Here is a 54,010-nt window from a genome sequence, read left to right on the forward strand (position 1 = left end):
TATATTTCACGTAATTCTTTTCGCCAACTTTTTCTTTTAACATGCTATAAGCAATATTATCACTGAAAACCATCGACTTTCTCAGCAAATCCTTAATTGTATACTTTGAACCTACTTTGTGACCTAATAAAACGCCACTCCCCCCAACATAGTGGTGTTTTTTGTATGTAAGTTTTTGATTTAAATCGATTTTCTCTTGATCTGCCAATTCCATAATATACATTGCTAGCGGTAGTTTTATAGTACTTGCAGCTACATAGGCCTTTGTTGCATTATTTTGATACGTTTCCCCTGTAGTAAGATCATAGTATTCTATTGCAATGCTTCCACTAAATTTTTTTATGTATTGATTAATTTCTTTTGATAAATTCTCTTTAAAATTATATGGAGCATCTACCATTGCCGCTTGTGTATTTGTTTGAAAAATTGAAACAAAAAAGAAAGCAATTATTACTAAATTAAAATATTTTCTGAAGTTACCCACAACTATCCTCCTAGGTTAAAAGTTTTACATAAACAATAGTAACATTTATAGTAATCACTTCCAACCTTTTACAATAATTTAAAAAGCGATTGCACACTTATACAATCGCTTACTAAATTAATAATCAATGGAATTTGCGATTTGAACTAGAATTTCGGGCGTTACCTTATGTGCAGCTTCATTATCGATACTAAATACATATTGCCAACCTTCTTTTTCAAACACTAACATATTAAAACCAAATCTCGGGTCTTCAATATATGTTGCTTTTTTTCCATCCGTTAGCTGATAAACTTTTGAAACATATCTATCAAATGGAATGTTATATTTTACTGGTCGAACATCAATTTTGAAATGATTTTCAGGATATTGATCACTTATCATTTTCATTTCAAAGCTGTCATTTATTTCTCCATCTAAATCACTAAACCTTCCAAAATGATGAGTAAAGCTAATGGGTGGCACTCTTAAAGGCAGCTTTAGTTCCTGTTGAAAATGTTTTTCAAATTCCCATAAGGCAGCTTCTACAGTTTTGTACCCTACTTCTGGAAAAATAACTTCAAATGGCTGAGGAGCATTATCTGCATTTGCGTGCGTTTCCCCATTGGCAATTACAAAGATAAATAATAAAGGAATTATCTTTTTCACATGCTTTTGCCCCTTTTAGGAATAGTAGATCAACATTTTTACTAAACAAGCGTTACTAATGGGCAGCTCTCGTCGCTTGCCCACTCATTCATTGAGCCGTCATATACCGCAACGTTTTCTTGCCCAAGTTTGTTTAATAGGAGCGCATTCCAAGTTGCAGCAATCCCACCACCACAATAGGTAATGACTTTTTTATCTGGGTCTAATGCTCCTAACTTATCAAAAGTTTCACGTAAAGTTTCATCATCATATAGTAATCGCGTTTTAGGATTTGAATGTGCTCCAAAAAAAGCATGTTTACTTCCCGGAATATGGCCGGGACGAGGGTAAGTTGTTGTTTCTCCACGGAAATCTGCTTCTGACAGACTATTAATTAATATGATGTCATCATTTCCTAATGCCGCTTTTACATCTTCTTTTGAAACAATTAAATGTTCTCGACGCTGACCCGGGAATAGCGCAGGAGGGTAATGATTCACACCAGACTCTGTTGGGCGTCCATCTAGTTTCCATTTTCGGAATCCACCATCTAATACAGCAACATTGTCAAAGCCTTCATATTTTAACTGCCAACGCAAACGTGCTGACCAATCTGATGCTAAAATATCTACATTGACTAGTGGACCACGATCGTAAATAACGACGTACGTATCATTTGTAATCCCAAGAGGTTCAACTGCTTTTAAAAATTGCTCTCGAGTTGCTATGGTAAATGGAGCGCTTCCATTCGGGTCGGTGAAATGCTTTAACAGGTCTGCATAAGCTGCTCCCGGAATATGTTCCTCTTTATAAGCCTCAAAGCCAGACCAAAGCTCCGGAAAACCTTCTCCTTCTGGAATTTTTAAAAACGTCGTTGCATCAATGAGTCGTAAATTCTCATCACCAAGACGAGCTTCTAACCAATCGCCATCAACAATTAGAGGAATATTTGCCATTGAATGAACTCCTTTTTAGTATAATTTAAAGTCTACTCTTGAACTTGTCCAAAAAAAATACGTTTCAAACTTACACCATTAAAATAGCTTAATCCTTACTAACAAAACAACTTTTCAAAGAATCATTCACGGATTGCAAAATTGTATATGCAGATTATACTTCATTTCCTCATAATAAAAAGGAGCTTATTAGACTCTACAAAATCTAATGCGCGCCTTTATCACTCACAAATAATTATTGAAAATTTCAATAGTTACTTAGCGATGTTTACTAATGTGTAACTCATCTGATTTATCTCCTCAACTGCTGCATTCACTTGTTGAGATAATGCTGCCTGGGTGCTCGCTAATTCATTAATTATTTCCATATGTTTCAATATGCTATCAATTAATTGTTTCATACCATCTAAGCTTTTTTCTATATTTCCTGTTGCATCGGCACTATGCGTTGCTAGCTTTCTTACTTCTTCAGCTACTACGCCAAAGCCTTTTCCATGCTCACCAGCACGCGCAGCTTCAATTGCTGCATTTAGTCCTAAAAGGTTTGTTTGGTCAGCAATCGATCGTATGAAGGTAGATATTACTTGTGTTTCGTCTGCACTTTCCTTTGCTTTATTTGCCGCTGTTGTCGATTGTTCTTGTGTTGCTGCTAACTGGTACGCTTGTGTTGTGAGCGAACTAATTCCTTTCACCATGTCCCCAATTGCTGCAGAGAGTTGCTCAATCTGCTCTTTAATGTTTTGATCTTTTTCCTTCTTCTCTTTTTCAATGGTAATATCTCGAATAGTTCCTGCTATACGTTCTAACTGCCCTGTTGGTGACAGAATGACTCTTGCACGGTTATTAATCCATATGTAATGACCTAAACGATGCTGCATTCTATATGAAACTTCATAGTCATCAAATGCGCTCGGGTTTGTTATGTATTCTCCTAAGGAAATATTGGCATATTCAAAATCATCAGGATGCATAAGTTTAGCGAAAACATCACTTGTACTTGGAAGGTCATAGCCATTTGTGTAACCAAGAGTCTTCTTGAATTGATCAGAAAACCAGAAAAAACTATTAGGATGTGTTGTATCACCTTGAAACACTGTCATATCCCAAGCACCTTCATGCATTGCCTCTGTTATTAATCCATACTTCATTGCTAAAAATTGAGCTTCTTTTTCACGTAAAATTGTTTCATCCATATCCGTAAGAACACCCATTAATTTTTTCAATTTGCCATCTGAATTGTATTTTGCCGATATAGTAGAACTCATCCAATGGTAGTTTCCATCTTTAAATAAATAACGCTGTTGTGAAGTGAATTTTTCAGGCCTCTTTGGGTCAGTTAAAAATTGTTGTAGACTTCCATTTAAGCTTTCATCATCTTCAGTATGTAAAATTGAATGAAAAGATGATAAATTATTCGGTAATTCCTGTTCTGATAAGTATCCTGTTAGTTCTCTGAATGATGGTTTCCAATCAAAAGTAGTTTCTGGATGTTGTAAATCTCCATCTTTTACTTTCATTTCCCAAACACCAACATTAGCCAAACCGCAAATAATATCAATCTTCCGCTCTCTTTTTAACAGTTCCTCTTGATAGTAATGATTAAGACGTTCAAATTGTACGAAAAAATCTTTAAATCGTTCATTATTAGGTATCGATTTTTCACTAATAATAGCATCCACATAAGAAGTGACATCTCCTAGCAGTGAAGATACTTCATTTTTACGATTTATTAAGCTCCCTAGCATAAAACTTCCTCCAAGTTTAACATCATTTTACAAAACTTTTACTAAATAATTACAATATAGCATATTAGTTTTAAGTAGTAAATAAATACTATAACTATAAATTTCATAAAGGTTATATTACCTAATAGAATTTTTAATAATGGTAAAAAATATCCAGAAAAAAAGAGCGTTAACCATGAAGATTAACGCAAAAAAGCTTAATTTTCTTTCGTAAAGAAAACTTTATTTAGTTGAATAATAATCAATGGAACAACCGCTAACCCATAAACCATTAATAATTGGAAATGATTCAATGTTGCAACTTCAAACAATCCTAAAATTAGTACTGTATTTAGTAGTATAAATCCGACTAAAAAAGCAATCCATACTGCTAAATTTGAAAAAATGCCAATTTTAAACAGAGATTGTTCTGAACGGCAATTAAATCCATGGAATAAGCGGGACAAACATAGTGTTGCAAAAGCCATCGTACTACCTACAATAGGATCACCTGAGGAAAGTCCGACTTGAAATGCGATAATGGTAACTGCTGCAATAATTAATCCCTCAAATCCTACTTGGGTAGCAAACTTTTTATTGAGTAATGGCTCATGGATATTACGCGGTTTTTCTTTCATAAGTTTCTTATTATGTGGCTCTAAACCAATCGCAATCGCTGGCAAACTATCTGTTAATAAGTTAATAAACAGTAAATGTACTGGGGCAAATGGAACTGGCAATGCCAAAAGTGTTGCATAAAGAACGACGAAAATGGCTCCTGCATTTCCTGATAATAAAAACTTTATGGCATTTTTAATATTGGCATAAATACTACGACCATTTGAGATTGCTTTCACAATCGTTAAGAAGTTATCATCAGTTAAAATCATGGATGAAGCATCTTTAGCTACTTCTGTTCCTGTTACTCCCATCGCTACACCAATGTCTGCTTGTTTTAAAGCAGGAGCATCATTTACCCCGTCCCCCGTCATCGCGACTACATGGCCTTTTTCTTGCCAAGCTTTAACGATACGTATTTTATGTTCTGGTGACACTCGGGCATAAACGGAAATTTGCTCTACTTTATCACGCAATTCTTGATCGGATAGCTTTTCAATTTCAATACCTTCTATTGCTTCAGATGGATCTTTTAAAATACCAATTTTTTTGGCAATTGCTGAAGCAGTTATTTTATGATCACCCGTTATCATGACAGGTTTAATGCCAGCTTGAATGCAATCTGCAACAGCACGGAACGATTCTTCCCGAGGTGGGTCCATAATGGCAACTAAGCCAACAAAGGTAAAATCTTTTTCGTCTACTACTCGTATTTGAGGTGAAGATACCTCTTTATAAGCAATGGCCAGCACTCTTAATCCTTCATTTGAAAATTTACTGTTCGTATCTCTAATATTGTCAAGGTGTTGCTTTCTAATAACTGATGCCCCATTGATAGATTCAATGAGCTTAATTCGTGGTAGTAGAACATCCACTGCACCTTTTGTAATCATAATGTGACGATTTCCAATTTTGTTGACCGTACTCATTAATTTTCGAGTTGAATCAAATGGTAATTCACCAACACGTTGATGAAAACCGCGCACAATATGTTCATTGAGTTGATAACTATGTCCTAAATTGACAAGGGCCAATTCTGTCGGGTCCCCGATTTGTTTGTCGTCTAAAGTAACGGAATCATTACACAATACAGCCATATCAATAAATTTTTTATGAAGTTGATTTGTCATTTGTAATTGATCATGTTCGAATATTTCCTGACCAATGTACACTTTTTGAACGGTCATTTTATTTTGAGTAAGTGTCCCTGTTTTGTCTGAACAAATGATTGAAACACTACCTAAACTTTCTACTGCAGGTAATTTACGAATAATCGCGTTTTCTTTCGCCATATTTTGAGTTCCTAATGCAAGAACAATTGTTACAATTGAACTTAGTGCTTCGGGGATGGCTGCAACCGCTAAAGAAACTGCGAACATAAATGAATCAACTAACTCGCGACCACGTAAAATATCAAGCCCAAAAATAATAAGGCAAATTACGATAATTCCTAATGCAAGTCGTTTTCCAAATTGGTCAAGACTCAACTGAAGTGGGGTTTTCTTCTCTTTTGCGTTATCTAGTAAGGTTGCAATCTTACCAATCTCTGTATTCATGCCAATTGATGTAACGATGGCTTGACCTCTTCCATTAGTAACAAAGCTTCCGGAGAACACCATATTTTTCTTATCCCCAAGTGAAATATCTTCTTTGTTTATCCTTTGTGAGGTTTTATCAATTGCCAATGATTCACCAGTTAATGAACTCTCATTAACTTGTAAACTAAAGCTTTCTAATACGCGACCATCCGCGCTAATATAGTCCCCCGCTTCTAAACAAAGAATATCTCCTACAATTACCTCTCTTGAAGGAATTTCAATCACTTGTCCATCCCGTAAAACTTTTGCAATGGGTGATGCCATCTCTTTTAAACTATTTAACGATTTTTCAGCTTTTAAATGTTGTATTGTCCCTAATATTGCATTCAACACGATTACCACGATGATGACGATGGAACTGTCGATATCCCCTAAAAACATAGAAATAATTGCTGCGACAATTAAAATGATGACTAAAAAATCTTGAAATTGCTCAAAGAAGACTTGTACTGCATTTTTCTGTTTACCTTCTTTCAATTCGTTAAACCCTAATCTTTTTTGCCTAAATCGAGCTTCATATTCTGATAAACCGTGATGAGTTACGTCCAATTCTTTCATTACCTCTTGTACAGACGCTCGGTAATATTCTGTCATAATTACTCCCCTCCATCGTTCTATCCAAATGTACTTATGTGTAATAGAGTTGATATTAAATGAAATCCTACTAAATCGGATTACTAATATAAAGAAATCTATGGTTTAAATCTCGAAAATATACTTTCTCATTAACAAAGATTTATGACAAACTAAAAAAGATGCTACCTGCAAAATAACAGACAACATCTTTAAACATGCTACTAAAATTGTTTGATTAATTATCGCTTAAGTTATGTTTTATTCATAACTTTTTTTCATATGCAAAATAATAGTTTCTCCTGCTTCCTCAAGCCAAACTTCATCCATAATATTTAATATTAATTGCATTCCACGGCCACGCGAACCAAAATTTAACTCGTCACTTTTTTCAAAATGAAACATTTTACCATGTTGTTTAATACAGATTTCTAATTCTTGCTCGAACCTTTTCCACTGAATTTCAATCGAATTATTTTCTCCATATTCAAGAGCATTTACTAACGATTCTTCTGTTACAAGACATAGAAATAATTGATCATTATCTAAATATCCTAATTTTCGGGCCAAATCACTTGTATAATCCATCGCTTTTAAAACATCATGTTCTGATACTATTTCCATTGAATTTACATTAATAGTTTCTAAATTCATTTTTACTCCTATAAGGTACCTTTAGTTTGTTTTTGAAAAGTTATTATTAAGAAGTTACAGTTTAGCGACAACCATTGTGACATCATCATAAAATGCAAGTGTATTAAGTTCCAGTAATTGTTGGTCCACTACATGAATCATCATTTCACTTATAGAGGATGATCGATATTTCAATAAATTATTTTTTAAACCTTCTATATTTTTACGTATTTGGTTGTCTTCATTTTCAATAAGTCCATCTGTATAAAAAACCATCCATGTATTTCTGTAGTCGTATGTATAATTTCCTGTTTCCACTTCAATGTTTTTTAACATCCCGAGTGGAACTGTTCCATCAGCAAGTTCTCTAACCATGCCGTTATTAGATATAAGAAATGCAGGCGGATGTCCAGCTGAAGCAAATTGAATGGAATGTTTGTTTGTATCTACAACTGCATAGACACACGTTAAATAGTAATTTTTCATTTGTAACGATTCTTTATCTCGAAATAATGAATAGACATGATCGTTTAGTTCTTTTAAAACAAGCCCCGGTTCCACATAAGTATTAATAATGCCGCGCAGTAATGAACGCACACTCATACAAACAAGTGCTGATGCTACACCATGTCCCATGACATCAAGCATGATAACACCATACCGATGTGAATCTATTTGATACCAAGCATATGTATCTCCTCCTAAAAATTCTGAAGGGAGATAAATACCATCAATATGAAAGGAATCTGTTTGAATTGGATGAGAAAGTGCACTTTTTTGCACTTCTTTCGCTAATAATAAATCATCCTTTAACCGTTGTTCCGCTTTTTTCCGTTCTGTAATATCCGTAATAACAGCTGCATAATAAAGCGGTTGGTCATAATCATCTTTTATTTTTGTAATGGTAGTTTGTTGGAGAAACAGTTCCCCATCTTCTTTTTTATTCCAAACTTCACCCATCCACTTCCCATTTTGTTCGATGGATTCCCACATACTTCGGTAAAATGTAGCATCGTGTTTTCCTGATTGGAAAATACTTGGGTTTTGTCCAATCACTTCTTCACCATAGCCTGTAATCATCGAAAATGCAGGATTAATAAATTGGATTACTCCCTTTGTATTTGTAATAAAAACTCCTTCTAGCATATTTTGAAAAAGACGATCTGCTACAAGAAGCCTTCCTTCTATATTTTTTTCTGCTTCATCAGAAGAAAAAAATTGATGTTCAATAATAATATCATCTAGTTTTTTAGTCATGTTGACTCGCCTTAAAATATTCAATTGCCTCTGCTTCTAAATCGAATAACTTCATAAAGCTAGAAAACTTCACAATTGAAAAAATTTCATTAATAGATTCTTCAATATTTGATAGAACTAATTCTTTTTTATTTCGTTTTGCCTGTACAACGCTTTCTGCAATAATTCCTAAACCAGCACTGTTAATGTAACTTGTTTCTGCTAAATTTAAAATTAGATGTTGAGAATCTTGTGTTAAAATATTGTTCATCTCTTGTCGGAATAATTCTATATTTTTTAATGTAATATTTTCCTTCCATTCGAGTACTTGAATGGAGCCGTTTACTGTTTTTAACATTTCAATACCCCCTTTATTCCCTATTATTATAATAAATCATTTAGCAAAACACTTTTGTTTCGCTAAATGATTTACAAATTTTTATCGAATTTTAAACTGTGCTGTTAATTGGTTTAATGATTCTGCCATTTCGGCTAATGTTTCTGCAGTTGCTGCTGTTTCTTGTAGACCTGCGCTAATTTCTTCTGTTACTGCTGCAATACTACTTACAGCTTGTTGTACTTCTTCAGCTTGTGCAGTTTGTTGTTCATTTGCAGCAGCAATTTCTGTTACTTTAGAAGCGGAATGTCCAACTAATTGTAAAATATCATTGAATGTGCTATCGACTTTTTCTGCTTTTTCACTGCCTACTTCAACAGAGCGAACCGAATCTTTTGTGTTTTCTTGAATAATATTTACAAGCTCGGAAATTTCCTTTGTTGCCTTCGAGCTGCGTTCTGCTAATTTGCGAACTTCATCGGCAACAACTGCAAATCCTTTTCCAGCTTCTCCAGCACGTGCTGCTTCGATTGCCGCATTTAATGCAAGTAAATTTGTTTGTTCTGCTATATCATCAATAACTTCAACAATTTCACCAATTTGCTCAGATTTATTCGATAATTCATAAATACTTTCACGAATTGCTCTCATACCTTGGATCGCGTCATTGATAACTACGCCACCTTGTTTAGCTTCATTCATCGTATTTTCTGCTAATAGGGCAGCTTGTTCAGCATTTTGTGCCACATCTTCTACAACGTTTGTCATTTCTGCCATCATTGCAGCAGAAGCCGTTGCATCCTGGGCTTGTTGCTGGCTACCAGATGCAATTTCTTCTGTACTTGCCGAAATTTGTTGAGAACTTGCTGCTAACTCATTCGCCGAGTTAACCACTTTTTCCATAGCAATACGTGTTGATTCAGTTAATTGGTTAAATGAAACGACCATTCTACCAATTTCATCTTTAGATTCATAGTTGACACGAACCGTTAAGTCGCCTTTTTCCGCTTCTTTCATCACATCCACTACATCTTTAAGTGGATTTACAATAGCTTTCGATATAACCGTACTTAATAAAGCGAAAATAATACTAGCAATCACGATCACAGAAATCATAATTGTTAATGCTGTTTTTTCTTCGCTTTGCATAACATCTAATGTTTCGTCTGCACGATCTGATAAATATTCAGCGACATCTTGTAAAGTTGTATTTAACGTTGTAAGCGGTGTTACTAAATTTGATTTATAATAAGCAAAGGCATCTTCACTTGTCCCAGTTTCTAAAATTTTGTATAACTGTTCGCGATTTGCCCCTATACGCTGGATCTCTTCACTAATAATTCCAATTCGTTCTTGTTCATAATCAGTTAAATTTGTTTCCTTGTATAAAGCAAAATATTCTTGGATATTTTGTGCACGTTCTTTAACTTGGTTAATTAAATTTGCTCTATCTGCTTCGTCTTGTGTTAAAATAATTTCTTTTACAAGCGCTTCATTTGCACGGCTTTGTGCACGTATATCATTTAACCATTTAATAGGTAATAATTGATTTTCATACATATCAGTTGTTTGGTCAGACATTTTGTTCATATAAAAAACGCCAACAAGTCCTACTATTAAAAGAAAAACAATTGTTAATCCACTTAACATTTTTAATTTGTTGGCAATTCTAAGATTATTGAGCCAAGTCATTTTACTGCCTCCTGTTCGGAAATTAGTTTCTGATTTAATTGAAGTAACGTGTCAATTTCAATTATTTGATTAATATTTAATAGAATCATAAGGCGATCATCAAAATGGTACATGCCTTGAATATATTCTTGTTCTACTATACTTTCGTAATTTGGTGCTTCTTCCATCTTATTCTCGTCTACTTTTAATACTTGCGTTACTTTATCGACTAATAATCCAAGCAGCTCATTGTTAATTTCGACAATAATAATACGTGACTTTCTTGTAATCGGTTGTAGTGGCAAACCAAGTCGTTTACGTAAGTCCATCACGGATATAAGTTTCCCTCTAAAATTACTCATTCCAATAATAGAATAAGGAGAATTAATAATTGGAGAAATTGAAGGAACCGTAATGATATCTTTTACTTTGTCAATTTCGATTCCGTACTCTTCATCCCCTAAATAAAATGACGTAATGCCAATTAACTTTTCATTTTGAATTGTAGCCATATTTTGGTTGTATGGTATAGAATCTTTTACGCCTTCTTCTAGGACAATGGATGCGACATCAAGGATTAAAGCTACTTTTCCGTCCCCCATTATCGTTGCACCTGCAATATATTTTGGGGACCCCATATATTTTCCAAGCGGTTTTATGACAATTTCTTGATTTCCAAGAGTTTGGTCAATAACAAGACCAATTCGTTTTTCTGCTAAGCCTACAATCACCACTAAAAGTCGTTTGCTTCTATTAATCTGTTCTTCGGATGCATTAAATCGTTTATGTAATCGAATTAATGGAAGTACTTGATCTCGAACAATTCCTACTTCTTGGTTTTGAATCGTTTTAATTTCATGTTTCCCGAGTCTAATAATTTCCTGTACATTTACTAGGGGAACAGCAAATTGTTTATCGCCCAATCTTACAAGTAAAGAGCGGATTATCGCCAAAGTGAGAGGCAATTTTATCGTGAAGGTTGTTCCTTCACCTTGTTTTGTTTCAATATCAATTAGACCATTTAACTTTTCAATATGAGTACGTACAATATCCATACCGACGCCACGACCAGAAATTTCAGTTACTTTCGCTGCCGTTGATACTCCTGATTTAAAAATTAGGAATAGCACATCTTTTTCAGACATACGTTCTGCTTCAGCTGGTGTAATTTGTTGTTTTTTAATGGCTGATTGTTTGAGTTTTTCTGTATCAATTCCATTGCCATCATCTGATATCGTGATAACAATATGATTTTCTTTATGAGCAGCTTTTAAGACTACTTTTCCTTGTGGAGATTTCCCCTTTTTTTCACGTTCTGCTGGCGTTTCGACTCCATGATCCAATGCATTTCGTAATAGATGAATAATTGGGTCAGCAATTTCATCAATTAAGTTGCGATCTAATTCAGTTTCTTTACCCTCTATGACAAAATTAACTTCCTTTCCAGCTGTTTGAGCAAGGTCACGAACCATACGAGGAAAACGATTAAACAACTGTTCAATTGGCAACATTCTCGTTTTCATCATACCTTCATGTAATTCGCTGACGATTTGTCCTAGTTGGTTGTCAACTTCATGAAAGTCTTCTATCATCGGTTCATTTGGATAATGTTCAGATAATCGACTACCTACATCTTTCAAGCGGGTTTGACTAATGACCAATTCCCCTACAAGATTAAGTAAATATTCTAAACGTTCAACATCAACACGAACTGTTTGTTGTACTTTTAATTTTGCGTCTTTTTTCGGTATAGTTGGTGAAGCTTGAGGTGGCTTTTGCTCTACAATTCCTACCTTTTTCCCTTTACTAAAACTTTCCAAATTTTCAGGCTTGATTTCACTTAAATGAACACTTTTTATGTCTGATATGCTATTAAGTGTCGACAGTACTTCATGATTTTTGGATTCGGTTACAACTATGTATACTAAACTTCCTTCAAACTTTTCTTCATCCTCAATCACTTCTGTTGCCGGATACGACGCAAGAATTTCCCCGATTTCTTTTAAATTATTATTGATTAAATAGGCACGGACAGATTTCAGCATTGCTTTTGAATTTAAAGCAACATAAACGGCCATCACATTCATATTTAGTTCAAATGCTTTTTCGACCATATCTTTTTGATATTCATCAAATATAACTTCTGGGAAAATAATTTCGTCGTCGGTTGATTTTTTCTCTTCCTGTTTCACATCTGTTTTAGGCGTGGCGTCAGCAGCTGTTGCACCATTTTTACACGCTTCTAATTTCTCAATTAATTGGGAAACATCAACTTGATCAACCGTGCCATTTAAAATAGCTTCCTTAAATAATTTAATCGTATCAATGGAATCAAAAATAAGATTAATTATTTGAGTATTTACTTTTAATTGTTGATTTCGTATTGCATCAAACACATTTTCTACTTTATGGGTTAACTCTTTCATCGTAGTCATACCCATTGCAGCCGAAGAACCTTTCAATGTATGAGCAGCACGAAATATTTTTTGAATTGTTTCTTGGTTTTCGCCGTCTTGTTCTAAAACCAATACTTCTTCATCTAAAATTTGCAACTGTTCATCTACTTCATCTAGAAAGGCACCTAAATAGACGGACATATCCATCTCCATTGTATTACCCCTCCTTTACCTCCTCTGGGTAGAGCACTTTTTGTAAATTCAATATCCCAATTAATTGATCATTTACTTTTGCGAATCCTTTGAAGCAATCTTTTTCGATTGTGTTAAAAATTTCTAATGGCGGTTCCAACTGCTCGTTTTCAATATGTGTTACCATCAACACTTCATCTACAATAAGACCTATTCCTTCATCGTCATTTCGAATAATAATAATGCGCGATTTTTTATTGAAAGGTACAATAGGCAATTTATAGCGCATTCGCAGATGAACAACCGGGATAATACTACCTCGCAAATTAATCACACCATTAATATAATCCCGATCGCTCACTACTTCTGTAATAGGCTGAATTCGAATAATCTCAACAACTTCCTTTATTGATAAGGCACAAAGTTGTTTATCGATTACAAATACGACATATTGACCCAAAAGTTGATCCTTCTCAAATTCCTTCATGCACATCCCCTCAACTAACTTCTTATACTTTTGTACTACTCATATTAACAAAACTAATATCGGTACAAAATATGGATAATAAATATATCTTTTAACATTGCTATACTATTGTCACATTTATTTTATCCTACTTATAATATAAGTATAAAGTACTACAAAAATTATGTTGCAATTTATAGATATATAAAAGCGCCCACCGAAATGACGTGAGCGCTTTCTTTACTTCTATATTCCATATAAGATGCTTATTATCTCATAAAGGATTTTAAAAGGTATGATTGGTTTTAACATATTGAAGCTAAAAATAATAAGTATTGTTAATCTTAAAAGACATTTCTAACCTATTCTTAAATGCTACCAATAAAGGTGGTTATCAATAAACTTAATAGATAGGTTAGTGCACTGCCCCACCCAATTAGTGCTATTACTCTAGTAACCCAAAGGTAGTTGGATCTCTCCTTTTTAATTTCTCCTAAAGACATTATTGTTTTAATTTACTAAAAAAGTTTTCTATTTTACATTTTGGGCAATAAGCATTATAAAGCTGCTTTATTTCTTTTGGACCGCGAACATCCCCAACCTTTATTGTTATTCGCTTACCACATTTTTTACACACAACCATTTTATTAATAGATATTGGCATAAAAACTCTCCTTTAGTAAATGAATCATTGCGTTAATTTCGTTTTTAATAGCTTTGTCAATAGTTCCTCTGCATAAAAGAATCCAAAAAGATTTTTCCCTTTCTCGATTTCGTTTATGACTTCAGAAATTTTTTGCATCGCTTCTTCGTCATTGCCTTCTAATTTAGCTAGAACGGCTTGACTTCTTTTATAACTGAGAGGTTCGATTGGTTTAAGGTGTTGGTGTAACTCTCTAATTAACGCTTCATCATAATTTCCTTCCACCATAAGATCTATCTGTTTTATATGATGAATAAATTGTAAAGCCATTTTATTATCCTTCGTTACAGGTAATTGCTTAAACGGATCGAGTAATTTTGAAGCACTTTCATAGCCTTCTTGTATAAGTGTGTAGTAAAAAAGAATATAACAAACCATCACATTATCGATAGTTGGATGTAATGTTTTAGCTTGTTCTATTAAATCGATTGACCATTTCGTTGGGTGTATTGGAGAATTCATTTCTTTCAATAATAAAAGAGAAATTAAAAATTCTTCCCTCTCTTTACCTTGTTTTGATAGCTCTAGTAATACACGACCATCTGATTTTATCGCTCCTTGGTATGGAATTATCGTTGCGAGAAAAATAAGGAAGTTAAACACCCCAAAATATGTAATCCAATTGATATTCAATGAATTTCCTACTAGGAAACTAACAATTGCTATTACGATGGAAAAAATTGGTCCACCCGCAACAAATCGTCTATGCTGGCTTGCAATTGTTGCTAAATTGCTCGATAAAGGCGAACAACTAGCTACCCCTCCTACAAAAAACCAACTATTATTTATTTTAATTTGAAAACGGTTAGTATTTTCAATTGTTAATGGGCCAACCGTCAAATAGTTAAATCTGTAACCTGACCATATCCCAAACAACATATGTCCCAATTCATGAATTAATAGTGTAAAAAATAATAGAACTATAGATATGCCGAAGTAATTTGCTATATCAGCATACTTAGTAAAGTTAAATAGAAATATTAGTATCGCTAATAAAAAGGTGATACTTAATGGTGATGTTATTTTACGCATAAATTTTACCCTCCACTCTAATAAATACGGTGAATGGAGGGAAATGTTTCATTTTATGGAAGAAATATTGACTATGAAGCCTTATTCTGCAACTTCCCAAGCTGGGTTCCAAACTACTTCCCAAAGATGTCCATCTGGGTCTTGGAAGTATCCTGAATATCCTCCCCAGAAAGTGTCATGTGCTGCAACTGTAATCTCAGCACCAGCTTTTTCTGCCTGTATTAATACGTTATCAACTTCTTCTCTACTTCCAACATTGTGACCAATCGTAAATTCGGTTGGGCTTATAGGTGTCTGCTTAATGCTAGTGTCATGAGCAATATCTCTTCGACTCCAAATTGCAAGTTTTAACCCTGGCTGAAGATCAAAAAATGCAACAGCGCCATGCTCAAACTCCTGACCTACTATCCCTTCTGTCGGTAATCCAAGCCCATCACGATAAAATGCTAAGGACTTTTCTAAATCATCAACACCTAATGTTAGTACGGATATACGTGGTTTCATCTAAGAACCTCCTAAAATTCCTATCTCACAAATGTAATATAGTCAACATTCACTGGTTCCATTCCACTTGCTCGAAGTCGAGAATTAATCTGCCCGCGATGATACTGCCCATGCAAGGCAACATGGGTTAAAACATCCCGCGCTGAATTTTCGAACTCTGTGCCCTTACTATTTTTATAGAATATTATTTTATTAAGGTCGGCATCTTTCAGAAATGTTATAATTGTCTCTTCATTTTGTTTAACCAATTCAGTACAACCTTCCAAGTCTATATCTGACCATATAGGTAAATGTGAACTGTCGAAACCTTGTAATCTTGTAAACCAAACTTTTTCGGCAAATAATATATGAGAAAATAAACGTAATGCTTCCTCATTTTCGCTGCTTTGCAATGTTTCAAGTATACGTTGATTTGCCCAATGTAAATGATCATACATCTTTTGAATCGTTTTCAATTGAACCACCCCTATTTATTTTTCCTTAATAATGCTTTCTTCAATTGCTTTCGTTATTGCAGCAGAACGATTTTTTACGTTCAACTTTGAGTAAATGTTAGAAATATAATTTTTGACAGTGCCTAATGATAAAAACATTCGCTCGGAAATCGCCCTATTGGAAAGCCCTTGTGACAAGTATTTTAAAACCTTTAATTCCTGTTGATTAAGTTCATAGGAATTAGAACTTTTAATAGAATCCTGTTCCACTTGATTATTATGGATGGATTGAAATACCTCCTTTGCAAGCTCTTGTGGAATTAATGACCCACCATGATAAACCATTTTAATGCCATCGACTAAAAACTGAGGATCCACCGCTTTTAAAATATATCCTTCAGCACCTGCGTTTAAAGCATTCATAACGTGAGTAATATCTTGGAATGTGGTTAAAATAATCACCTTTATGTGCGGCATCTTGCTCTTAATAATTTCTGTTGCTTTTACGCCATCCATGATTGGCATCTGAATATCCATTAAGACAATGTCAGGATTTTCTCGTTCACATAGTTCGATTGCTTCTTCTCCATTTGCAGCCATTCCAATAATTTGAATATCCGACATGCTTTCCAATACGATTTTCAAACTTTTCCGTATTAATTCTTGGTCTTCTACGATAATTGTCTTAATCATTCCACATTACTTCCTTTGCTAGAGGGATTGAACATCGTAGTTCTGTACCTTGATTTCTTTCTGATTCAATGTAAACTACGCCATTTAACGCTGTAATTCGGTCCTTCATTCCTTGCAAACCAAACCCTAGATTTAGAGAGTCAATGCCTATTCCATTATCTTTTATTTCTAATTGTAGCGCCGCCTCATTAAAGGTTACTCTCACAAAAATTTGAGTTGCCCTCCCATGTTTGATGGCATTCGTTAAACCTTCTTGCAAACAGCGGATGAACGTAAATTTAATTCTTTCTCCAATTTCTTTTTCTGGTCCTTCAATTTTAAAATCTACATTTGTCCCTGTATGTTTCATAAATTCACTAATGACTTGTTGAAAAGAATGAGATAAGGGTTGGCGATTTTCGGTTGGTGATATTTGATGAATCGTTTTTCGCACATCACTTAACCCATTCCGAGCAAGATTAGCAATTTCCCTTATGCTTTCCTCCGCTTCTTGCTGGTTTGCTCTCATGACAAACGGAAGCGCATCTAAACTTGTGATAACGGAAGTAAATATATGTCCAACTGAATCGTGGAGATCTTGTGACACCCGATTTCTCTCTTCCATAATCGTTAACTCTTCTATTCTCCTAGAATATTGCTCCAACGCTTTATTTTTCTCCTGAATCGAATTTATCAACTCTTTATTTTTATTATTGATGATTGTTACCCTTCCTAGGCAGAAACCCATCATATAAAAGAGAGTTGTATTTATTGCTATTGAAATAAAATTTTCGGTGAAATGATTGCCTAACCAAGTGCCCGTAAGAAAAATAAAGATACTAGTGAACATACCAATCCATAAATAAGGACGAATTTGACAAACATAGGCAATCATAATAAGAGGCAAATATAAGAAATCATAGGCGCCAATGATTTGAAATTGCGCCATCATGTAAAAAAACATGCTTCCTGTCAAAAGTGCTTCTACAATAAAGAATTTTATGAGTTTAATATAACCTGGGCGATAAAATAGCAGTGGAATCAAATAAATCATCATAAACCAAAGAAACATCAGCCATTTATTTTGATAATGTTCTGTATTCTCAATAACCCAGCTCGCATTATAGTAAATCCATAACGTACGCATGAAAAATAGAAAAGTATCCAACCAATTCCATTTTCTCTTATCTAAAGCGACCTGCATATTTTTCACTTCTTTCAAATAATCTATCTTCAATCTACACAATAAAGGTCATATGATAAAGTGACTTTTGGAAAAAAATACATAAAAAATATGACTTTCCTTTATCCATACGACACTTACTCCTTTTACTTTTCAAATCTAAAATGAGAACTACCAAATGGATAAAGGATGGATGAAAATGAAAGTTGGATTAATAAGGATTGTTAGCATTTGTGTGATTAATTTTATGCTGAATTATTTGTTGCTTTTCCCACTCGATTTAATTCAGTACATTACAACGCCCGATTTAAAAATGTTTTCCTTAGTAGGCATCATCGTGAGCGGTACCACTGCCCTTGCAACGTTACTGTTTTACAAATTGGTAGATGGTAAACAAATTCGGACACTTGGCTTCCAATTTAAGAGAAAAGATTTGTTATTCTCAATTTGTTCGATTGTGTTGACGGTATTCATTGTCTTTATCGTTAGCATGGTAGCATCTAATTTAGGAGTTGTATCAGCAAAGTGGAATATGGGAGTATTTATTGAACCGAGTTTTTATCTATTATTTATCATGGTGTTTGTGTCTTGGTTTGTCGCTGCATTTTATGAAGAAGTATTGTTTAGAGGATATTTTGTTGCAAACTTGAAGTTCCTTTCAAATAAGAAATTGTTCTTGATGACGAGTATCATATTTATGGTGTTCCATATTTTCAGAGGGTTAGATCCAATCAGTATTGTCGTGTTAATGTTGATGAGTTGTGTCATGTTAAATATTTATTTAAAAAGCGGTTCTTTACTCCCATGTATATTTGCTCATCTAATTTTTAACTTCTCCACATCTCACCTTGTAGGAAGTAGCGAGATTGCGATTCTAAAATTTGACGGCGATTTAGGTTTGTTTAATTTGATCATAATCGTTCTTTATATGATGATTACAATTCTTTTAACAAAGGTTTTTTATGGAAAAGAATCGTCCATTATTGTAAATAACGCTAAAGTATTATCATAGCTTCCAATTTTTATTGGAGGCTTTTTAATTTTTACATAAATAATAAATGTCCTCCAGAATTAGAAGACATCCGTTTTGAAATGCGACCATTACAATACGCTCATTCCAACGTCACCTCAATATACTATAGTTATTATGTAATAATTGTAATATTTCAGGTAACTTACACTGGAATAAATTTATACCTCTAGAACTCCAACATAAAAGTGACCTAAAATATATTTCAAGTCACTTTACATTAAAGATTATTTAGTTCCTTTGCCAACGATACTTAAGTAACTGTTACAAACGAAAATTATTAGTAACATAACTTCGAGACTAACTAAACCAATGGCAATATCGTATGGATAACCGTAGAAACCGATTTGAGTTGGCCTTACCTTCCATAATAAAAATCCGATGACAACGAAAAGTATGAAACATATGAGGCTTAAGAAAATCCACAACCAGCGATATTTGTTTGTTTTGCTTTTCCTAATAGTTCTCACTAAAAATACTAAAAAAATAATATTTACTAAGAGGACCAATAAAATTGCCCAACCCGCTATTTTAAATAGTGGAGGAGCAAATTCTAATTTTAACGGCTCCTTCCCTATTAGAATTTGAAGCATACCCATTGCAATTTCTTGTTTTGGTTCTGAATTCGACTCACCTATAATCAGGACAACACCTATGTTTTCTTCTGGAAGCAACATAATGGCACTAGAGGATCCAATGCCATCTCCACCTTTGTAGAGGAGGGTTTGATTATCGTATTGACTCACTTCAAATCCTCCTATTGAATACGCCCAACCTTCATGCTCAGTTGGAACTACACCTTCATACGACATTTCTAAAGTGTCCGTACTTAACCATGGTGATGGACCTAGTGTCGCAGCTACATATTTTGCAAGGTCTAAGCTATTTGAATATATACCACCTTCTGGATCTTGACTAGCTCCAAAGGTTTCATAATTTAATAACCTTGTATTTCGAAAACCAAAAAACCAGCTATATTCTTTGGCAATATCTTGGGTTTGATTAAGATTATGCCCAAAAGCCGTACTCTCCAAATCTAATCGTTGAAATACATTCATTTGCATATAATCGTAATAGCTCATACCGGTTACTTTTTCAATAATTAAGCCCAGTATGTTATAGCAAGAATTACAATATTGACCTTTTTCACCTGGATCTGAGGTCATTTCAACCGTACTTAACGTTTTAATTGCGTTTTCTAATGAGTTCCTATTATTCTTTTCGTCTTCGAAAATTGCTCCGTCCGCTTTATATCGATCCACACCAGCTGAATGTGTTAATAGGTGTTCAATGGTGACTTCTTTTGATTTTTCTATATCTTTATAAGTAAACCATGGTAAGTATTTTTGAACAGAGTCTTGGAGATTTAGTTTCCCTTGTTCATGCAAACTCAAAATGGCTGTTGCCGTGAACACCTTCGTAACAGACGCAATTGCATAAATCGTTTCAGCAGTTGCCCTTTTTTGACCTTTTAAATCACTGTAACCTACCCCGCTTGAATCAATCACTTCATTGTTTGCAACTATTGCATATGAACCCCCAACAATTTCAGCTCGTTCAAATTGCTTCTCAACATAAGATTTTACGTTCCTTACATTTTCTTCTGAAATATCAACCGCATTAGCAAATGTTTGATTAGTAAATGAACTAATTAAAAATACGATTGTTAAAAAGAACACAAACCTTCTCCACCACATATGACTATTTCCAACAACTTCATTCATCATTGCTCGCCTCTTTTACGTAAATTTTTGGCTTCGTTCTAATCAAAGTTAGAAGAAAAAAGTCATAAAAAAAAGTGCCTTCCGGATAATAGGAAGTCACTTTAGGAATTATTTTATTCAAAGAAATATCTAATTTGGAAATTGCTTCGTTTTTACTTTTTTCTTAAATATCAGCAGCATCCATACTATTTTAGTTAAACCAAAAGCAAATATAGTAAGCATAGTAAAAAGTAGTACACATGTCATATCAGATTGAACACAGAAGAAAAACCCCCAAGATGGAGCCCCCAAAAATTTAGGTAATGCGATAAAGATTATAATTGGTAATAAGATTTGTAAAGCTGTCATAATCAATGTCCATGTAGAGATTCGATATCGATTGCCTAAATTCCTTTTTAAACGAATACCATACGATAGCAATCCTACCAAAGTTATTATAACTATCATGTCAAAAATCATATAATAGAATTTATAACTTTGAGTTTCACCTACTTGCGGCTCCTTGCCTAGCAAAATCGAAATAACCCCATCTGTACTTATATGAGAGTCCCCTGGTGCAAAGGTTCCTGTGTTAGTATTTGTTAAAATAACTACTCCTATTTTTTTCTCCGGAATGATATACATATCGGTTCTTGCAGCAGATAATAAATCCCCTGAATGCCCAATCACCACTGTCCCTTGAACTTTTCGTTGCCACCATCCCATTGCATAATGACCAAAAAACTCGTCATCTAAATACATTTCTGCTGTTTCTGAAGCCGTTTGGAGTGTTTGTATACCTTTTTCAGAAACTAACTTTTGCCCTGCTAGTGTTCCTTTATTCATATACATTAGCAAATATTTTCCCATATCTTCTATACTTGATACCATATAACCACTCGCTAGGAAGTTTGGCAAATTACTCATAATCGTCTTCGTTGGTAAAAGCATACCAAACCACGAAGTAAAATCTTTCGAAAGTCCACTTTTCTTTGCACCTTCAATAGAAGTAAAAGAGGTATTCATGTTTAATGGAGTTAATATTTGTGTTTCAATATAATCGGCTAACGGCATCCCTGATACGTACTCAATCAATAGGCCCAAGCTTATGTAGTTTAAATTGGAGTACTCAAATTTTGTTCCAGGGGGGTGATTAAGGTCCAACTGTTTCATGAGCCTGACCGTATCTTCTAATGACTTATTCAACAACCCTTTCCCAATGACTACCTCAGATGGAAGACCACTTGTTTGATTTAAAAGATGTCGAATGGTAATACCCGCTGCTGCCTCTTCATCTTTCAATCTAAACCATGGTATATACTCTTTAATAGGTGCATCTAATTCGACTTTACCTTGATCTACCAGCTGCATAATAGCTAAAGAGGTGAATGATTTACTAAGTGATGCTATCTTCATTGGAGTCTGTATAGTCAAACTTTTACCATAATTAGCCCTACCAAAAGCCTTCATGTGAACAACTTCATCGCCCTCAAGGATTGCATATGCTAATCCACTTATCGCTTGAGACTTCATTTGATCTTGCAAATAGGTATCAATGTGTTGATACTTTCCTGTTTTATCCCCAGCCTCTACATACTTTTCTATTGATCCATTTAAGAGAGTTAAAATCATACATAACAATATCACTGTTCTTTTTATCATTTTGGGCAATCCTTTCTCATGTCTTCAATCATATTATCTGACATAAAAAGGAAACCATCATAGTGACCACGGTCATATTGTTTAAGTATTCGCCTAAATTATGACTAGAGTCATACCATACCCTCGTCAATAGCTTTTCTTGCAACTTTTAATCTGTCATGTAAATCAAGCTTTGCATAGATATTAGAAATGTAGTTTTTTACAGTACCTACTGATAGAAATAACCGAGCTGATATTTCAGTATTAGTTAAACCTTCTGCAAGACAACTCAAAACTTCCATTTCTCTTTCTGTTAAGCCATAATTATGTGGATTTTCCACCACTGTCCTTTTAGGAGTTTGTGTGCTCATCTGTTCAATCAATAAATGAGCTATTTCTTTTGAGATAAACGTTCCACCACGGGAAATCAGCTTTATTCCAGCTATTAAATCTACTGGATTAATTGCCTTAAGAAGATAACCCTCTGCTCCTGCCCTTAACGCTTCCGTTACATAATTAATATCTTGAAAAGTTGTTAAAATAACTATCCTGATGTCTGGCCACCTCGATTTAATTATTTTTGTAGCTTCAACTCCATCTAAAATAGGCATACGAACGTCCATCAATACGATATCAGGACTCAATTTTTCACAGTACTGAATTGCCTTTTCTCCATTTTCTGCAAGTTCAATAACTTGAATATCATTTTCTAGCAGAAAGGTATCCTGCAATCCTTCACGAATGATTTCTTGATCATCGACTATGAGTAACTTAATTTTGCTCATTTGTGTCCTCCTTGATAAGGAATTGTGCAGGTAAGTTCTACACCATGCCCAGATGAAGCTCTAATATGTAAATTTCCGTTTAAGGTTAAAAGTCTTTGTCTCATACTTTTCAGACCAAATCCAAATTGAACTTCATCTGTACCAACCCCATCGTCTTTAATTGTTAATACCACACCATCACGCTCAAAAGTAAATGTAATCGAAATATTTTGAGCATTACCATGTCTTTTGGCATTCGTCAGTGCTTCTTGAAGACAGCGCATCAAAGTGTTCTGAGTATGGTAACCTAGTTCTTGTTTACTGTCAGTATGTTCAAAGTAGATTTTTGTTCCTGTATTCTTTGCAAAATCGTCAGCCAAGCTAGACAGTTTATATACGATGGATTCGTCATTTACAAAGTCGTTATTCATGTGAATGTTTTCCCTAATTTCATCAAGGCCTTTTCGTGTTGAATTTCTTAACACTTGTAATTTAGTTAGTGCTCTTTCTGTGTCGGATAGCTTTAGATTAGCAATGATGCCATCAATTCCAACTATGACAGATGTAAAAGAGTGTCCTACTGTGTCATGTAACTCACTTGCCATCCGATTCCGTTCTTCCAGCAACGTTAATCTTTCAACTTGTTTTGCATACTGTTCCAAAATATTATTTTGCTCAGTAATTAAAAGGTATTGTTTTTGATTTTCCTTTAGTAATACATCCATTCGATTAAAGGTAAAACCAACACCTAACGCAATCATATTGTTTAATAAATGTGTGAGTAGAACAATTAATGGTTCACTGTGTAAAACAATTCCCATAATCGGTATCAATAAAAATGAAATATTGATTATCCACCACGAAAACCGGTGAGAATAATAGAATCCCAAAATAATTAATGGTATCAATAATAGAGATGAATCAGAACCGACAAATAATAATAAATAAGCATAAAGACTTCCAGTTAGCAATAACTCTAATAAATAATATTTTCGGTGTGAAAAATTGCTAGGCAATAGAAAATATTGTGGTAAAAGATATGACAAAAAAAGCCATAATAATAGAGCGCTAAAAGGAACCAAGGTTGTATTAAAAGTTTCATTATTAGTAATAATCATGATCCACAATAAAAGCCAAATCAGACGTATCCCAATAAATACATCATCCATCCTATTCAAGAGTATTTTTTTATTTTTCATATAATTCCCCATTTATATTGTAAAGATTACTACTATATTTTTAGTTCACGAGTGACAATAAAAACCTCCTAACAATTCATGTTCACGTGAAAATCACAAAACATGGCAATCATTAGAAGGTGTGGAGTATTTGGACTTATTTATCTTCAACTTTCATTTTCATAATATACTGTTCCCCAATTGGACCAATTTTTCTTTCGCCCGTATCATAGAACCCTACCTTACGATATAATTCTTGAGCTGGAATATTTTTATAATTTACAGCAAGGACAATTTCATTATAAGAAGGAAATTCGGATTTCACAAAATTACTTAGTTTTTGCATTGCCTTTTTTGCAAAACCTTTCCCCTGCTCTAAATGGTTTATAGAAAAAGCAGTTAATAACAATGCATGAGGATTAGCAGAGTATTCCTTAACTCGATTGGAATTGTGAAGTAAAAAGAAACCAACAGGAGCGTCCCCATATACAATGACAATAGGATGTTTCCCTTCAGTTTCTTCTAAAATATCAATCGGCAAAGCAGTAAATTTCTTTTGCTCTGCCGGTAAATGGAAGGACTTTAAAATTTCTAAGTGATTTTTTTCAAAATGTCTTAGTGAAATAGTATCCATATTTCCCCTTGGTATTAAATAGCCTTTAAAACTTACAAGTTATTGGCATGACAACTAATATATAACATACTACCATACTTTAGGCTCAATGAATATTCAGATCTTCCTAGAGCATTTTGAATAAGTTATAAACTTTCAGGTAAATGATGTTTATATAACTCTAATATATTCGTATTTTCTTGTAGCACAGCCATTGTTTTAGGGTTGGGCTTCACAAAAATAGTTGGATAATTCTTTTCATTAAATTTCTCTTGTGGAATAAAAGCTAATTTTTCTTCATCTAAAGAAAATTGTGCATCAATTCCGTTTTTATTACCACGAGCATCTAGCCTTATCCATCTGTTTAAAGTTCTAAAGTAAACAGCATTTAAAGCGTGAATACAATACCCCTTTTCTGGTGTGTCAAACAACATTAACCGTTGATAACAAAAACCTGTTGGAATACCTTGAGAACGTAATAAAGATGCGAGCAAATTTGATTTTGCATAGCATATCCCCTCTTTGTAGGTCAGTACATCAGATGCATTACACGTAACCTTTTCCCCTTGAATATCCCAAGAATGTGATATTTCATCACGAACAAATTCAAAGGCTATTCTTGCTTTTTCTATTTCGGATTGAGATTGTGTAAAAAGTTCCATAGTCTTTTTTTTAATAAAAGGGTGAGAATAATTAACTTCTTTTAGCTCAAGCACATAATCATCTAATTTCTCAGACTCACAAATCAATTTCATTTAATCAACTCCCACGAATTATTATTCATAATTTCGTATTATTATAAGTTAATAGAAAGTTCTTTCATAGGATAATTTTCACACTCACCAAAAAAAGTATAAAATATGAATAGATAAAATTTTTACGTGAAAGGAATTACGTGTATGGCCAATATCTTTGAAAGATTACTGCAGCTGTACAAGATACAAAAACGCTCTGAAAAAACCCCACTTGAAGATTTTGTAACTGAGTTAGTAGCGGGGATACTGCAAACAGATCAACAATTACTAGATCGGTTTGTGAATGAAGTATTGCAAATTGAGGGAGATGGATTTAAAGTCGATTCTCAAGTTCGTTATGCTCACCATTCAGACCAAAACTGTATAATTGATCTTGTTTTTGAAAATGAGGCGACTATTTGCTTTTTGGAAAATAAGGTGGCAAGTGGTGAAGGGGAACGGCAACTGAAACGATATGCTGAGGTTTTAACCAGAATTAGCGAAGAAAGTGGTAAGAAAACATATTTACGATATTGTACGAAATTTTATGATCCAAAGACGATGGCGATATGTTCATTTTATCAATTTCGTTGGCAAAAAGTGTATGAATTTCTGGAAAAACAAGAACAAACTGAAATAATCAATGCATTCTTAGAACTGTTAAGAGGTGAAAAAATGGCAGGGGTAAAAGATTTTAGTATTGAGGATATTGTGGTAATGAAAGGTTTTCAGGGTATCATTGCGAAGATGGATGAAGTATTAGATTTAGCGAGAGTTCCGTTTTTAGAGCATTTTGGTCAGCCGTATCAGCGCGATTATGAACGCCTAAAGCAAATTCCTTCCAATAACCGATATTCTCTCTGGACTAGTTCATATAGAGGTGAAGATATCGAAATAATGATTGGTTTCGAAATGGAAAGTGTAAAAGACAATGTTTCCCCAGTTCTCTTCGTTCAAGTATATAGACAAAAGAACAAAGAATTTGCAGCTAAGATGCAAAAGCAATCTTTAGGTGATAGTGACAAATTTGATTATTATCAGGTTGAAAACAATGAGGTCTATGCTTGGTATGAGACATCTTTGCTAAATTTCTTAACCGAGAATAATCAAAAGGAACGCATTGTGGATTGGTTTTCAGAGAAGTTGGCGAAGACAAAGGGGATTATTGATAGCTTATATAGGTGACTTGATAATAGCAATCTATTTCTTATTTAAAAGGTAACACATATGTAGACCTCAGAGAGTTAGGAGCTGTTCAAATAGTTTCCTTTTTAGCTCTAGTCGTTTCAATAACAAACGTCAAAACCCCATTTTTTTAAGGATTTTGACGTTTTCCTATGCACAGTTATTTATTTATTTTTACGTGCGAATAAACCACCAATTTTTTTCACATTATCAATTGAAGCCAATTCTTTAACTTTGTCGTTTTGGATTGCACCTACTGCGATATCCTTTACTCCAATCGCTACATTTTTTGACAATTCTTTTTTCTTTTCGTTTTCCTCAATGTTATTGTCAATTTGTAGCTTTAATTCGACCATTTCATTTTTATAGCTAGTTAGTTCATTTAAAGATTGACGGTATTTTCCTAGTTTTTGAGTATAACTAGGTAATTTTTTTCTCTGTTGTTCATAGCCATCACTCTCACTAAAACGTTCCCAAGCTTTTTTTATTTGTCCGTCCATTAATAAATTCACGAAAGATCCTTGGCTATGTTGTAAAGCCGGAATAATTTTTGAAATGGCTTGAATTTCATTCCGAAAAGAAATCTCAGCGTCTGATAGTGTCTTTACAGCATCCGCCATATAATCTTTAGCATCATAAGGCTTGTTCAACATTAGCCAACTCATTGCTATGTAAGATTGCGTTACACCTAAAGAATATAAATCGATGGGTGCCTTTTCTTGTTTTGCTTTTAAAATGCCACAACTACTAATAAATTCTTTTTTGGCTTGTTCAATCAGTTGATTTGTTTCTTTAGCACTTCTATGCTCTTTCTTAGCATCCTCTAAATAAATCATACCTGCTTCAAATGGCCCTTGCTGTAAGGCTTTAATTTCATTCTCGAACAATTGATACATATTCGTTTGTGATTCTTCTATCGTGCTCATTTGATTCATCATTCTATTTTGGCTTTTTTTATCAAAAATCATTTTTCCTATAAATCCAAAAACCATTTCTTAAATCCCCCTAAATATCGCATATAAATAAAGATTAGTTACCATCCAATCTTAATAATGATTGGCAAAGTAAATGAGTAAATAAAAGCATAATAGTAAAATTATTCGGTAGACTCAAAATATTAGTACAATCGTCATTTATTCTTTTATATTCTTTTTATGCAAACAACCTAAAAAAATTTATATATATGAACATTATATAGTATTTATTCATTATCACAAATTGAAATTATTCCCTCATAAATACCTAGTGATGTTTAGCGTTTAATACTATTTCATTACAAATCCTTTTTATACTATAGATAATATGAAATAATAAAACAAAAACGTCAAAACCCTTGATATTAAAGGATTTTGACGTTCAATGAAATCATATAAATTTCAATTATGGAGACGGCGGGAGTCGAACCACTATCTTCTAAAAAGGTTCTAATACCAGTGTTTATAAGGGTTTTTAGCTACTTTCAAAAATGTTTGACCATGGTTTTGACCATGGAATGAATTAATTACTTACGGAGACAAGGTTTTTAACTCGTTTTTTTCCTTTTCATGAAACAGATATTTCATAGCCCTTTAATGTTGCTAAATTAGATATCACAACTAATTAACAAATAAATGGTAAACTTTGTTTAAGATTAAAGAAAGGGTTGATAACTATGAAAGCTTCCAAATCCAATATGTTAGAAAAGCTTGAAATGAAAGGATATTGGTGGTTACCAGGATCTAATAATCAAGTTTCGGGAATTTTGTTTTATGATAGTGATGAAATACGGCTTGAATTACTTGGGACTCTTAAAGAATTATCTGCAATAAATAAAGACCTAAATCAGCATGAAACAATCATAGGCTTCACAGAAAGAGGAGAAAAGGTCACTTTAATTTCATGCAACTCTTCTAATTTTTCAATGAATTTCCCTGGTTATTCAACAGAATCATATAGCGTAACTTCCTTTATAGTAGGTGGGCATTTTGATTCAATAGAAAATACTGCCTTCCACTCAGTTTCATTTTATCCTACTTATTTAACAACTTGGTTAGAGAAAGGTCCATTTAAAGTAATCTATGATAGCAATTCTAATAAACAGGAAACACAAATAAATTATGTTGCACCAGAAGTAATTAAGATTTCTGTACCGTCAATTAAAGCTACAATTGAGGATACATATAAAAGTAATCTAAATGGTAATCCTAATGAATATATCTCTTGGAATTTTAAAAGTGGAATTAAAATAACCCCAGATAGCATTAAAAGTTTTAACTGGTTTGAAGAAAAGTTGTTTTCATTAAACAACTTGCTAACGTTACTATTTGGAATGCCAATTTACTATGAGAACATTATTTTTTTCGGCGATGAAAAACACTTCGGAGACACCGAAAAAACTAAAAGAGATGAATACTACTGGTTCTTTAATCAATCTAATTTTAAGATAAAAGAGAAAATAAGAAAAACAGATTTTATGATACCATACTCAGAAATAAGTGAATCTTTCCCAAACATTGTAAACTTATGGTTTGAAAAAGAAGAAAATTTAAAAACTGTATATGAACTTTATATTAGTGACTTCTATAAGGACATCATTTATATTGATACAAGCTTTTTAAACGTTGTTCAAACACTTGAAACATACCATAGAAGAACTCATAACGGGAAAATATATGACGAAGATGTGTTTGAAAAATACCGTAATGAAGTTATTGAATTTGTAATTGAAAACTTACCACAAGAATTACATAGTAAGTTTACAAGTAAATATGGAAATGAGTATTCGCTAAATCAAAGGCTGAAAGAAATAGTGAATGAACTTTCTTCAGAAACAATCAACACTCTATTTATCAGCAAAACAAAGAGTAAGAAATTTACACAACAGATAGTCGATACTCGGAATTATCTCACCCATTTTGATGATGATGGGAAAAAGAATTTGCTGACTTCTATTGATGAAAAATACTACGCAATTATTAGATTAAGAGCATTAAACACAATTTTGTTATTTAAAGAGTTGGGAATAGACGAAGACATGATACTTAAAAAAGTCAGGGAAAGTAAACAATATTCTTATTCTTTAACAGAAGCAAACAAAATTCTAAGTTCCTAATATCGTAATTGTAAGATAAATAAAAGGTAGATTAAAAAAACTTATTTAATCTACCTTATTTTTATTCTCTCTGTAAAACTAATATCTTAATGGAATTTCTGATTTTTTCACCCAAGTCTCATTTAAACTATAGTTTAATTTTTGTAAATAGGTTTTTACCCCATTTTCAGCAATATCACTATTGTTTTTTGGCCCGATAACTATACCATTTATATCAGATTTATCAAATTCCAATTTTATGTACGGAATAATTACTTCACCATTACTTCTAAATTGAACATCAACATTCTCCGATGTTGTTAATGCCATTCTAAACTCTTCTTCTGGTGCAAAAGAAGCATGTTTAAAAAATATAGAATAAGAAATAATTAGACTATTAAAATATGATAGTAATTCTTTTTTTAGTTCACCAATTTCAACATCTTTATTTATTATTAAATCAAATGTTCTAACTAAAGAATGACTTAGCGTTCGCAACTGTGTTTCTCGTTCGTAAACTACATTACCATATACTACATAACCTAATCCTATTTTATCAACTTCACTTATCAGTGTTTGGGTATTAAAACATATATTGTAACCTTTTCCTTTTGCATAATTTCCCCACAAAGTTAATGAATCGTCGTTTTCTGATAACGACATTACATATACTTCAAAATTTTCTGTAGGCTTATCAAATCTATTTTGAATTGCTTTATCAAATAGTTCAATAAATAGCGTGAGCATGTTATTCTTATTTATTTCTTCCTGCTTATATTTAAACAATATCTCAGTTTCAAAACGTTCCTTTGCTTCCTTTGTTAAAGTTTTAAAATAAGTTAATTCTGACATATCATTTAGAAAGTCACTATTTGTCATCCAAACTTCTTCACTTGATAAAATACCCATTAACCCTTCCAAACTTGTATAATGATAAATCTTTTTGTCTAATTTATCGGATCTAATAATAGAACCCATTTCTTCCCAAAAAGCGTTTACTAATATCATCTTCAAATTCTGTTCCATATGTTCAACTCCAAAATTTTGTATAATGCAATCCTCTAAAGCTGTATCTCATAGATCCAAGATGTTTTTTCTTTGAAATAGCTAAAACTACTTTTCTCTAAGTATTGTATTTATTTAATGTCCATGAATAAGACCAATTCCGAGGATGCCTTGGATACCCCTCTTCTGTAAAATCATTCACATGATATATTTCTTTATTTTTAATTAGACTAATAACTTCTTGAATCCTGTTGTCATAACCAAGTATGTCACCTTTTCCCCAAGCAATAATTATTATTTTGGATTCTTTAGCGGCCTCTTTAATTATCATATTATTATTATATTTTCCGTTAGCTTCAATCCCTTTCACAAAATCCAAACCATGTTCTGAAATATAATTATCCACATTATCTGAATATGTCTCATATACTACATAAAGATTAGTAAAAATAATTTTCCCAATGTCCTGTAAAATACCCTCAGAGTTATTTGTAAAAACGTATTTAATAACACGATTAATGGTGTTATCGGAAATTTCTTCATTTGCTTCACTTGGATTCATCATTATTAATTGGACAGCCTTTTTGTTATCACCATTTTTTAATTCTATATCTAACCTATATCTCCTATTAGTCGTAATATCATGATGAAGTAATTTAACATTATTCACGTACTTCTTCTTATACCGAAAAATTCTTTTATTTACTTTTTTCATATTTCCTCCAATACTAAGCACAATAATGAATATATCACAATCCTATAGATTCATTTTTACTAAACTACCTAACTCTTCAGATAATGACTTTTTCATATCATTTAACATTTCACGCATCTTTTTACTGTGGTATTTCAATTTTTCATCATGTATATTTTTATATTTTTCTCGTAAATAATCTATAATTTCCTTTTGTGTTTTTATTGAATCTGCGACTAAGGTATAACAGGTTCTTTCCGTTCTTTTGTCTGGAAAATCTTCTCCTTCAACAGTAACAATAAGTTCAAACAATTTTGTATATACAAATATTACATATAGACGTATTAATAGCCTATCACTTACCTTACTGATAGAATACATACCTTCTTCCTTATAGTAATCTATAAGACCGTAGTTACAGTGTGCGTATTGCGATAATATATCGTAAAAATCATAATAGTATCTTTTATCTTTTCCTATTTTAAACTCTTTTGGATTTCTCAATTCCCCTACAATTTCTTTTTCTCGATTTTCGACTTTTCCCTCTCGATTAATGTTATAAAAGGAAAATGCTACATTGATTGGGTTTAGTATAAAGTCCTTAATGCCATTCATATCTGAGTTTTCATGTAAATATCGTGTACTTAAATAGTTCTCGAAAATACTTCTTAAAAGGATCATAACATCCTCGTTGTTGCCCACTTTCAAGAGAGTCCGTATACTTAACAAAGTCTTTGTACTCTTGGTAAACGCAAAATACTCAAAGTCATAAACAAACTTTGTAGTTAATTCATTTGCTACTGCAAGATCTATGAGACCATATGGAAAACATGCATATTCTACAAATTTTTTCGATTGAAGTATGAACTTGTTTATCATTTTATCTAAATCGTTTATATATTTATCTTCCATTTATTTAATTAACCTCCTTCCTATTATTTAGTAAGAAAAAAACTCCTATTCTAATTATACAAATTTTCTGTCATTTAAACGATATACGATTTTGTAAAAAATAATTGACTAAATAGTGAATAAAAAATATATCGAATGGGCAATACTAATAAATTCCTCTCATAAATCTATTTCAATTACAAATAACTACCTTCGTAAAGGGAGGTAGTTTTTATTATGAAAACAAATTACAAAGATATTATGCTACAAATGTGGGATGGACAAAAAAATAAACAACTTTTAAATTTGGAATTTAGTGACATAACAACAAAAGATACTGAAACATTGGCTTATTGGATATGTACCTTTAAAGGTAGAGGGCATAGTTTTATAAAAACCCCTAAAAAAGTATACCAAGCAATTTACAATGGATCTCCAGTTTGTACGGTATGCAAGGAACTACCTTATGAGCGAAGTATCGAATATAACGCACCACATCAAGTAAAAAAGTATTGGGATTATAAGAAAAATGCAGAAATGAATATTTATCCTCAATACACTCCTGCAAAATCAAATGAAATGATTTTTGTTATATGTGAAGAACACAGTTGGGAGGATATGCAAAGATGTGCAGACTTGGCAGATCATGATTCATGTCCTTTCTGTAACGGAAAAGGAGCAACACCTAAATATAATTTACAGACTGAATTTCCAGAAATAGCAGAAACACTGCACCCTGATTTTGATTCAACCTTAATTTTACCTTACTCTTCAAAACTTTATCCTTGGTGGTGTGACGAGTGTCAAGAATTCTATGATAAACCAGTAAGTAGTAGAACTGAACAAAATCAAGGTTGTCCAAATCATGTAGTTACATCTACTACCGAGCAATTACTAACTATGGTTCTGAATGAGTTAATCGGAGGATTTACCAAGTATAAACTGGATTCTATTCGTTGGATATCTAATGGTCTTGCTGTAGAAATCGACATATATAATAAAATCTATGGGATAGCTATTGAGTATGATGGCATACAACATGGTAAGAAAAAGAGGAAATTGTCAGACCAGAAAAAAAATAAAATGTTAGCCGATTGTCCAGAGGTTACAACTTTCATACGAATTAGAGATGAAAATTTACCTAAATTAATATATTACAAGAACCAATATGAGATAGTTTGCAAATCACATGAATATTCATATAGTTTTATAGTTCCAGCAGTTCAGAAAATATTAATCATTCTAAACCATGTATTTCATCTATCTTTGCTTCCGATTTCAGATAAAAGTTTATACAGTTTAATACGAAAATGCCTTCCTAAGATAGTACGATCTAATATATCAAACAAGGCAAATACTATCGAAGCAAAGGCTCCTGGATTACTTAGATATATTGCGGAAAGTCAAAATCACCTTACCTGTGGATCACACGAGATATTGGATAATATTTCATGTCCACATTGTCGTAAAAAATATCCACCAAAGATTGTTAAAAATTTTATAAAATCGAAAGGTTTATGCCCGAAGTGCTTACACTTTGTAAAGGATATTACAGATCCAAACAGTCCTTTAGAAAGATGGCATCCTAAATTTAACAGGTTATAAACACACGTTTAATGTTAATCACTTTAACATAACCTCTGATTCTTTCTATACTTATACAAGTTAAGTTTCATCCAATTACACTAAACAACTAATAGGGTTACTAAAAGGGTTACCGATGATATTAACAAAAAAATTAAAAAACCGCTATTCATTTTTATGAATAGCGGACACCCGAAGCCTCGCAAGCAGGGATTACCTCAATTATAACCCAATTAGTAAATATTAGAACATAGATTCTTTTTATTTCTGCTTACTGGCTTCAATTATTTGTAGAATATTGATTTTTAAAATATTACTTAACTTAAAACTAACCGTTATTCCTAAGTTTTTACTCTGTTTATTCTCAATTCTTGCAATAAGCGAAGCACTAATACCTGTAATTTCTTCAAGTTCATTTAAACTTAATGATTTTTCTTTCCTTTTCCTACGTATTTCCTTTGCAAAGTTATCAATAAATAATTCCTCATTATACAATTCTGTCACCTTCCTATTTTTTTCGAGAGAAAACCTGTCCTCTTCTTTCCTTTTATGATAGATTTTTCATCAAAATTTATTACTTTACAACAGCTTTATTCGAATCATTTTTGCTGATAAATCTATAATATAAAAACTTTACAAATAGAAAGGAGATATGTTGAATTGAATAAAGAGCAGTTTTACAACACCGCCCCACAAAAAAGAGTCGAAATTATTAATGAAATGCTGAAGAGTAGTAGTTTAAAAGAAGTAGCAAAGAAAGTAGGAGTCCCCGAATCCACTTTTAGTAAAGAAATGACAAGGGGGGACTATGTTTATATTAAGAGGGATAATCAATATTACAGGTTTATAAGAGATAAAGAAATGGTAAAACAAAATTCTGAGCAGTACCAAGATGTAATAACCTTTATTGAGCAAAATATAGAAACATTAAAAGTCATCATTAATGATTACGAAGGTTTCAGAAAAATGCTAATTTTAGATGAGCGAGTTTATAGCAAACAAGCAGAGTATACAAACAAAAGCATTAAAATGAATGGCGAGGTTTATGAGGAGTTTGTAGAGTTCTGTAAGGATAAATATCCGTATTTGATGATTCAAGACCTTGTAGCTCAAAGCCTTATTGATTTTACCAACAGGTATAAATAAAAGTAGTGTCAGCTCCGCTGCACTACTTTTACTTTTATGAAAAACCTTTCCTTAGACGGTAGTAGAAATACATTTGGTTATTTTTAATTTCACGTTGTTGATCTTTAGTTTTTTGTATTGCATCCACTACTGATGCACCACCTGCTATTAAGGCTCCAATAATTGAGGCATTCAGATTTGTTGAAGCGGCCATTCCATCTAATAAGTAACCTGTAAAAGCCCCTCCCCCAACTTTCACCATACTCATGTTATTATTTAATTCTTTTAAGAAGGAGACACTTTCCACTTGCTCTTCAATTTCAAGGACTGCAGGTTCAACTTTTTTATAGAATACTTTTTCTGCTTCAAACAAAAAGTCTTTATCCCACCAAGCATTTTTCACTTCGTTTGTAAATTCCATTATTGCTAATCTAAATTGTCTTAGTGGCCGATCCAATTCATTACGAATATCTAAGATTTCTCCTACAGAGGCCTTTTCAAACAGGGGTAATCTCTCGAATAAGTCTTGTGCTAATTTTGCTTGGCTACCCTTGTTCATTTGTAGATCAAGTCTCTCATTTTCTTTTATCATTTGTGAGACTATATTTCCTGAAAGTTCATCAAATAATGGATAATGAACTCCCTCTCTAACAGAATCAAAAAGGAATTCAGTATATTCTTTCATCATCGCTTCACTTATTGTTAAATTATCAAATGTCTTCAATATCACGTTTCCCGAATTAAATGCCCTCTCTAACTCTGGAAATCCCGATTCTATTAACATTGTTTCGATTATTGACTGGATTTCTTTTCCTGAACTTTCGATTTCTCTTATCTTTTTTATACCGAATTTTTTTTCTAATGTTCTTCGTGTTGTTCTATTACTATCCATTAAATAAAAATATAAATTTAGAACATCTTCATACTTTTTTAGTTCAGGTTCACGTGTAAAAATATACGGTAAAAATACCATCATTTTTTGCATAACTGTAAGGTTTTTCAATTCATTAATGCTACTAAACATAGTTGCCCCAGGACTACATAAAGTTACATTATCTGCATAAAGTAAACCTATCTTCACCAAATGTAGTTCTTGTTTTAATTCTATTCCCTTCGGAGTTGAACCAATAATCATCTGAAAACCTGACATAGAGTCACCTACTTTTTAGCTACATTATTTGTCCTTGGTAAACTAATTTTTTTGTTGTAATTAAGGTTAGCCAGTATAGTCAAAGCCTTGTCTATCTCACTTATAATCTTGGAGATTCCATAGTCCTTCACAGTCGATTTCGGTTGGTTGGTTTTCCTTTTCAATGTTCGTTTCAATATTACTCGTCTCCTCCAAAGAATAAGTTCGACATGTTATCCTTTTAGAGTAACGAACATCGAGATTAGTGCAATCTTATAATAAATCAAATTCCAATTGTGCCATTAATTCTGCTTGTTTAATTACTGTTTCAACAGCTTCCTTCTGTAAATCAGGTGGATAACCGTATTTTTTTAGTAATCTTCTTACGGTAACTCTCATTTTTGCACGTGCAGACTCACGTAAGTTCCAATCAATACTCATATTCTCTTTTATTGATTTTGTTAGTTCATGTGCAATAAGTTTTAAAGTATCATCACCCAATACTTGTTCTGCTGTTTCATGAGATGCTAAGGCATCATAAAAAGCGATTTCCTCTTTAATTAACCCTGCCTGTTCTCCACGTTTATAAGCTGAATCCATTTCTTTTGCTAATGCAATTAATTCCTCAATAACCTTTGACGTTTCAATAGCACGCTTATTATATTTATTTAATGCTCCTGTTAACATTTCTGAAAACTTACGTGCTTGTACCAAGTTGGTACGCTGTACACTTTTCACTTTACCATTTAATAAACGATTTAATAATTCAACTGCTAAGTTTTTATGTGGCATTGCTTTTACATCTTCTAAAAATTTGTCAGACAGAATAGAGATGTCAGGGTTTTCTAAACCAAGAGATTCATATATATCAATTACTTCTTCTGAGATTACTGATTTTGAAATTAACTGATTTAATTGTGCTTCCATCTGAGCATTAGTCTTCTTTTTACTACCATCACTGATACTTTTAACAAGACTTGCTTTCACCGCTTTAAAGAATCCGATTTCAGCATTTAATTCTTGTGCTTCTTCTGTAGTAGCACATAAAGCAAAGGCTTTTGACAGTTCTGTTACAGTGTTTAGAAAACGTTTCTTTTCATCTTCACCAAGACCTAAAATATAATCCATAGTTGAGATGATAGCATTCATCCGTTCAGTCGCTTTTTCCGACAAATACCCACTATAATCATGTTGATAGAGCATTTCGATAAGGATTTCATGTTTTTCGAGCATGATATTGACTGCAACAGAGGTATCAACGCCTGCTGTTGCTTTATCACTATCAGTGTATTGATGTAATGCCTCTTTTAAGTTTTCTGCTATTCCAATGTAGTCTACAATAAGTCCACCTGGCTTATCTTTGAATACACGATTTACACGAGCAATCGCCTGCATCAGGTTATGGCCTTTCATTGGCTTATCAATGTACATTGTATTCATAGATGGGACATCAAATCCTGTTAACCACATATCTCTTACAATAACAATTTTTAAAGGATCATCATTATCTTTCATACGTGTTGCAAGATATTCACGTCTCTTTTTATTACCGATAAACGGTTGCCATTCAGCAGGATCACTTGAAGAACCCGTCATAACGATTTTTATAACACCTTTATCATCATCATCGGAATGCCACTCTGGTCGCAATTCAACAATTTCTTTATACAGCTCAATTGCGATACGGCGTGACATCACAACAACCATTGACTTTCCAAACATTGCTTCTTGGCGTTCTTCATAATGTTTAACGACATCTTCTGCTAATCGTTTTACTCTGGATTCTGCACCCGCTAATGCCTCTAAACGTGACCATTTTGATTTCAGTTTCTCTTTTACAGACAATTCCTGATCTTCTGTTATTTCTTCGTACTCATCATCCAATGTTAAATCACTTGGTAAATCCAGTGGAATGATTCGGCTTTCATAGAAAATTTTCACTGTTGCACCGTCTTCAACAGCCTGTGTCATATCATAAATATCAATGTAATCACCAAATACTGCAGGTGTATTTTTATCTGTAGCTTCAACAGGCGTTCCTGTAAAGCCAATGAATGAAGCATTTGGCAAAGCATCACGAACATATTTTGCAAAACCATACTTCGTTTCAGCATCATTTCCACGGACAGTTGCAGAAAAGCCGTATTGAGAACGGTGAGCTTCATCTGCCATTACAATTACATTTGAACGATCTGTTAAACATGGCATTATCCCTGTATCTTCATCAGGGGAGAATTTTTGAAGGGTTGTAAAGATAATGCCTCCTGATTCAACAGACAGAAGTTGACGTAATTCGTCACGACTATTAGCTTGGCTCGGTGTCTGACGTAGGATATCACTCGAAATAGAGAATGTATTGAATAATTGATCGTCTAAATCGTTTCGGTCTGTTAACACGACAATTGTTGGATTATTCATTGCTTGAATGAGTTTCCCTGCATAAAATACCATAGATAAACTCTTCCCTGATCCCTGGGTGTGCCAAACGACACCTATGCGTCTATCTCCTTTAACAGCGATTTTTGCCTTTTCTACCGCTTTATTTACAGCATGGAATTGATGATAGGCCGCTAAAATTTTGTATGTATTCTCTCCATCTGTTTGAAATAGTAAGAAGTTTCTAATGATATCCATAAAACGTGATGGTTCTAACATACCTTTTAACAACACTTCTAATTGTGAAAGAGATGTAGGTGCAAGTTCAATTCCATCAATTGTACGCCATTTCATAAAACGCTCTTCATTTGCAGTAAGTGAACCAACACGAGCATTTATACCATCACTTGATATCAGGAATGCATTGTACCGAAAAAGTGATGGTATTGTTTGTTTATAGGTTTGAAGCTGATTATAGCCTTCTGAAATGCCTGTATTTTCATTTGTAGCGTTTTTCAACTCAATTATAGCTAAAGGTAGACCATTTACAAAAATAAGCACATCAGGTCGTTTATTTTGATTGCCCTCAATTACTGTAAACTGATTAACTGCAACAAAATCATTATTCGCTGGATATTCAAAATCAAACAGCCATATTTTTTCCGTTGGGTTATAGCCATCCGTACCTTGTAATTCAACATCCAATCCATCAGTCACCATATGGTGGAACTTTTGATTATTGACCACTAAGTTTGGCGATTCATTCGCTTCAATTTTTTGTACTGCAAGTTCTATTGCTTCTCTTGGCACATTCGGATTAATTCGCAACAAAGCATCTCTTAAGCGTTCTGTTAAAACAACGTCTGCATAGCTATCTCGTTCGGGATAATCCCCTTCATGTGCGATATCTGGCCCAGCTAAGATGGAATAATCCATCTCAGCTAACCATTCAAGTGTTGCTTCCTCTAAATCAGATTCTAAATATTTAAACATATCAATCAACCACACTTTCGTCTGGGATTTCAATTTCACCTGTGAGAAGTTTTGGGAGGAGAGAATCTCTCAATTCTATAAGTTTTTCATTTTCTCGAATCAAATCCTGTTTTTTATCTAACATTGGCTCAATAACATGCAATAGTTCATTCAACTTGTTTTTTTCAGGAATTGCAAACTTAAACTTTGATAAAACGCTAAATGTAATTTGTGGAAAAGTCCCAGAACGATCTTCTGCAATTTGCTGAAGTTTATATATAGTTTCATCCATAGTTAGCCATTGATATAAAAGTTTATTTGAGTATATTTCTTCATTTACTCTTAAAACCATCAGCTTTGTAGATACCACATATTCTGAAGCATCAAAGTCAATGAAAGCATACCTTTTGTTTTTAGGTCGAATCTCACTATATAAAATATCGCCCCTTTGGATTAGTTTCTTTGCCTGTCCTGGCATCTTATTGGTCGGACTTAGTTCTACCTCTTCAACTTTTCCCTCCAATATATCAGAAGTATTCAAAAATCTTGCGTTACTAATTTCTTTTTTATTTATTGATTTTGATATACTTTCAGTAAATTCTTCTAAACTATAAACTCTCCATTCAGTAGGTATCTCTCCCAATTCACTTTCAACCATCTTACCACCACTCGATTTATAAGGTAGCCCTTCCTTGTTCGGAAATTCAAAATCAATGAACCAGTGTTTAAAGAGAGTTTGAGAGATTTCTTCAAGATTTTTCAAAATTAAGCCATTAAGATGGATTTTATAATCAATATTCAAAAGGATATTTAGAATTGTAGATTGAATTTTTAAAGGTGGTATATCTAATTCCAAATTTAAAAAATCACCTTTTTTAACGCTTGGTTGAGATGTTCCTCGATTCAACTTGATAATATTTTCAAATTTATTTCTTAAACAATAATACAAAAACTCATTAGTAGTAATTATAGGATTTGCACGTAATCCGATAGTATTTTGTATTATTTCAGCATTGTCGTCTGGAAGAAGTGTAACATTTCCAATCCCATTACCAACCAAAGTAACTAAAACATCATTCTTTTTACTTTTGTTTCGAATAAAATTCTTATATGTTTCTTCATCAATATATCTTTTTACTGTTGTTAAATCAGGATATATTGTACTTTTTATCATAAAATTATCAATTATGGGATGCTTTGAAAAATCGACATATCTTTCTGGGTTTTTCCCACGATTATCAACTATATATTGAATGCAATCTTCTATTTTATATTTCATATCCAATCCCCCCAAGGGCCTGACGGATTTGGTCTTCTAACTTTTTCGATTTGGCAAATTGCTCTGATAATTCACTTGTTAATCGAGACATTTTTTCATCAAATGGTTCACCATCAGCATCTACTTCATCTACCCCTACATAACGACCTGGCGTTAAGATGTAATCATTCTTTCTTATATCCTCGATAGAAGCAGATTTGCAGAAACCTTGCACATCTTCGTACTTGCCATTGTCAGTTCTACGCCATTTATGGAAAGTTTCAGCAATTGTTTTAATATCTTCGTCTGAAAACTCTTTATGAGTACGATCTGCCATAAATCCGAACTTACGTGCATCTATAAATAGAGTTTCATTATTTCGCTTCCTATTACCTGTTTTCGATTTATCTTTTGAAATAAACCAAATACATACAGGTATTTGAGTCGAATAAAATAATTGTCCAGGCAGTGTGACGACGCATTCTACCTTATCAGCTTCAATTAGGCTTTTACGAATTTCTCCTTCACCAGAAGTATTAGATGACATCGAACCATTGGCTAAAACAAATCCAGCAGTACCTGATGGTGCAAGTTTTGAATACATATGTTGAATCCATGCGTAGTTCGCATTACCAATAGGCGGTACTCCAAACTGCCAGCGAACATCTTCTCTTAACTTCTCTCCACCCCAATCTTTAATATTAAATGGTGGATTTGCTAAAATATAATCTGCTTTTAATCCTTTATGAAGATCATTGTGGAATGTATCTGCATTGTGAGAACCAATATTACCATCAATTCCACGAATTGCTAAATTCATTTTACAAAGTTTCCATGTTGTTGGATTAGACTCTTGTCCATAAACAGCAATATCTCCAAGTTTCCCTTGATGCTCTTCTACGAACTTTTCACTTTGTACAAACATACCACCTGAACCACAACAAGGATCATAAATACGACCTTTATATGGTTGGAGCATTTCTACTAATAAGCGAACTACCGACGAGGGAGTGTAGAACTCTCCACCGTTTTTCCCTTCTGCACTTGCAAACTTACTTAAAAAGTATTCATAAACTCGGCCTAAAACATCTTTAGCACGACTTTCTATATCTCCAACTTTAAAAGAGAATAAATCAATTGTTTCGCCGAGACGAATTTTATCTAATGCAGGTCGTGCATAATCTTTTGGTAATACACCTTGTAATGATGAGTTTTCTTTTTCAATTGCTAACATTGCTTTATCAATAATCTGTCCAATATCAGGTTTTTTTGCATTATCTTTTATGTATGACCAACGTGCTTCTCTTGGAACCCAAAAAATGTTCTCTGCTAAATATTCATCTTTATCTTCTGGATCTGCATATTCATCTTGTTCTAATTCAGCATATTTTTCCTCAAATGAATCTGAAACATATTTTAAAAACAGTAACCCTAAAACAACATTCTTATATTCACCTGAGTCCATTGATCCACGTAATTTATCTGCCATACTCCATAATTTTTCTTCAAATCCTATATTTGCAGTCGCCATTTGTATTCCACCCTTTAACTCTTTTCTATTTGATGTCAATTTTAGATTAAAACTTACTTTATCTATAAAATACTTTAATCGTTACAAAACATAACGACCTAATGTAAAGGTCCTTTTAGTGAGTATGTTATATAATTTCCACCCTGACTTTAATAGAGCGGGGATAATAAATTTTGTACAAATATCACGTTCTGAAAGTTTTTCCCCTTCCATCCCCCTCCTAACCAATTTTGTTCATAGTCAATATTATAGCAAATATAAGGCAGTTAATGGGCTATATAGTAGGAAAGAAGGGGTTTATTTTGCCTATTGTCAATGATGCATAAAAATAATTTCTTAGTGCTTATAACCTTTAGAAATGAAAGCTCGAACGCTATCAAACCATAACCCTATCGTTCTTTATAGTAATGTTGTCTATAATTTGCATTGGAAAGCTCAACAAACCCTTGATGACATTGAGTTTAAGAGCTTTTAAATTCATTCAAAAGGAGAACACTATGAGTAAAAGAAAAACAATTAAACCAGTAGATAGTAAAATAACTTCCTTGCAATATAGCACAGAGATTTCAATAGATACATTGACTCTTGTAGCAAAACTGACCTACGAACAGCAAGAAGAATTGGCTAATCGAATTATTCTTTATCACAATAACCAGTATCAAGATCAATATTTCCGCTACAGCAGAGTAATCAATAACATCATCATTAAAGTATCTCCAAGGAACGCCCTTACCGCTATAAATTACAATACTATGATTATTTTTCCAAAGAGTGCTTCACTTACTAAAGTTCCTTATTCAATTCGAGAAATCCTTCAATTCGACACTTGGAAAATAAAACGTATTGATATTGCATTTGACTTTTCAAACAATACCCCTTTCTCTTCTTTTTGCAATCGCCTAATATTTAAACATCATGGCAATGTTAAATTCCTTCAACAGAGTAAAAATGACAAAGATTGGAAATCTGAATATGTTGGTAGCTTGAACCCAAAAACAGAAGCTAAAGCATGTTGTTACGATAGAAATGAAAAAGAATCTGATATGGGAACGGGAATAGAGCATGACCACCCTCTTCGTTTTGAAGTGAGGCTGTACCCAAAGTTAAACGAGTACAATACTTTAACAAGAATTGATCATGGTTGGATTGAAAAAAAGTTAGAAAAGTTTATCTTTGTTCCAGATATTGAACTGTTGCCAATAAATAAGTGGGACAAGCGAAGGCTATACAAAATACAAGAAGACTACGATTACCTCAAACAATTACCCTCCCCGAAACAAAAAGATTTAAAAAGAGTAGCAAAGGAACATCGAGTAGCATTTGAAGATATCTATTCAATGAATAAGGAGCAATTGTTTTCATTCCTTAAATTAGAACCTCTAAGTAACGAGTCCTATGGGGTTTCAGAACAATTAGATTACAATTCTTTACTACAAGACTAAGATTCTAAAGATTGTTACAGTTAATTGTTATACAACAAAAAAAATACAAAATCAATGTGTTATATAAAAGGTCGAACCATCAAGCTATTGAATTTAAAAGTGAAGTTTATTATATTCATGATGTCTAAGCTTTTTACTACTTTAACTCTTCAAAATTCCACTATGAAAAACTGTCAATCAATCGCTAAAAACAAACCTTATGACCTTATTCCCCTTTCAAGTTTCTTACAATTTTTGTTTCACCCCAAACGAAGAATATAACACCCAGTTTCATGTGAAGGAAGCAAGTGAGGTAATACTCAGCTTATGCAATCTTCTTTAAATCCTCATCTCAATTCAATGCTATCCATCTTTATCCCCAAATTCAGAGAAGTGTCTTTATGAACGACATTTCTAATTCAAAAATACCCCACAAAACAAACCCCAAGGAGTGATTAATATGGAACAACTAATCATTAACCCCACTACTATTGAAAAAGATTTGAAACATTTTATTATCTCAACAGTTCAACAAATTTCAAACGAATATCAGCCCAAAGAATGGATGAGTTTAAAAGAAGGAGCAAAGTACGCTAATGTTTCTTACAACACCTTCATTAAATTCAGAGAAATGGGATTAAAAGTTTGTGAAATTGACGGGATAAAACGTGTATCCAAAAGCGAGATTGATAGTTTCTTAAATCTTCATAGCTTTTAATTAACCCAAAAACTTACAGTAGTTAAGTTAGAGGTAGATGGTCAACCTTATTTCACTTTACAATTACGCTTTTGTAGCTAATGGTCTACGCTCATCTACTTCGTATTAATATCCCGATGTATTATAGGAGGTCAATTAACATGAGAAAATTTAAAACAACTTCAATTCGTTCATACACTTTAAAAAACGGTGAAAAACGTTATATGTTCAAAGTTTATCTTGGAGTTGATCCACTAACTGGAAAACAAAAAGATACTACTCGTCGTGGTTTTAAGACAAAAAAGGAAGCAGAAATTGCATTGGCTCGTATAAAGCTCGAAGTATCTGAAGGCACATTTCGAAAGCAAAGAGCTGAAACTTACAAAGATGTCTATGATCTTTGGATTAAGCAATACGAGAAAAACGTAGAAGAAAGCACTTTTATAAAAACATTAGGAATTTTCCGTAACCATATATTGCCTAAAATCGGAAATTATAAAATTACAAAAATGAATGCTCATATATGTCAAAGGCACGTGAACGAATGGGCAAATAAGTTAAAAAAGTTTCGAACTGTAAAAAGCTATGCCTCAAAAGTCCTCGATTTTGCAATTAAACATGACTATATCCAGACAAATCCATTTTCACTCGTTGAACTCCCAAAAAATCCAAAAAAATTGCAGTTTCATGAAGTTTATAATGAAGATGAAAATGAAAATTTTTACACTAAAGAACAGCTAATTAAATTTTTACAGTGTATGAAACAGGAATCTAATCCAAAGGCATACACATTATTTCATCTGTTAGCCTACAGTGGTATGCGTAAAGGTGAAGCTCTCGCTTTGTCTTGGAAAGATATAGATTTCAATAAGAATGAAATTCGTATTAATAAAGCCATTTCAAGAGGGAAAGACAATAAACTGTATGTTAAATCTACAAAGACTGGAATGGCTCGTACTATTAAAATGGATACAAACACAATGTATATATTAAAGGAATGGAAGAAGTATCAAAGACAAGAACTACTTGTTTTAGGATACAACGCAATACAATCAAACCAACTTATTTTCAACAATAATAAAAACCAATTTTTACAACCTAATATGACAACTAAATGGTTGAAACGTGTTTTAACAAAATATCAACTTCCAATTATCACAACTCATGGATTTCGACACACACATTGCTCACTACTATTCGAGGCTGGGGTTAGTATGAAAGAAGTACAAGATCGTTTAGGCCATTCAGATATTAAAACGACAATGAACGTGTACGCTCATGTTTCAAAAAATGCAAAAGAGGTTGCAGTCAATAAATTTGAAATGTTTATGGCTATCTAATTAATCATTTAAAAATACTTTAAATTAATTTTTAGTCTCCCTACTTTACTTGGGGAGATTTTTTTATTTTTGTTTACTGTTATCTTAATATTTTTATTGAAATCATTTATGATATATATGTTGCTATAGCAACAACAATCTTCTATTTCTTGTCTCCGTAAGATTTAGGAGGAAAAAATGAGTAAAACTAAAAATTCCGTTATTAAGATGTACACAAAAAAGAACAATGAGAAATGTTACATGTTTAAAGTATATTGTGGTATTGATCCATTAACAGGTAAGGAAATATATACTACCCGACGTGGTTTTAAAACAAAAAGAGAAGCAAATCTGGCATTAGCCGAACTCAAACTTCAAATTAGCAAGGGCGAATTTAGAAAACAGTGTGTAGAAACTTATGCAGATATATACAAGTTATGGGTTGTCCAATACGAGAAAACGGTTGAAGAAAGTACATTTGTTAAGACATATGGCATCTTTAAAAATCACATTCTGCCTGCCCTTGGAGAATATAAGATTGAAAAGATGAATGTGGAAGTATGTCAAAGGCATGTTGATGAATGGGCAGATAAGCTAAAAAAGTTTCGTACTGTCAAATCCTACGCTTCTAAGGTAGTCGATTTTGCAGTTAAGCGTGGGTATATTACTACAAATCCTTTCAAATTAGTAGAAATGCCTAAGAAATTGAAGAAAATAAATATTGGGGATGAAGAAGAACCTGAAAACTTCTACACTAAAGAACAGCTTAATGAATTTCTTAATTGTTTGGAGAAGGAAAATAACTTTAAAGCCTTTGTATTATTTCAACTTCTGGCTTACTCTGGTATGAGAAAAGGAGAAGCACTTGCTTTAACTTGGCGAGACATAAACTTTACAACAAATGAGATTCGCATTAATAAAGCCATTTCAAGGGGAAAGAACAACGCCCTTTATGTGAAAACCACTAAGACAGGTATTGCTCGAACAATAAAGATGGATCTAAAGACAATGGCGATTCTAAAAAAATGGAAAAAGCAACAACGAGAAGATTACCTTGCTTTAGGCTTTAACACTTCGCAACCAAAACAACTTGTATTCAGTAACGAAAATAACGAGTTTTTACAACCTACAAAACCACGCAAATGGCTCCAACATATTCTAACAAAATACAATCTTGCGACAATCACAACGCATGGATTTAGGCATACACACTGCTCTTTGTTATTTGAAGCAGGCGTTGGAATCAAAGAAGTTCAAGATCGCTTGGGGCATTCAGACGTGCAGACTACTTTAAACATCTATGCTCACGTAACCGAAAAAGCAAAAGATGAAGCGATTAATAAGTTAGAAAACTTTATGAGCCTGTAAAAGTTTTTGACCATGGATTTGACCATGGATGTTTGATACTGAATGAAATCCTATGAAATAGTAAAAGTGCCAAAACCCTTATATATCAAGGATTTTGACACTCAATGAAATCATATGAAATTAAATTATGGAGACGGCGGGAGTCGAACCCGCGTCCAGAAACTCCAATACTCAAACTTCTACGCGTGTAGTTTGCCTACTTGCATTTCGTGTGTCATTATGCCGACAAACAGGCGTCCTGCACACTAGCTTGGAAATCTCTTATCAGTGACTCAAGCGGCACCACTAATCGTATCCCACTAAAGTTGAGCCCAACGTTGTCCACATGGGCGATGGACAGGCTGAGCGCTACGAGACTAAGCTGCGTAAGCTAAATTTTGTTGTTTGCCAGTTATTATAAACTAGTCGTTGATGACGGAGCCGAGACCTCCGACGCGCAGCTCAAGCTTGAACCATCCCTGTCGAATCCGTAACGTCCCCCTATAAAAGAAGGTTGTGTAGTTAAACACATACGGAAAAGGTTGTTTAAGCCTTTTACTACTCTGGCAACTTGTAAACTTATTATAGGACAAATTTGTTTAAACTGCAACATATCGCTTTATTCCTCTATGACCGATTTTAACCAATCGTATTTTAAAATTGATTTTTCGCCTTAAACACACGTTCCATCTCACGTTTCGCTTCTTTCTTCTTCAGATCGTCACGTTTGTCGTAGTTTTTCTTACCTTTACCTAAACCGATTAAAAGTTTTGCATAGCCATCTTTAATGTACATTTTTAATGGGACGATTGTGTATCCTTCTTGTTTTGTTTTTCCTAGTAATTCGCTAATTTGCTTTTTGTGCAATAACAATTTACGAACTCGTAAAGGGTCATGGTTAAAACGATTTCCTTGATCATACGGACTAATGTGCATGTTGTAGATCCATGCTTCCCCATGGCGAATTTGTACGTATGAATCTTTCAATTGTACTTTGCCGGCACGAATGGATTTAATTTCTGTTCCTTGTAGTACCATTCCTGCTTCATAAGTTTCTTCAATAAAATAATCATGGCCTGCTTTTTTATTTTGGGCTAAAACTTTCCCTGTTCCTTTTGCCACAGCCAACACCTCTCATTCTCACAACAAAACAGAACTCTATTAGAAAATAATACATTTAAACAAAGAAATTGCCAAGTGCGAGATACTACTCACACTCGGCTCAATTTTAGCGTTTTTTCTTTTTCTTTTTTGATTTTTTCGCAACGCCTTCATAAAACTTTTGCTTTTGTTTTACTTTGCGGCCACCTGAACCTGAGCCTGACGCGGAACCTTTGCCACCTTTTCTACGGTCACGGCCATTTTCATTACCACCGTCGCGATCACGACGTCTACCATTGTCATCTTCACCTTTTCTTCCAGCATGAATGACTTTTGGAGCAGCTTTACGTGTTCTGCCATAAGATTGCACCATACCAACGATTTCAAAATCGACAGAAGATTCTTCAATGACTACATTGGCAACACGAACTTTAACCTCATCCCCAATACGGAATTGACGGTTCGTATGTTTACCAATCATAATCATTTGTCGTTCATCGAAGTTGTAGTAATCGTCCGTCATGTTTGTAATATGGACAAGACCTTCAACCGTATTTGGCAATTCCACGAAAATACCGAAGTTTGTTATGGAAGACACAATACCTTCGAACTCTTCACCAATTTTATCAGACATGTACTGAGCTTTTTTCAGTGCATCTGTATCACGTTCTGCATCAACAGCACGGCGTTCACGGTCTGAAGTATGGTCTGCAATTTCATCCATCACTTGTGCCCATTTGAATGTTGTTTCCTTCGATACATCCCCTTCAACTAAATACGTACGAATTAGGCGGTGTACGATTAAGTCAGGATAACGTCGAATCGGTGACGTAAAGTGCGTATAGAAATCTGTTGATAAACCAAAGTGACCAATTGACTCTGGATAATATTTCGCCTGTTGCATCGAGCGAAGTAACATAGTCGAAATAACCGGCTCTTCTGGCATACCCTCAATTGCTTGAATAATTTCTTGTAATGCTTTCGGATGTACTGAGTTGCCTGTTCCTTTTACCACTAATCCAAAGTTTGTCACAAATTCAAAGAAACGTTGTAACTTCTCAGGTTTTGGATCTTCGTGAATACGGTAAATAAACGGAACTTGCATCCAGTGGAAATGTTCAGCTACTGTTTCGTTGGCAGCTAACATAAACTCTTCAATTAAGCGCTCAGAAACAGTACGTTCACGAAGTACGATATCTGTTGGCCAGCCATCTTCATTAACAAGCACTTTCGATTCTTTAAAGTCAAAGTCAATGGCACCGCGCTCCATACGTTTTTTTCGTAAAATCGCAGCTAAATCCGCCATATCTTTAAACATTGGAACAAGCGGCTCGTAACGCTTCATCAATTCTTCATCTTGCTCTTCCAAAATTTTATACACATCGCTATAAGTCATTCGCTCTGTTGTCTTTATTACACTTTGGAAAATTTCATGCTCAACCACATGTCCATTTTGGTCGATAATCATTTCACAAGATAACGTTAAACGATCGACTTGTGGATTTAATGAACAGATTCCATTTGATAGACGGTGTGGGATCATTGGTATTACTCGGTCTGTTAAATAAACACTTGTTGCTCGTTCGTAAGCTTCTGTATCAATGATGGAGCCTTCCTTCACATAGTAGCTAACATCTGCAATGTGAACACCAAGTTTATAAGTACCATCCTCATTTTTCGTAACTGTAACAGCATCGTCCAAGTCTTTTGCATCTGCGCCGTCAATTGTAACGATCATTTCATTACGCAAATCACGACGACCTATTAAATCTTTCTCTGTAATTTCATCTGGTACTTCTGCTGCAGCTTGTACGACTTCTTGAGGGAAATCTGGTGGAATGTCGTATTTATAAAGGATTGATAAAATATCAACACCCGGGTCATTTTTGTGGCCAAGGATTTTTGTAATCATTCCCGTTGCAGATTTAATATCGTCTGGCCAGTTAACAATTTCGACAACAACTTTATGACCGTCTACTGCACCTAATGAATCTTCCTTCGTCACGAAAATATCCATATTCATTTTTTTATCATCAGGTACAACAAATCCAAATCCTCTATTTGCTTGGTATGTACCAACAAAAGTAGACTTGCCACGTTCAATGATCTTTATGACAGTACCTTCTCTGCGATCACCAGATGTTTCTTTTAACACACGAATTAATACGATATCGCCATTAAGAGCACCATTTATTTCATGTGGTGGAATGAAAATATCATCCATTCCCTCTTCATCAGGTGTTACAAATCCGAATCCTTTCGGGTGACCAATAAATTTACCTCTCAGCAAATTCATGCGCTCAGGTAAGCCATATCGGTTCGCGCGTGAACGAACGACTAAACCTTGATCTTCCATACGAACCAACGTTTTTATTAGTTCTTTAAACTCTTCAGCATCTTCAAGTTGTAATTCTTGTTCTATTTCATCAACTTTCAACGGTTTATATTCATCATTTTTCATTAAATTTAATAACCGTTGTTGTAATTCTTCTGTCATGTATTTTCCCTCCTTCTACTCCCAATCTAATGATTCTAAAAATTTTAGAATCGTTTCGTGAAGTTGTTGTTTTTCTTTATCTAGCGTAATGACATGGCTAGAATGTTCAAACCATTTAATTTCTTTTTTTAAGGATTCCACTTCTGTGTATATAGTATGAGCAGAATTGGGATCAATAATTTCATCATTTTTTGATTGTACGACTAGAATTGGTGCATAAATCATATCAAGTTCACCGCGCACATCGACAATTAATTGTTGTAAAGCTGGCAAAGAAGGCATTCCCTTTGAACGAATCTGCTCTATTTCTTGTTCGATTTGTTCCTCTTTTTTTCCTTCAAATCGTTTATAATCGTACGCATATTTAATAACACCTTCGAACATTTTATCTGTAGTTCGCATTGTCATTGGTGAACACATAGTGATGATTCCTTTTAAAGGCTTTTCCATCGCAAGCTTTAACGAAAATACGCCACCAAGCGACAATCCTGCAACAGCGATTTCGGTGTAGCCTGCATTTTTTAAAGTTTCATATCCTTGTAAAACATCTTTCCACCAATCTTCAGGTGACGTATCAATCAAGTTTTCTGGTGGTACGCCATGCCCTTTATAGTGTGGCGCGTGACTAGTGTAGCCATTCTTTTCAAGGAAACGTCCAAGCATTCGAACATCTGAAGAACTTCCAGTAAATCCATGTAATAGCAATACCGCACGTTTTCCAGCTTCGAAAAAGAATGGTTTTATTTCTGCATTTCGCATAGTTTCCCCCATTTTTCGTTCATCTCATTGGCACATAATTTGTTTTGTTTCATGAAAATTTATTCTGACCAGTAATTAGTCATACATGAAAATTATGGCACTATAAGGTTAAAATAAAACACCTAACCTGTACTTGGTTAGGCGTTGGAATCTTGTATGTTGTTAAAATTTTACGATTGCTAACGCTAAAATAAAGAACAAAACTGCAAGAACAATAGTTATTCTATGTAAAACTAAATCCATACCTCTTGCCTTTTGTTTACCGAAAAGTTGTTCAGCTCCACCTGAGATGGCACCTGATAATCCCGCACTTTTACCTGATTGTAGTAAAACAACAACAATTAAACCGATGCTTACAATAATCAGTAATGTTAATAATACTGTATGCAATTACTCCACCTCCTGAAATAGAAACTTCACAACAAAGTACAGTATATCAAATATATTCTGAAGTTACAATAATTTGGTCATATACTTATTATAATAAATCCAGCAAAAAAGTCTGAAATAATAAATATAGCAGCTTTTAATTTCATCTCTTCAAATTGTCAGAGACTTCCATTAAAATACATTTTGAGGAGGTGAAAAGTTGATTCTACTTGAACGAAAAGTTCCTAATAAATTATTATTTGCAAATGCACTTGTAAGACGATTAGATAAGAACCATGAGTATTTTGATTACTATGTGAATCTATCAAATCGATTACAAGCTGGGTACAAGGGTGAATTATTTGTCGATCGGCAATTAATTGAAATTACCCACCCTGAAAAGCACTTTTTACTTTTTAACTACGAGTGTATAAATGAATTTGGCTTTTCCCACCAAATCGATACACTCTTACTCACTCCTGAATTTCTTCTCATTATTGAAATTAAAAATATATCAGGACGAGTTGACTATGATGAGGACAAGCATCAGTTAACCCGTACTCTTATAGATGCTACTGAAAGTTTTACAAATCCCTTCACCCAAGTTAAACGACATGGACAATATTTTTTTCGTTTATTAAAAAGATTAAAAATATCATTGCCGATTGAGTATGCCATTGTATGCTCGAATCCATCAACGATTATTGGGACTATACCAAAACACCCCCCATTTTTTCATGCTAGCGGCTTACAATTTTATTTAAATAAATTAGAGGCCAAACACAAATCAGTTGTTACTCATAGTAAATTAATTGAACTTTCAAAGTATCTTATCTCGAATTTAAAACGTCAAGAAGTAAAAAACAATATTGATCCAAGTAATATTAAAAAGGGCGTTTTGTGCGAAATGTGTAATTATAAATTTCAAATGCACTATAAGGCTGGATTTTGGTGCTGTCCAAATTGCGGAGTTCGAAATAAAAATGCGATATTACAATCCTTAGACGATTATCGGTTATTAGTAAATAAATATATTACGAACCAGGAATTTCGGGACTTTTTTGGGGTTGACTCAATGCAAGTGATCTCAAAACTATTAGCTCGACTCGGCCTCACTTCAGAAGGAGAGAAACGTGGAAGACGGTACATTATCCCTGAGAATATAGTGGAAAGAGGACCATTCTAAGTTGGAATGGTTCTTTTTGTTTTTTTGATTGTACAAATTGTTCTATTATTGAGGTACTTTTTTCTATTATCTAGCCTAAAATTTCTATTATTAGTGTGATTTTTTCTATTATCCCTCCGATTTTTTCTATTATTTTTGAACTTTCTATTATCGAGACACTTTTTTCTATTATCTAGCCTAAATTTTCTATTATTAGTGTGATTTTTTCTATTATCTCCCCGATTTTTTCTATTATTTTTGAACTTTCTATTATCGAGACACTTTTTTCTATTATCTAGCCTAAATTTTCTATTATTAGTGTAATTTTTTCTATTATTAGTGTGATTTTTTCTATTAATCCCTTGAATTCTTCTATTATTTTTGAACTTTCTATTATTGAGGCACTTTTTTCTATTATCCCCCCTAAATTTTCTATTATTAGTGTGATTTTTTCTATTATCCCTCCGATTTTTTCTATTATTTTTGAACTTTCTATTATTGAGGCACTTTTTTCTATTATCTAGCCTAAATTTTCTATTATTAGTGTGATTTTTTCTATTATCTCCCCGATTTTTTCTATTATTTTTGAACTTTCTATTATCGAGACACTTTTTTCTATTATCTAGCCTAAATTTTCTATTATTAGTGTGATTTTTTCTATTATCCCCCCTAAATTTTCTATTATTAGTGTGATTTTTTCTATTATCCCTCCGATTTTTTCTATTATTTTTGAACTTTCTATTATTGAGGCACTTTTTTCTATTATCCCCCCTAAATTTTCTATTATTAGTGTGATTTTTTCTATTATCCCTC

The 54,010-nt window shown here is 33.4% G+C and carries 47 protein-coding genes and 1 other RNA gene (1 of these 48 cut by a window edge); 10 read left to right on the top strand and 38 right to left on the bottom strand.

What is annotated here, in order from left to right:
- The 17 genes from CRO00_RS11905 to CRO00_RS11980 form a co-directional block, all read right to left on the bottom strand.
- Positions 1-484, bottom strand: partial view of a serine hydrolase gene (locus tag CRO00_RS11905; protein WP_097073891.1) — the 5' end (the start) only. It extends 773 nt beyond the left edge of the window; the window shows 484 of its 1,257 coding nt (coding positions 1-484); the start codon lies at positions 482-484; its stop codon lies beyond the left edge, outside the window.
- Between the two features lie 117 nt (positions 485-601).
- Complete coding sequence (locus CRO00_RS11910) at positions 602-1,132, bottom strand: hypothetical protein (protein WP_097073892.1); 531 nt, start codon at positions 1,130-1,132, stop codon at positions 602-604.
- A 41-nt stretch (positions 1,133-1,173) separates the two neighbouring features.
- Positions 1,174-2,067 carry a sulfurtransferase gene (locus CRO00_RS11915; RefSeq protein WP_097073893.1) on the bottom strand — a complete coding sequence of 298 codons (894 nt, stop codon included), beginning with the start codon at positions 2,065-2,067 and terminating at the stop codon, positions 1,174-1,176.
- A 254-nt stretch (positions 2,068-2,321) separates the two neighbouring features.
- Positions 2,322-3,812 (bottom strand): methyl-accepting chemotaxis protein, encoded by a 1,491-nt coding sequence (locus CRO00_RS20555; RefSeq protein ID WP_097073894.1) that lies wholly within the window; start codon positions 3,810-3,812, stop codon positions 2,322-2,324.
- 197 nt (positions 3,813-4,009) lie between these two features.
- A complete protein-coding gene (locus tag CRO00_RS11925) occupies positions 4,010-6,601 on the bottom strand; it encodes a cation-translocating P-type ATPase (RefSeq protein WP_097073895.1) in 2,592 nt (863 codons plus the stop codon).
- 240 nt (positions 6,602-6,841) lie between these two features.
- Entirely contained in the window at positions 6,842-7,234 is a 393-nt protein-coding gene (locus tag CRO00_RS11930; protein WP_097073896.1) for an ATP-binding protein, read from the bottom strand.
- A gap of 54 nt (positions 7,235-7,288) precedes the next feature.
- On the bottom strand, positions 7,289-8,470 hold the full coding sequence (locus CRO00_RS11935; protein ID WP_097073897.1) for a SpoIIE family protein phosphatase: 1,182 nt from the start codon (positions 8,468-8,470) through the stop codon (positions 7,289-7,291).
- The gene (locus CRO00_RS11940) at positions 8,463-8,807 is read right to left on the bottom strand and encodes an STAS domain-containing protein (protein ID WP_097073898.1); all 345 of its coding nucleotides are present in this window, start codon (positions 8,805-8,807) and stop codon (positions 8,463-8,465) included. The genes CRO00_RS11935 and CRO00_RS11940 overlap by 8 nt, the downstream gene beginning before the upstream one ends.
- Positions 8,808-8,888: 81 nt before the next feature.
- Positions 8,889-10,478 carry a methyl-accepting chemotaxis protein gene (locus CRO00_RS11945; protein ID WP_097073899.1) on the bottom strand — a complete coding sequence of 530 codons (1,590 nt, stop codon included), beginning with the start codon at positions 10,476-10,478 and terminating at the stop codon, positions 8,889-8,891.
- Positions 10,475-13,066, bottom strand: coding sequence for a chemotaxis protein CheA (locus CRO00_RS11950; RefSeq protein ID WP_097073900.1), 2,592 nt, complete (start codon positions 13,064-13,066; stop codon positions 10,475-10,477). The genes CRO00_RS11945 and CRO00_RS11950 overlap by 4 nt, the downstream gene beginning before the upstream one ends.
- Before the next feature lie 4 nt (positions 13,067-13,070).
- Positions 13,071-13,532, bottom strand: a complete 462-nt coding sequence (locus CRO00_RS11955) for a chemotaxis protein CheW (RefSeq protein ID WP_097073901.1) — start codon at positions 13,530-13,532, stop codon at positions 13,071-13,073.
- 481 nt (positions 13,533-14,013) lie between these two features.
- Positions 14,014-14,175, bottom strand: a complete 162-nt coding sequence (locus CRO00_RS20165) for a hypothetical protein (RefSeq protein ID WP_161946672.1) — start codon at positions 14,173-14,175, stop codon at positions 14,014-14,016.
- A 24-nt stretch (positions 14,176-14,199) separates the two neighbouring features.
- A complete protein-coding gene (locus tag CRO00_RS11960; protein ID WP_097073902.1) occupies positions 14,200-15,246 on the bottom strand; it encodes a site-2 protease family protein in 1,047 nt (348 codons plus the stop codon).
- An 81-nt stretch (positions 15,247-15,327) separates the two neighbouring features.
- Complete coding sequence (locus CRO00_RS11965) at positions 15,328-15,750, bottom strand: VOC family protein (protein ID WP_097073903.1); 423 nt, start codon at positions 15,748-15,750, stop codon at positions 15,328-15,330.
- 20 nt (positions 15,751-15,770) lie between these two features.
- Complete coding sequence (locus tag CRO00_RS11970) at positions 15,771-16,214, bottom strand: DinB family protein (RefSeq protein ID WP_337189415.1); 444 nt, start codon at positions 16,212-16,214, stop codon at positions 15,771-15,773.
- A 6-nt stretch (positions 16,215-16,220) separates the two neighbouring features.
- Positions 16,221-16,877 (bottom strand): response regulator transcription factor, encoded by a 657-nt coding sequence (locus CRO00_RS11975; protein ID WP_097073905.1) that lies wholly within the window; start codon positions 16,875-16,877, stop codon positions 16,221-16,223.
- Entirely contained in the window at positions 16,870-18,069 is a 1,200-nt protein-coding gene (locus CRO00_RS11980) for a sensor histidine kinase (protein ID WP_237658406.1), read from the bottom strand. The genes CRO00_RS11975 and CRO00_RS11980 overlap by 8 nt, the downstream gene beginning before the upstream one ends.
- Positions 18,070-18,217: 148 nt before the next feature.
- On the opposite strand from CRO00_RS11980, the gene CRO00_RS11985 reads away from it, so the two are divergent.
- The gene (locus CRO00_RS11985; RefSeq protein WP_097073907.1) at positions 18,218-19,051 is read left to right on the top strand and encodes a CPBP family intramembrane glutamic endopeptidase; all 834 of its coding nucleotides are present in this window, start codon (positions 18,218-18,220) and stop codon (positions 19,049-19,051) included.
- A 245-nt stretch (positions 19,052-19,296) separates the two neighbouring features.
- Here CRO00_RS11985 and CRO00_RS11990 read toward each other — a convergent pair whose 3' ends face one another.
- From CRO00_RS11990 to CRO00_RS12015, 6 genes are all read right to left on the bottom strand, one after another.
- Positions 19,297-20,796 (bottom strand): serine hydrolase domain-containing protein, encoded by a 1,500-nt coding sequence (locus tag CRO00_RS11990; protein WP_097073908.1) that lies wholly within the window; start codon positions 20,794-20,796, stop codon positions 19,297-19,299.
- 126 nt (positions 20,797-20,922) lie between these two features.
- Entirely contained in the window at positions 20,923-22,434 is a 1,512-nt protein-coding gene (locus tag CRO00_RS11995) for a serine hydrolase domain-containing protein (protein WP_097073909.1), read from the bottom strand.
- A 110-nt stretch (positions 22,435-22,544) separates the two neighbouring features.
- The gene (locus CRO00_RS12000) at positions 22,545-23,198 is read right to left on the bottom strand and encodes a response regulator transcription factor (RefSeq protein WP_097073910.1); all 654 of its coding nucleotides are present in this window, start codon (positions 23,196-23,198) and stop codon (positions 22,545-22,547) included.
- Positions 23,195-23,998: a sensor histidine kinase gene (locus tag CRO00_RS12005; RefSeq protein WP_161946673.1), complete on the bottom strand. Its 804-nt coding sequence runs from the start codon at positions 23,996-23,998 to the stop codon at positions 23,195-23,197. The genes CRO00_RS12000 and CRO00_RS12005 overlap by 4 nt, the downstream gene beginning before the upstream one ends.
- 514 nt (positions 23,999-24,512) lie before the next feature.
- On the bottom strand, positions 24,513-24,989 hold the full coding sequence (locus CRO00_RS12010; RefSeq protein ID WP_097073912.1) for a GNAT family N-acetyltransferase: 477 nt from the start codon (positions 24,987-24,989) through the stop codon (positions 24,513-24,515).
- A 125-nt stretch (positions 24,990-25,114) separates the two neighbouring features.
- Positions 25,115-25,723, bottom strand: a complete 609-nt coding sequence (locus CRO00_RS12015) for a transglutaminase-like domain-containing protein (protein WP_097073913.1) — start codon at positions 25,721-25,723, stop codon at positions 25,115-25,117.
- Between the two features lie 144 nt (positions 25,724-25,867).
- On the opposite strand from CRO00_RS12015, the gene CRO00_RS12020 reads away from it, so the two are divergent.
- Positions 25,868-26,887, top strand: a complete 1,020-nt coding sequence (locus CRO00_RS12020) for a PD-(D/E)XK nuclease family protein (RefSeq protein WP_097073914.1) — start codon at positions 25,868-25,870, stop codon at positions 26,885-26,887.
- A 164-nt stretch (positions 26,888-27,051) separates the two neighbouring features.
- On the opposite strand, the gene CRO00_RS12025 is transcribed toward CRO00_RS12020, so the two are convergent.
- On the bottom strand, positions 27,052-27,879 hold the full coding sequence (locus CRO00_RS12025; protein WP_097073915.1) for a hypothetical protein: 828 nt from the start codon (positions 27,877-27,879) through the stop codon (positions 27,052-27,054).
- A 659-nt stretch (positions 27,880-28,538) separates the two neighbouring features.
- Between CRO00_RS12025 and CRO00_RS12030 the strand changes: the two genes are divergently transcribed.
- Entirely contained in the window at positions 28,539-29,978 is a 1,440-nt protein-coding gene (locus CRO00_RS12030; protein ID WP_097073916.1) for an ApeA N-terminal domain 1-containing protein, read from the top strand.
- 78 nt (positions 29,979-30,056) lie between these two features.
- On the opposite strand, the gene CRO00_RS12035 is transcribed toward CRO00_RS12030, so the two are convergent.
- From CRO00_RS12035 to CRO00_RS12045, 3 genes are all read right to left on the bottom strand, one after another.
- Positions 30,057-30,983, bottom strand: coding sequence for a DUF2971 domain-containing protein (locus tag CRO00_RS12035; protein ID WP_097073917.1), 927 nt, complete (start codon positions 30,981-30,983; stop codon positions 30,057-30,059).
- Between the two features lie 97 nt (positions 30,984-31,080).
- Entirely contained in the window at positions 31,081-31,677 is a 597-nt protein-coding gene (locus CRO00_RS12040) for a DUF1643 domain-containing protein (RefSeq protein WP_097073918.1), read from the bottom strand.
- Between the two features lie 42 nt (positions 31,678-31,719).
- On the bottom strand, positions 31,720-32,568 hold the full coding sequence (locus tag CRO00_RS12045) for a DUF5677 domain-containing protein (RefSeq protein ID WP_097073919.1): 849 nt from the start codon (positions 32,566-32,568) through the stop codon (positions 31,720-31,722).
- 216 nt (positions 32,569-32,784) lie between these two features.
- Here CRO00_RS12045 and CRO00_RS12050 point away from each other — a divergent pair, with 216 nt between their 5' ends.
- The gene (locus tag CRO00_RS12050; RefSeq protein WP_097073920.1) at positions 32,785-34,152 is read left to right on the top strand and encodes a zinc-ribbon domain-containing protein; all 1,368 of its coding nucleotides are present in this window, start codon (positions 32,785-32,787) and stop codon (positions 34,150-34,152) included.
- A 240-nt stretch (positions 34,153-34,392) separates the two neighbouring features.
- Here CRO00_RS12050 and CRO00_RS12055 read toward each other — a convergent pair whose 3' ends face one another.
- Positions 34,393-34,635 carry a helix-turn-helix domain-containing protein gene (locus tag CRO00_RS12055; RefSeq protein ID WP_161946674.1) on the bottom strand — a complete coding sequence of 81 codons (243 nt, stop codon included), beginning with the start codon at positions 34,633-34,635 and terminating at the stop codon, positions 34,393-34,395.
- A gap of 156 nt (positions 34,636-34,791) precedes the next feature.
- On the opposite strand from CRO00_RS12055, the gene CRO00_RS12060 reads away from it, so the two are divergent.
- On the top strand, positions 34,792-35,277 hold the full coding sequence (locus CRO00_RS12060) for a hypothetical protein (RefSeq protein ID WP_097073922.1): 486 nt from the start codon (positions 34,792-34,794) through the stop codon (positions 35,275-35,277).
- 34 nt (positions 35,278-35,311) lie between these two features.
- On the opposite strand, the gene CRO00_RS12065 is transcribed toward CRO00_RS12060, so the two are convergent.
- The 4 genes from CRO00_RS12065 to CRO00_RS12080 all read right to left on the bottom strand — a co-directional run bounded on the left by CRO00_RS12065 (position 35,312) and on the right by CRO00_RS12080 (position 42,522).
- On the bottom strand, positions 35,312-36,406 hold the full coding sequence (locus tag CRO00_RS12065) for a hypothetical protein (protein WP_097073923.1): 1,095 nt from the start codon (positions 36,404-36,406) through the stop codon (positions 35,312-35,314).
- A 252-nt stretch (positions 36,407-36,658) separates the two neighbouring features.
- Positions 36,659-39,754, bottom strand: coding sequence for a type I restriction endonuclease subunit R (locus CRO00_RS12070; protein WP_097073945.1), 3,096 nt, complete (start codon positions 39,752-39,754; stop codon positions 36,659-36,661).
- 1 nt (position 39,755) lies between these two features.
- Positions 39,756-41,012 carry a restriction endonuclease subunit S gene (locus CRO00_RS12075; RefSeq protein ID WP_097073924.1) on the bottom strand — a complete coding sequence of 419 codons (1,257 nt, stop codon included), beginning with the start codon at positions 41,010-41,012 and terminating at the stop codon, positions 39,756-39,758.
- Entirely contained in the window at positions 41,002-42,522 is a 1,521-nt protein-coding gene (locus CRO00_RS12080; RefSeq protein WP_097073925.1) for a class I SAM-dependent DNA methyltransferase, read from the bottom strand. The genes CRO00_RS12075 and CRO00_RS12080 overlap by 11 nt, the downstream gene beginning before the upstream one ends.
- 497 nt (positions 42,523-43,019) lie before the next feature.
- Between CRO00_RS12080 and CRO00_RS12085 the strand changes: the two genes are divergently transcribed.
- The 4 genes from CRO00_RS12085 (at position 43,020) to CRO00_RS12100 (ending at position 47,327) form a co-directional block, all read left to right on the top strand.
- On the top strand, positions 43,020-43,964 hold the full coding sequence (locus tag CRO00_RS12085; protein ID WP_097073926.1) for a hypothetical protein: 945 nt from the start codon (positions 43,020-43,022) through the stop codon (positions 43,962-43,964).
- 439 nt (positions 43,965-44,403) lie between these two features.
- Complete coding sequence (locus CRO00_RS12090; protein WP_237658403.1) at positions 44,404-44,661, top strand: helix-turn-helix domain-containing protein; 258 nt, start codon at positions 44,404-44,406, stop codon at positions 44,659-44,661.
- A 140-nt stretch (positions 44,662-44,801) separates the two neighbouring features.
- Positions 44,802-45,980, top strand: coding sequence for a site-specific integrase (locus CRO00_RS12095; protein WP_097073927.1), 1,179 nt, complete (start codon positions 44,802-44,804; stop codon positions 45,978-45,980).
- A 177-nt stretch (positions 45,981-46,157) separates the two neighbouring features.
- Positions 46,158-47,327, top strand: coding sequence for a site-specific integrase (locus tag CRO00_RS12100; protein WP_097073928.1), 1,170 nt, complete (start codon positions 46,158-46,160; stop codon positions 47,325-47,327).
- 125 nt (positions 47,328-47,452) lie between these two features.
- Here the strand turns inward: CRO00_RS12100 and ssrA are convergent.
- The 5 genes from ssrA to secG form a co-directional block, all read right to left on the bottom strand.
- Positions 47,453-47,807: a transfer-messenger RNA gene (ssrA, locus tag CRO00_RS12105) on the bottom strand.
- Positions 47,808-47,960: 153 nt separating this feature from the next.
- Positions 47,961-48,428 carry an SsrA-binding protein SmpB gene (gene smpB / locus CRO00_RS12110; RefSeq protein ID WP_097073929.1) on the bottom strand — a complete coding sequence of 156 codons (468 nt, stop codon included), beginning with the start codon at positions 48,426-48,428 and terminating at the stop codon, positions 47,961-47,963.
- Between the two features lie 106 nt (positions 48,429-48,534).
- Complete coding sequence (gene rnr, locus CRO00_RS12115; RefSeq protein ID WP_097073930.1) at positions 48,535-50,904, bottom strand: ribonuclease R; 2,370 nt, start codon at positions 50,902-50,904, stop codon at positions 48,535-48,537.
- A gap of 15 nt (positions 50,905-50,919) precedes the next feature.
- Positions 50,920-51,663 (bottom strand): alpha/beta hydrolase, encoded by a 744-nt coding sequence (locus CRO00_RS12120; RefSeq protein ID WP_097073931.1) that lies wholly within the window; start codon positions 51,661-51,663, stop codon positions 50,920-50,922.
- Positions 51,664-51,825: 162 nt separating this feature from the next.
- On the bottom strand, positions 51,826-52,053 hold the full coding sequence (secG, locus tag CRO00_RS12125) for a preprotein translocase subunit SecG (RefSeq protein WP_097073932.1): 228 nt from the start codon (positions 52,051-52,053) through the stop codon (positions 51,826-51,828).
- Between the two features lie 199 nt (positions 52,054-52,252).
- Here secG and CRO00_RS12130 point away from each other — a divergent pair, with 199 nt between their 5' ends.
- The gene (locus CRO00_RS12130) at positions 52,253-53,218 is read left to right on the top strand and encodes a nuclease-related domain-containing protein (protein ID WP_097073933.1); all 966 of its coding nucleotides are present in this window, start codon (positions 52,253-52,255) and stop codon (positions 53,216-53,218) included.
- 601 nt (positions 53,219-53,819) lie between these two features.
- Here the strand turns inward: CRO00_RS12130 and CRO00_RS20170 are convergent.
- The coding region (locus CRO00_RS20170; protein ID WP_161946675.1) for a hypothetical protein at positions 53,820-54,010 on the bottom strand (191 nt) is incomplete at its 5' end.

Source organism: Ureibacillus xyleni (assembly GCF_900217795.1).
Lineage (GTDB): Bacteria > Bacillota > Bacilli > Bacillales_A > Planococcaceae > Ureibacillus > Ureibacillus xyleni.

What these genes read in the sequence shown, in the direction of transcription:
- CRO00_RS11915 (WP_097073893.1), bottom strand. Translation starts at nt 2,067, where the DNA reads ATGGCAAATATTCCTCTAATTGTTGATGGCGATTGGTTAGAAGCTCGT.
- CRO00_RS20555 (WP_097073894.1), bottom strand. Translation starts at nt 3,812, where the DNA reads ATGCTAGGGAGCTTAATAAATCGTAAAAATGAAGTATCTTCACTGCTA.
- CRO00_RS11925 (WP_097073895.1), bottom strand. Translation starts at nt 6,601, where the DNA reads ATGACAGAATATTACCGAGCGTCTGTACAAGAGGTAATGAAAGAATTG.
- CRO00_RS11930 (WP_097073896.1), bottom strand. Translation starts at nt 7,234, where the DNA reads ATGAATTTAGAAACTATTAATGTAAATTCAATGGAAATAGTATCAGAA.
- CRO00_RS11935 (WP_097073897.1), bottom strand. Translation starts at nt 8,470, where the DNA reads ATGACTAAAAAACTAGATGATATTATTATTGAACATCAATTTTTTTCT.
- CRO00_RS11940 (WP_097073898.1), bottom strand. Translation starts at nt 8,807, where the DNA reads ATGTTAAAAACAGTAAACGGCTCCATTCAAGTACTCGAATGGAAGGAA.
- CRO00_RS11945 (WP_097073899.1), bottom strand. Translation starts at nt 10,478, where the DNA reads ATGACTTGGCTCAATAATCTTAGAATTGCCAACAAATTAAAAATGTTA.
- CRO00_RS11950 (WP_097073900.1), bottom strand. Translation starts at nt 13,066, where the DNA reads ATGGAGATGGATATGTCCGTCTATTTAGGTGCCTTTCTAGATGAAGTA.
- CRO00_RS11955 (WP_097073901.1), bottom strand. Translation starts at nt 13,532, where the DNA reads ATGAAGGAATTTGAGAAGGATCAACTTTTGGGTCAATATGTCGTATTT.
- CRO00_RS20165 (WP_161946672.1), bottom strand. Translation starts at nt 14,175, where the DNA reads ATGCCAATATCTATTAATAAAATGGTTGTGTGTAAAAAATGTGGTAAG.
- CRO00_RS11960 (WP_097073902.1), bottom strand. Translation starts at nt 15,246, where the DNA reads ATGCGTAAAATAACATCACCATTAAGTATCACCTTTTTATTAGCGATA.
- CRO00_RS11965 (WP_097073903.1), bottom strand. Translation starts at nt 15,750, where the DNA reads ATGAAACCACGTATATCCGTACTAACATTAGGTGTTGATGATTTAGAA.
- CRO00_RS11975 (WP_097073905.1), bottom strand. Translation starts at nt 16,877, where the DNA reads ATGATTAAGACAATTATCGTAGAAGACCAAGAATTAATACGGAAAAGT.
- CRO00_RS11985 (WP_097073907.1), top strand. Translation starts at nt 18,218, where the DNA reads ATGGATAAAGGATGGATGAAAATGAAAGTTGGATTAATAAGGATTGTT.
- CRO00_RS11990 (WP_097073908.1), bottom strand. Translation starts at nt 20,796, where the DNA reads ATGATGAATGAAGTTGTTGGAAATAGTCATATGTGGTGGAGAAGGTTT.
- CRO00_RS11995 (WP_097073909.1), bottom strand. Translation starts at nt 22,434, where the DNA reads ATGATAAAAAGAACAGTGATATTGTTATGTATGATTTTAACTCTCTTA.
- CRO00_RS12000 (WP_097073910.1), bottom strand. Translation starts at nt 23,198, where the DNA reads ATGAGCAAAATTAAGTTACTCATAGTCGATGATCAAGAAATCATTCGT.
- CRO00_RS12005 (WP_161946673.1), bottom strand. Translation starts at nt 23,998, where the DNA reads ATGGGAATTGTTTTACACAGTGAACCATTAATTGTTCTACTCACACAT.
- CRO00_RS12010 (WP_097073912.1), bottom strand. Translation starts at nt 24,989, where the DNA reads ATGGATACTATTTCACTAAGACATTTTGAAAAAAATCACTTAGAAATT.
- CRO00_RS12015 (WP_097073913.1), bottom strand. Translation starts at nt 25,723, where the DNA reads ATGAAATTGATTTGTGAGTCTGAGAAATTAGATGATTATGTGCTTGAG.
- CRO00_RS12020 (WP_097073914.1), top strand. Translation starts at nt 25,868, where the DNA reads ATGGCCAATATCTTTGAAAGATTACTGCAGCTGTACAAGATACAAAAA.
- CRO00_RS12025 (WP_097073915.1), bottom strand. Translation starts at nt 27,879, where the DNA reads ATGGTTTTTGGATTTATAGGAAAAATGATTTTTGATAAAAAAAGCCAA.
- CRO00_RS12030 (WP_097073916.1), top strand. Translation starts at nt 28,539, where the DNA reads ATGAAAGCTTCCAAATCCAATATGTTAGAAAAGCTTGAAATGAAAGGA.
- CRO00_RS12035 (WP_097073917.1), bottom strand. Translation starts at nt 30,983, where the DNA reads ATGGAACAGAATTTGAAGATGATATTAGTAAACGCTTTTTGGGAAGAA.
- CRO00_RS12040 (WP_097073918.1), bottom strand. Translation starts at nt 31,677, where the DNA reads ATGAAAAAAGTAAATAAAAGAATTTTTCGGTATAAGAAGAAGTACGTG.
- CRO00_RS12045 (WP_097073919.1), bottom strand. Translation starts at nt 32,568, where the DNA reads ATGGAAGATAAATATATAAACGATTTAGATAAAATGATAAACAAGTTC.
- CRO00_RS12050 (WP_097073920.1), top strand. Translation starts at nt 32,785, where the DNA reads ATGAAAACAAATTACAAAGATATTATGCTACAAATGTGGGATGGACAA.
- CRO00_RS12065 (WP_097073923.1), bottom strand. Translation starts at nt 36,406, where the DNA reads ATGTCAGGTTTTCAGATGATTATTGGTTCAACTCCGAAGGGAATAGAA.
- CRO00_RS12070 (WP_097073945.1), bottom strand. Translation starts at nt 39,754, where the DNA reads ATGTTTAAATATTTAGAATCTGATTTAGAGGAAGCAACACTTGAATGG.
- CRO00_RS12075 (WP_097073924.1), bottom strand. Translation starts at nt 41,012, where the DNA reads ATGAAATATAAAATAGAAGATTGCATTCAATATATAGTTGATAATCGT.
- CRO00_RS12080 (WP_097073925.1), bottom strand. Translation starts at nt 42,522, where the DNA reads ATGGCGACTGCAAATATAGGATTTGAAGAAAAATTATGGAGTATGGCA.
- CRO00_RS12085 (WP_097073926.1), top strand. Translation starts at nt 43,020, where the DNA reads ATGAGTAAAAGAAAAACAATTAAACCAGTAGATAGTAAAATAACTTCC.
- CRO00_RS12090 (WP_237658403.1), top strand. Translation starts at nt 44,404, where the DNA reads ATGGAACAACTAATCATTAACCCCACTACTATTGAAAAAGATTTGAAA.
- CRO00_RS12095 (WP_097073927.1), top strand. Translation starts at nt 44,802, where the DNA reads ATGAGAAAATTTAAAACAACTTCAATTCGTTCATACACTTTAAAAAAC.
- CRO00_RS12100 (WP_097073928.1), top strand. Translation starts at nt 46,158, where the DNA reads ATGAGTAAAACTAAAAATTCCGTTATTAAGATGTACACAAAAAAGAAC.
- rnr (WP_097073930.1), bottom strand. Translation starts at nt 50,904, where the DNA reads ATGACAGAAGAATTACAACAACGGTTATTAAATTTAATGAAAAATGAT.
- CRO00_RS12120 (WP_097073931.1), bottom strand. Translation starts at nt 51,663, where the DNA reads ATGCGAAATGCAGAAATAAAACCATTCTTTTTCGAAGCTGGAAAACGT.